The sequence below is a fragment of the Pontibacter silvestris genome (assembly GCF_020907275.1).
Lineage (GTDB): Bacteria > Bacteroidota > Bacteroidia > Cytophagales > Hymenobacteraceae > Pontibacter > Pontibacter silvestris.
This window is the reverse complement of the sequence record NZ_JAJJWI010000009.1, coordinates 1-57,671: the sequence shown is the minus strand read 5'-3', so window position 1 is coordinate 57,671 and position 57,671 is coordinate 1. Positions and strand designations below refer to the sequence as shown.

At 42.3% G+C, this 57,671-nt stretch carries 52 protein-coding genes and 3 pseudogenes; 34 read left to right on the top strand and 21 right to left on the bottom strand.

Annotation, left to right across the window (positions count from 1 at the left end; translation table 11 throughout):
- The first annotated feature begins 95 nt into the window (after nucleotides 1–95).
- Nucleotides 96–398, top strand: coding sequence for a hypothetical protein (locus LN995_RS09955; protein WP_229960846.1), 303 nt, complete (start codon nucleotides 96–98; stop codon nucleotides 396–398).
- 44 nt (nucleotides 399–442) lie between these two features.
- A complete protein-coding gene (locus LN995_RS09950; protein WP_229960845.1) occupies nucleotides 443–934 on the top strand; it encodes a DUF4112 domain-containing protein in 492 nt (163 codons plus the stop codon).
- A 20-nt stretch (nucleotides 935–954) separates the two neighbouring features.
- On the opposite strand, the gene uvsE is transcribed toward LN995_RS09950, so the two are convergent.
- From uvsE to LN995_RS09930, 4 genes are all read right to left on the bottom strand, one after another.
- A complete protein-coding gene (uvsE, locus tag LN995_RS09945; protein WP_229960844.1) occupies nucleotides 955–1,848 on the bottom strand; it encodes a UV DNA damage repair endonuclease UvsE in 894 nt (297 codons plus the stop codon).
- A gap of 69 nt (nucleotides 1,849–1,917) precedes the next feature.
- Nucleotides 1,918–2,508, bottom strand: a complete 591-nt coding sequence (locus LN995_RS09940) for a carboxypeptidase-like regulatory domain-containing protein (RefSeq protein ID WP_229960843.1) — start codon at nucleotides 2,506–2,508, stop codon at nucleotides 1,918–1,920.
- Nucleotides 2,509–2,759: 251 nt separating this feature from the next.
- Entirely contained in the window at nucleotides 2,760–3,212 is a 453-nt protein-coding gene (locus LN995_RS09935; RefSeq protein ID WP_229960842.1) for a hypothetical protein, read from the bottom strand.
- 263 nt (nucleotides 3,213–3,475) lie between these two features.
- Nucleotides 3,476–4,708 (bottom strand): metallophosphoesterase, encoded by a 1,233-nt coding sequence (locus tag LN995_RS09930; protein ID WP_229960841.1) that lies wholly within the window; start codon nucleotides 4,706–4,708, stop codon nucleotides 3,476–3,478.
- 154 nt (nucleotides 4,709–4,862) lie between these two features.
- On the opposite strand from LN995_RS09930, the gene radC reads away from it, so the two are divergent.
- A complete protein-coding gene (gene radC / locus LN995_RS09925) occupies nucleotides 4,863–5,585 on the top strand; it encodes a RadC family protein (RefSeq protein ID WP_229960839.1) in 723 nt (240 codons plus the stop codon).
- Nucleotides 5,586–5,707: 122 nt separating this feature from the next.
- Here the strand turns inward: radC and LN995_RS09920 are convergent, their stop codons facing one another.
- The 5 genes from LN995_RS09920 to LN995_RS09900 form a co-directional block, all read right to left on the bottom strand.
- Nucleotides 5,708–5,908 carry a YwbE family protein gene (locus tag LN995_RS09920; protein ID WP_229960837.1) on the bottom strand — a complete coding sequence of 67 codons (201 nt, stop codon included), beginning with the start codon at nucleotides 5,906–5,908 and terminating at the stop codon, nucleotides 5,708–5,710.
- 38 nt (nucleotides 5,909–5,946) lie between these two features.
- Complete coding sequence (locus tag LN995_RS09915) at nucleotides 5,947–6,663, bottom strand: hypothetical protein (protein ID WP_229960835.1); 717 nt, start codon at nucleotides 6,661–6,663, stop codon at nucleotides 5,947–5,949.
- A gap of 951 nt (nucleotides 6,664–7,614) precedes the next feature.
- On the bottom strand, nucleotides 7,615–8,229 hold the full coding sequence (locus tag LN995_RS09910) for a DJ-1/PfpI family protein (RefSeq protein ID WP_229960833.1): 615 nt from the start codon (nucleotides 8,227–8,229) through the stop codon (nucleotides 7,615–7,617).
- A gap of 231 nt (nucleotides 8,230–8,460) precedes the next feature.
- A complete protein-coding gene (locus LN995_RS09905; RefSeq protein ID WP_229960831.1) occupies nucleotides 8,461–9,240 on the bottom strand; it encodes a GNAT family N-acetyltransferase in 780 nt (259 codons plus the stop codon).
- A gap of 94 nt (nucleotides 9,241–9,334) precedes the next feature.
- Entirely contained in the window at nucleotides 9,335–10,435 is a 1,101-nt protein-coding gene (locus LN995_RS09900; RefSeq protein WP_229960829.1) for a glycosyltransferase, read from the bottom strand.
- Nucleotides 10,436–10,622: 187 nt separating this feature from the next.
- On the opposite strand from LN995_RS09900, the gene LN995_RS09895 reads away from it, so the two are divergent.
- The 6 genes from LN995_RS09895 to proB all read left to right on the top strand — a co-directional run bounded on the left by LN995_RS09895 (nucleotide 10,623) and on the right by proB (nucleotide 17,520).
- Nucleotides 10,623–11,243, top strand: a complete 621-nt coding sequence (locus tag LN995_RS09895) for a DUF1684 domain-containing protein (protein ID WP_229960827.1) — start codon at nucleotides 10,623–10,625, stop codon at nucleotides 11,241–11,243.
- 226 nt (nucleotides 11,244–11,469) lie between these two features.
- Nucleotides 11,470–13,884: a phenylalanine--tRNA ligase subunit beta gene (pheT, locus tag LN995_RS09890; RefSeq protein ID WP_229960825.1), complete on the top strand. Its 2,415-nt coding sequence runs from the start codon at nucleotides 11,470–11,472 to the stop codon at nucleotides 13,882–13,884.
- A gap of 4 nt (nucleotides 13,885–13,888) precedes the next feature.
- Nucleotides 13,889–14,185, top strand: a complete 297-nt coding sequence (locus LN995_RS09885) for a hypothetical protein (RefSeq protein ID WP_229960823.1) — start codon at nucleotides 13,889–13,891, stop codon at nucleotides 14,183–14,185.
- 99 nt (nucleotides 14,186–14,284) lie between these two features.
- Nucleotides 14,285–14,569 carry a cell division protein ZapA gene (locus LN995_RS09880; protein WP_229960821.1) on the top strand — a complete coding sequence of 95 codons (285 nt, stop codon included), beginning with the start codon at nucleotides 14,285–14,287 and terminating at the stop codon, nucleotides 14,567–14,569.
- 120 nt (nucleotides 14,570–14,689) lie between these two features.
- Nucleotides 14,690–16,288, top strand: a complete 1,599-nt coding sequence (gene rny / locus LN995_RS09875; RefSeq protein WP_229960819.1) for a ribonuclease Y — start codon at nucleotides 14,690–14,692, stop codon at nucleotides 16,286–16,288.
- Nucleotides 16,289–16,431: 143 nt separating this feature from the next.
- Nucleotides 16,432–17,520: a glutamate 5-kinase gene (gene proB, locus LN995_RS09870; protein ID WP_229960816.1), complete on the top strand. Its 1,089-nt coding sequence runs from the start codon at nucleotides 16,432–16,434 to the stop codon at nucleotides 17,518–17,520.
- A gap of 268 nt (nucleotides 17,521–17,788) precedes the next feature.
- Here proB and LN995_RS09865 read toward each other — a convergent pair whose 3' ends face one another.
- Complete coding sequence (locus tag LN995_RS09865) at nucleotides 17,789–18,289, bottom strand: Dps family protein (protein WP_229960814.1); 501 nt, start codon at nucleotides 18,287–18,289, stop codon at nucleotides 17,789–17,791.
- Between the two features lie 169 nt (nucleotides 18,290–18,458).
- Between LN995_RS09865 and LN995_RS09860 the strand changes: the two genes are divergently transcribed.
- The gene (locus tag LN995_RS09860) at nucleotides 18,459–19,406 is read left to right on the top strand and encodes a hydrogen peroxide-inducible genes activator (RefSeq protein WP_229960812.1); all 948 of its coding nucleotides are present in this window, start codon (nucleotides 18,459–18,461) and stop codon (nucleotides 19,404–19,406) included.
- 93 nt (nucleotides 19,407–19,499) lie between these two features.
- On the top strand, nucleotides 19,500–20,492 hold the full coding sequence (locus LN995_RS09855; protein ID WP_229960810.1) for a Gfo/Idh/MocA family protein: 993 nt from the start codon (nucleotides 19,500–19,502) through the stop codon (nucleotides 20,490–20,492).
- 81 nt (nucleotides 20,493–20,573) lie between these two features.
- Here the strand turns inward: LN995_RS09855 and sucD are convergent, their stop codons facing one another.
- A complete protein-coding gene (gene sucD, locus LN995_RS09850; RefSeq protein ID WP_229960808.1) occupies nucleotides 20,574–21,464 on the bottom strand; it encodes a succinate--CoA ligase subunit alpha in 891 nt (296 codons plus the stop codon).
- Between the two features lie 247 nt (nucleotides 21,465–21,711).
- Here sucD and LN995_RS09845 point away from each other — a divergent pair.
- Both LN995_RS09845 and LN995_RS09840 read left to right on the top strand, forming a co-directional pair.
- A pseudogene (locus tag LN995_RS09845) lies at nucleotides 21,712–22,692 on the top strand (PLP-dependent cysteine synthase family protein); the annotation flags it as partial.
- A gap of 479 nt (nucleotides 22,693–23,171) precedes the next feature.
- Complete coding sequence (locus LN995_RS09840; protein WP_229960806.1) at nucleotides 23,172–23,612, top strand: response regulator; 441 nt, start codon at nucleotides 23,172–23,174, stop codon at nucleotides 23,610–23,612.
- An 85-nt stretch (nucleotides 23,613–23,697) separates the two neighbouring features.
- Here LN995_RS09840 and ade read toward each other — a convergent pair whose 3' ends face one another.
- A complete protein-coding gene (gene ade, locus LN995_RS09835) occupies nucleotides 23,698–25,338 on the bottom strand; it encodes an adenine deaminase (RefSeq protein WP_229960804.1) in 1,641 nt (546 codons plus the stop codon).
- A 260-nt stretch (nucleotides 25,339–25,598) separates the two neighbouring features.
- Here ade and cmk point away from each other — a divergent pair, with 260 nt between their 5' ends.
- From cmk to LN995_RS09795, 8 genes are all read left to right on the top strand, one after another.
- Nucleotides 25,599–26,300: a (d)CMP kinase gene (cmk, locus tag LN995_RS09830; protein WP_229960802.1), complete on the top strand. Its 702-nt coding sequence runs from the start codon at nucleotides 25,599–25,601 to the stop codon at nucleotides 26,298–26,300.
- The gene (locus LN995_RS09825; protein WP_229960800.1) at nucleotides 26,300–27,190 is read left to right on the top strand and encodes a 4-hydroxy-3-methylbut-2-enyl diphosphate reductase; all 891 of its coding nucleotides are present in this window, start codon (nucleotides 26,300–26,302) and stop codon (nucleotides 27,188–27,190) included. The genes cmk and LN995_RS09825 overlap by 1 nt, the downstream gene beginning before the upstream one ends.
- Nucleotides 27,191–27,274: 84 nt before the next feature.
- Complete coding sequence (locus LN995_RS09820; RefSeq protein ID WP_229960798.1) at nucleotides 27,275–27,817, top strand: DUF502 domain-containing protein; 543 nt, start codon at nucleotides 27,275–27,277, stop codon at nucleotides 27,815–27,817.
- Nucleotides 27,818–27,836: 19 nt separating this feature from the next.
- Nucleotides 27,837–28,646 carry an alpha/beta fold hydrolase gene (locus LN995_RS09815; protein WP_229960796.1) on the top strand — a complete coding sequence of 270 codons (810 nt, stop codon included), beginning with the start codon at nucleotides 27,837–27,839 and terminating at the stop codon, nucleotides 28,644–28,646.
- A gap of 158 nt (nucleotides 28,647–28,804) precedes the next feature.
- Nucleotides 28,805–30,013, top strand: coding sequence for a PQQ-dependent sugar dehydrogenase (locus LN995_RS09810; protein WP_229960794.1), 1,209 nt, complete (start codon nucleotides 28,805–28,807; stop codon nucleotides 30,011–30,013).
- 99 nt (nucleotides 30,014–30,112) lie between these two features.
- Nucleotides 30,113–30,595 (top strand): ATP-dependent zinc protease family protein, encoded by a 483-nt coding sequence (locus tag LN995_RS09805; protein WP_229960792.1) that lies wholly within the window; start codon nucleotides 30,113–30,115, stop codon nucleotides 30,593–30,595.
- A 7-nt stretch (nucleotides 30,596–30,602) separates the two neighbouring features.
- Nucleotides 30,603–31,505 (top strand): 30S ribosomal protein S6--L-glutamate ligase, encoded by a 903-nt coding sequence (rimK, locus tag LN995_RS09800; protein WP_229960790.1) that lies wholly within the window; start codon nucleotides 30,603–30,605, stop codon nucleotides 31,503–31,505.
- A gap of 7 nt (nucleotides 31,506–31,512) precedes the next feature.
- The gene (locus LN995_RS09795) at nucleotides 31,513–32,454 is read left to right on the top strand and encodes a succinylglutamate desuccinylase/aspartoacylase family protein (protein ID WP_229960788.1); all 942 of its coding nucleotides are present in this window, start codon (nucleotides 31,513–31,515) and stop codon (nucleotides 32,452–32,454) included.
- 616 nt (nucleotides 32,455–33,070) lie between these two features.
- Here the strand turns inward: LN995_RS09795 and LN995_RS09790 are convergent.
- The 5 genes from LN995_RS09790 to LN995_RS09770 form a co-directional block, all read right to left on the bottom strand.
- Complete coding sequence (locus LN995_RS09790) at nucleotides 33,071–33,577, bottom strand: hypothetical protein (RefSeq protein ID WP_229960786.1); 507 nt, start codon at nucleotides 33,575–33,577, stop codon at nucleotides 33,071–33,073.
- A gap of 115 nt (nucleotides 33,578–33,692) precedes the next feature.
- Nucleotides 33,693–34,478: an SAM-dependent methyltransferase gene (locus tag LN995_RS09785; protein WP_229960784.1), complete on the bottom strand. Its 786-nt coding sequence runs from the start codon at nucleotides 34,476–34,478 to the stop codon at nucleotides 33,693–33,695.
- A gap of 43 nt (nucleotides 34,479–34,521) precedes the next feature.
- Nucleotides 34,522–35,193 (bottom strand): oxidoreductase, encoded by a 672-nt coding sequence (locus LN995_RS09780; protein ID WP_229960782.1) that lies wholly within the window; start codon nucleotides 35,191–35,193, stop codon nucleotides 34,522–34,524.
- 118 nt (nucleotides 35,194–35,311) lie between these two features.
- Nucleotides 35,312–36,190, bottom strand: a complete 879-nt coding sequence (locus tag LN995_RS09775; protein ID WP_317206942.1) for a CvfB family protein — start codon at nucleotides 36,188–36,190, stop codon at nucleotides 35,312–35,314.
- A gap of 130 nt (nucleotides 36,191–36,320) precedes the next feature.
- Complete coding sequence (locus LN995_RS09770; RefSeq protein WP_229960780.1) at nucleotides 36,321–38,210, bottom strand: BamA/TamA family outer membrane protein; 1,890 nt, start codon at nucleotides 38,208–38,210, stop codon at nucleotides 36,321–36,323.
- A gap of 259 nt (nucleotides 38,211–38,469) precedes the next feature.
- Between LN995_RS09770 and LN995_RS09765 the strand changes: the two genes are divergently transcribed.
- The 10 genes from LN995_RS09765 (at nucleotide 38,470) to sigZ (ending at nucleotide 50,432) form a co-directional block, all read left to right on the top strand.
- Entirely contained in the window at nucleotides 38,470–39,735 is a 1,266-nt protein-coding gene (locus LN995_RS09765) for a putative DNA modification/repair radical SAM protein (protein ID WP_229960778.1), read from the top strand.
- A gap of 93 nt (nucleotides 39,736–39,828) precedes the next feature.
- Nucleotides 39,829–39,966 carry a hypothetical protein gene (locus LN995_RS09760; RefSeq protein ID WP_229960776.1) on the top strand — a complete coding sequence of 46 codons (138 nt, stop codon included), beginning with the start codon at nucleotides 39,829–39,831 and terminating at the stop codon, nucleotides 39,964–39,966.
- Nucleotides 39,967–39,986: 20 nt separating this feature from the next.
- The gene (locus LN995_RS09755; protein ID WP_229960774.1) at nucleotides 39,987–40,784 is read left to right on the top strand and encodes a TIGR03915 family putative DNA repair protein; all 798 of its coding nucleotides are present in this window, start codon (nucleotides 39,987–39,989) and stop codon (nucleotides 40,782–40,784) included.
- Between the two features lie 174 nt (nucleotides 40,785–40,958).
- Entirely contained in the window at nucleotides 40,959–41,327 is a 369-nt protein-coding gene (locus LN995_RS09750) for a hypothetical protein (RefSeq protein ID WP_229960773.1), read from the top strand.
- 652 nt (nucleotides 41,328–41,979) lie between these two features.
- On the top strand, nucleotides 41,980–43,968 hold the full coding sequence (locus tag LN995_RS09745; RefSeq protein ID WP_229960771.1) for a DUF3857 domain-containing protein: 1,989 nt from the start codon (nucleotides 41,980–41,982) through the stop codon (nucleotides 43,966–43,968).
- Nucleotides 43,969–44,442: 474 nt separating this feature from the next.
- Nucleotides 44,443–46,539, top strand: coding sequence for a T9SS type A sorting domain-containing protein (locus tag LN995_RS09740; protein WP_229960769.1), 2,097 nt, complete (start codon nucleotides 44,443–44,445; stop codon nucleotides 46,537–46,539).
- A 97-nt stretch (nucleotides 46,540–46,636) separates the two neighbouring features.
- Nucleotides 46,637–48,502 carry a DUF3857 domain-containing protein gene (locus tag LN995_RS09735; protein ID WP_229960768.1) on the top strand — a complete coding sequence of 622 codons (1,866 nt, stop codon included), beginning with the start codon at nucleotides 46,637–46,639 and terminating at the stop codon, nucleotides 48,500–48,502.
- A 254-nt stretch (nucleotides 48,503–48,756) separates the two neighbouring features.
- On the top strand, nucleotides 48,757–49,215 hold the full coding sequence (locus LN995_RS09730; protein ID WP_229960766.1) for an ArsI/CadI family heavy metal resistance metalloenzyme: 459 nt from the start codon (nucleotides 48,757–48,759) through the stop codon (nucleotides 49,213–49,215).
- Nucleotides 49,216–49,295: 80 nt separating this feature from the next.
- A complete protein-coding gene (locus tag LN995_RS09725) occupies nucleotides 49,296–49,805 on the top strand; it encodes a GNAT family N-acetyltransferase (RefSeq protein WP_229960764.1) in 510 nt (169 codons plus the stop codon).
- Entirely contained in the window at nucleotides 49,806–50,432 is a 627-nt protein-coding gene (gene sigZ, locus LN995_RS09720) for an RNA polymerase sigma factor SigZ (protein ID WP_229960762.1), read from the top strand. It abuts the gene before it with no gap.
- Between the two features lie 15 nt (nucleotides 50,433–50,447).
- Here the strand turns inward: sigZ and LN995_RS09715 are convergent, their stop codons facing one another.
- Nucleotides 50,448–52,538 carry a ComEA family DNA-binding protein gene (locus tag LN995_RS09715; RefSeq protein ID WP_229960760.1) on the bottom strand — a complete coding sequence of 697 codons (2,091 nt, stop codon included), beginning with the start codon at nucleotides 52,536–52,538 and terminating at the stop codon, nucleotides 50,448–50,450.
- A gap of 73 nt (nucleotides 52,539–52,611) precedes the next feature.
- Here LN995_RS09715 and LN995_RS09710 point away from each other — a divergent pair, with 73 nt between their 5' ends.
- Nucleotides 52,612–53,859, top strand: a complete 1,248-nt coding sequence (locus LN995_RS09710; RefSeq protein WP_229960758.1) for a cation:proton antiporter — start codon at nucleotides 52,612–52,614, stop codon at nucleotides 53,857–53,859.
- Nucleotides 53,860–54,045: 186 nt separating this feature from the next.
- Here LN995_RS09710 and LN995_RS09705 read toward each other — a convergent pair whose 3' ends face one another.
- The gene (locus LN995_RS09705) at nucleotides 54,046–54,846 is read right to left on the bottom strand and encodes a PorV/PorQ family protein (protein WP_229960756.1); all 801 of its coding nucleotides are present in this window, start codon (nucleotides 54,844–54,846) and stop codon (nucleotides 54,046–54,048) included.
- Between the two features lie 207 nt (nucleotides 54,847–55,053).
- Here LN995_RS09705 and LN995_RS09700 point away from each other — a divergent pair.
- A pseudogene (locus tag LN995_RS09700) lies at nucleotides 55,054–55,855 on the top strand (SDR family NAD(P)-dependent oxidoreductase).
- A gap of 191 nt (nucleotides 55,856–56,046) precedes the next feature.
- Complete coding sequence (yidD, locus tag LN995_RS09695; RefSeq protein ID WP_377469788.1) at nucleotides 56,047–56,244, top strand: membrane protein insertion efficiency factor YidD; 198 nt, start codon at nucleotides 56,047–56,049, stop codon at nucleotides 56,242–56,244.
- A gap of 162 nt (nucleotides 56,245–56,406) precedes the next feature.
- Here yidD and LN995_RS09690 read toward each other — a convergent pair whose 3' ends face one another.
- Together LN995_RS09690 and LN995_RS09685 are read right to left on the bottom strand one after the other, a co-directional pair.
- Complete coding sequence (locus tag LN995_RS09690) at nucleotides 56,407–57,432, bottom strand: alpha/beta hydrolase family protein (protein ID WP_229960752.1); 1,026 nt, start codon at nucleotides 57,430–57,432, stop codon at nucleotides 56,407–56,409.
- Nucleotides 57,401–57,671 (bottom strand): annotated as a pseudogene (locus tag LN995_RS09685) (hypothetical protein); the annotation flags it as partial. The pseudogene LN995_RS09685 and the gene LN995_RS09690, both read right to left, overlap by 32 nt.

The window sequence follows — 57,671 nt, the reverse complement described above, 5'->3', positions numbered from 1 at the left end:
AATCATATCAGATTCCTTAGGTGATAAATTTTAATAAAAGCTTTTAAATCACAATTTAAACTGTTATAATTATATATTGTTAAGCTATCATTTCTATGTTAGAATTGATAAGCTATGGCTCTCTGTTATTTTATTTTTTTGTGATGATTAATTCTAAGAGAAAGCTTCTGGTTCTGACTTTGGTGACAATAATGCTGATACCATACTCTTATGAAAGCAGTGCTAAAGGCTTGTTAGTTAGCGCCCAAACCAAGAGCTCTAATGGCTTCCTGAGTGGCATCTTTAGGAATAAGAACAAAATAGCCAAAAAGAAAAAGAAGAAGAAACCTTATTATAAAACCGCTGCTATGAAGCGTAGAAAGAGCCAATGGAAAAAATATTCTATGGTTCCACGGTAGGGAAACTTTAGCACTTTTGGTTACTGATGTGCGTATAAGCGCATATGACACAGCAAAACACACGCTATACGCGGACTCCTCGCTCAGAAAAGCTTAAATGGGTAGATTATGTGGTGAACCTCATGGATAATCAGTTTAGCTTTCCGGGTACAAAATGGCGTTTTGGTTTAGACCCTATATTGGGGTTATTCCCTGTAGTGGGAGATTTGGCTTCGTTTTCTGTGTCAGCTATGCTTGTTCTGACTATGGCACGACATGGAGCCAGTGGTAAGCTGGTGGCGCTCATGCTGCTCAATATTGCCTTGGACTTTACTATTGGCAGCATTCCTGTTCTTGGGAATATTTTCGACTTTGCCTTCAAAGCAAATGAGCGAAATGTACGTATGCTGCGCCGGCACTACGAGGAAGGTAAATACCAAGGCAGTGGTAAAGGTATTATATTAGGGGCATTAATAGGTATTGCAGTCTTGCTCGTGCTTGTTGTCTGGGCCCTATGGGAGTTGGCAGAATGGGTCTACTATCTCATTGTTAGCTAATAACCTTCCAGCTTGATTTCTTAAAGCCGGCCTAACGAGCTGGCTATCTCCACAGCTTTCAAAGCACTTTCTTCTTTGTCTTTAATCTCAAGCATCATATCCATGTCCAGTCCTTCGGTTTCCGCCAGGAAGTAATGGAACAGATGTTCCTGTATACTCTGCACATGTTTGCCTTTGCGTTCTCCGGGAGCCTGTGAGCTATAGTCCATCATCAGGATTCCATCACGTTCGGCCTTCCAGGTAGAGGCTGCCATTTCTACTGCTTCACGCATCGGCTCTCCGTTGTTAACACACTCATGGTGGAAGTTGTCGAAGATAACAGGCATACCAGTAAGTTCGTTTAAGCGCAGGCAGTCTGACAAAGTATAAGTACGATCGTCATTCTCCACACAGAGGCGGGCCTTTACAGCATCAGGAAGCATGGTGTGATACACTTCGGCAAAGCGATCTATGGCCGAAGCCTTGTCTCCGTATGCGCCTCCCCCGTGTATCTGGAGTTTAGCTGAAGTGTCCAGCCCCATTAAGTCCATCACACTTCCCTGATAGACTAACTCAGCAATGCTGTTTTTTACTGTTTGTTCATTAGGTGAGTTAAGTACCACAAACTGGTCGGGGTGCATGGATATGCGCATGTTATTGCTTTTAATATAATCTCCCAACCGCCTGAAGGTCATCTTAAAATGTTCCTGCCAATTATAAGTATTAACAGGGTGAGAGGCAAAAGGTACCAGATCAGATGTTATCCGAAAAAAGAACATGCCGTTTTTAACATTGTACTCCAGAATACGGCGCAGGCAGGCCAGGTTTTGTTCTACAGTCTGAATCAGGCGCTCCTCATTATAAGAAGCCAGGCGAAAAGTGCGTGATGAACTACAGTCTAAAGCTACATTTATACAGGGGTATCCTATTTTCATGTAAGGTTATGGTTTTGATATATGTCATAACCTACGTAAAAGCAAAATGTTTAGCCGTTGAATGATTCTTTATTGATAGCCCGTGTTATCCTTAAAGAACCGGTTATAATCTTTTTTCTCTTGCTGCTTACGCTTAAGCTCTTCCTCAGCCTTCAGTTCCTGCAGTTTCTTTAGTTCTTTCCCCTCTCTGGAAAGCATATTATAAAGCAAACCGACAGGGCTTGCAATGGTTGGAGCAGGTTCCTCAGGAGGGGGAGGAGGCTCTAAACCCGGAATATAGCCTGGTCTTTTTACCTGGCTTACTTGTTCCCGTTTCATGTTACGGAGGGCACGGTCAATCATTTCCTTAGATGGCCGGCTGGTAACTTCTACTTCACCCAGCATCACGCTATCTTCCTGTAACACAATATTTACACGCACTTCAGATACAGGTAACTGCTTTGGTAGGTACATCAGGGGCTTAAACCCTACGGCACGTACCATTAATGTATCTTGCTGGGAAACATCGATCAGAAATGCCCCATTTTCATCTGTTAAAACTCCAAGGTGGCTGTTAACCCTGGTAATGGTAGCCCCAGGTATAGGTGTTTTTTTATCAGACTGAAACACGGTGCCGCTTATCCTGATATTTTGTTGGGCAAGCACAGGTAGGCCACTCAAAAGCAGCAAAAGTAATGTAAAGTATAAGAGAGGGTGTTTCAGCATGTAAAAATTCAGATGCCGTTATAAAAACAGCGTTTTCCTGGTCCTAATACGCTACCAATAGCCAAAAAGTATGCCAGTGTCAAAATTAATAGTGCTGCTAAAGTACTAAAGTTCTATCAATTATAATACAGAAAAGGCAAAAGCCTACAGATAAGGACTATAGGCTTTTGCTTAACTACTGTTTTTGATAAGAATGGTTGCTGCTTTTACTCAACTGGGGAAACTTCTGAAACATTACTATTCCTTTCTTCAGTATTGGTGGAGTCAGTGTTACTGATACCGCTGCCCATATCATTCTGTGTTGGCTCAGCTGATTGTGCAGATGAAGCAGAATGGTAGGTTTTTAAAAGATCAGCCATCTCTCTGCTAGGGTCATAGTACACATACACCATTCTTGTTGCTACTGCTGCATCAGAACCAAGATTGTCTCTCATGTTGTTGATAACAGTAGGCGTAAAACCGTACATAGTACCTGCATTGGTTTTAAAACCTTTTATTTCTCCTGGTCTGATATCGGCATAAGTCCTGATATGGTTGGGGTTTACATTCTCATCATCGTTAGAGTGTTCTGTTTCATAGCTGTAGCCTTTTGTATCAGTTGAACAAGAGGCAAAAGTAAAAGCGCTTGTAAAGCACAACAAATAAAGTATCTTTTTCATGATCTGGTATATCTAATTACATTATAGTCTGCACATGGTTCAGAGTGTATTACCCCTTACAGTACTGTTGTTTTTACGCGCAGCTATTGCATTAAGTTCGTATAAGCCTTTACAGCTTTGTGCCAGCTAGTGGTATGGCTGGCACAAAGCTGTAAGTTGCCTGCCCTAAGGGAATGTGACAAAAAGAAGCAGTTGCCCTTAGCACATATCCTAAACAACAAGAGCCGGATTTTAAACCGGCTCTTGTTGTTTAGGATGAACTGTTATGCTCTTTTAAGCTCGAAAACAGTAATTTCGGGTAAGAAACCGACCCGGCCCGGATAGCCCAGGAAACCAAGGCCAGTATTAACATACAAGTACTGTTTACCTTTCTGATACAAGCCCGCCCACTGTTTGTACACATACTGCACAGGGCTCCACTTCCAACCAGGAATGTTTACGCCAAATTGCATCCCATGCGTGTGGCCGGAAAGTGTCAGGTCTATGTCCTGAAAGCTTTTGTTTATCTCACCATCCCAATGCGATGGGTCGTGAGACAGTAACGCCTTGAACGGGCTGTTTTCTGTTCCGGCGTAAGCTCTGTTTAAATTGCCATACTTCGGAAAGCCTGCCCGGTTGCCCCAGTTCTCCACTCCCAGTACGGCAATATGCTCTCCGTCTTTTTCTATTAGCCGGTTCTCGTTCATTAATATTTGCCAGCCCATTCTGCTATGCGACTCAATCAGCGTTTTAAGGTTCTGGCGCTTCACCTCAGGGCTTTCCCAACTTACATAATCGCCATAGTCGTGGTTGCCGAGTACAGAAAACACCGCCGTTTTAGCTTTTATTTCCTTTAGTGTATCAATATGCTCTTGCACTTCCACAGCCATGTTATTCACCAGGTCTCCGGTAAAAAACACAAGGTCAGCTTCCTGCTTGTTTATCAGGCTTACTGCCTCTTTTAAGGGGCTGGTAGAGTTAAAGCTACCTGTGTGCAGGTCAGATATCTGCAGCATCTTATAGCCGTCAAAAGCTTTAGGCAGGTTCGGGAAGCGCAATGTAACGCGTTTTACCTGATAGTTATAAGCTCCTCTCACCATACCGTAGATAAAAGCTGAGAAAGGCACTGCGGCCACAAGCAGGCCAAGTTGGCTCAGAAATTTGTTTCTGGATGGATCAAAGGAAGGCTCTTTGCTGGTATTGTTCAGCACTATTTTACCTAACCGGATCGCATCATCTAAAAGTAAGAAAACTGTTACCACTAACTTACAGGCAAAGATGATGAATAAAATACTTGCCAGATAGTTTTTAAGGTTATTAGGTGGCGTGCCGCGCGTTAAAGTAAAAAGTACAATAGTGGCAGCCGTAATAGCAAAAATGGCCCAATACACAATGTATATGCTTCTTTGGGCAGTAGTAGATAAGCTCTGAGTAACGGCCTTCACTGCCTGAAAAACATACATGTCGATCAGGAACAGAAGCAGGATAATTACTCCGTTTGAAATAAATCGTCCCATAATATTATAAGCCTTGCCTCTTGTGTGGCTTTGGCCAGATTAGTTCTAAAAGTTAAAGTAAAACAAAGTAGGATATAAATTATGCTGGTGCTGAACTAATTCAAGGGAAAAAGAATTGCACTAGCATCTATTACTTATCAAATTCTATACCGTTGTGAAAGAGTCTGCCATAGAAGAAGCTATACTGTACCAACCGTCGCTGAACATTAAAACCTGGGCTGAGGAAGATCGCCCTAGGGAGAAGCTTTTATTAAAAGGAAAGGCAGCCCTGAGCGATGCAGAACTAATTGCCATCCTTATTGGGTCTGGCACACCAAAACTGACAGCGGTAGATGTAGCTAAATTAATTTTATCGGCTATTGGCAATGATTTGAATGAACTTGCCAAACTGACAGTAAATGACCTGAAGAGGCACAAGGGTATAGGTGAGGCTAAAGCCATTGCCATAGTAAGTGCCTTGGAATTGGGCCGGCGACGTAAAGAAACAGCTGCCGTAGCCAAAACCCGTATTACATGCTCCACAGATATTTACAATTATATAAAACCTCAATTGCTGGATCTGCCACATGAGGAGTTCTGGATTATATTGTTGAACCGGGCCAATGTGGTAATGAAGAAAGAAAGCATTAGCACAGGTGGTGTGGCAGGCACGGTGGCAGATCCTAAAATCATATTTAAAAAGGCGCTGGAGCAGTTAGCAAGTTCTATTATATTAGTGCACAACCACCCAAGCGGTAACATTAAACCTAGCTCTGCAGACATTGCGCTGACAAAGAAGATGAAAGAGGCTGGTCAGTTTCTGGACCTGCCAGTGCTCGACCATATCATTTTTACCGACAATGATTATTATAGCTTCGCTGATGAGGGCATTCTGTAACCGAAACTACTAACATCAGAAGTTAAAGAATAAGTGCACGTGCCTGTAGGGTAACAGGCACGTGCACCAAAGTAGAAATTTATTCGTTAGAATATACTTAAAGCTTTCGAACTAATTCTCTTTTAGTCTTCTTCCAGTATCTCCTTTACCCGACCTACTTCGCCTGTTTCTAAGCGTACCTTTATGCCATGCGGATGCGTGGAAGAGTTGGTAAGAATATCCTGCACATAGCCTTCTGTCAGGTCGCCTGTGCGTTGGTCTTCTTTCATGACGATATTTACATGCAGGCCTGGTTTTATGTTTGATCGTTTTTTTCCGTCCATTTCTTGTTCTGGTTTTACCTTAGAATTGCTTTATTGATTTAACGTATGAGCAAAGCTGTAAAGGTAAAATTAAAATAAAAGTTGTCTGGCTTTATGGCTGGCATATCATTTATAGCATATTTACTGCGTATTTCGTGCCAGGCAACGCTGCCAAAGCCATAGTTGTAGCCTATGTCAATACCCAGGCTGTATTCCCTTGGCTTAAGATTTTCTTTCTTCCCTAACCGGTACTGAAACCTCGCTCCTAAAGTTACTGCATCAGTAGATGTGCTTTCTAAAATTACTGTATTACTATTTGCAGCAGGATTAGTTAAAAGGTTATTTAGGTCAGGAATTGCATTGGCGTTAGCGTTATACTCAAATTTCATGTCGTAGGTGCGTAATTCGCCTAAGACCGATAAACGGATACGGTTAGTCTTGACGAAGGGATAATATAGTGTGGGGCCAAAGGAAAGTGCTTTGAGTGTAATCCAGGTATCTGGGTTATATAGCTCGCTCTCAAGAGATATGCCTCCGCTTATATCCATCGATATACCAAAACCACTGTTAAATTCTATGTATATACTAAAGTTGTACCAGTTTTGGTCTTCTTCTAAGCTGCCAATTCCCAATTCCTGCAGGCGGTTGTTCATCTCGTTCAGGTTCATAGTGGCAACTCCAAGACCTAACGTAGCACCTAGCTTATTTAAGCGCATCTTATCAGGCTTCTCAATGGAATATTCCTTTGTCTGTGCTTGTAAGGGTATGTAACTCAAACAAAGCAGAGAGCATAGAACCCCAATCGTACATGTCTTCTTCAAAAGGTTATATATTAGTTTAAAATGTAGCTGATGCTTTAACAGACAAGCCTTATATGTCTCTTCTAGCAGGAATGATTGTGTAGTAGAGGTGGTAGGTAACTTGTCTATGTTTTTAAAAGAATTACTTTTTAGTGATAATGTTCAGGTACTTTTCGTTTTCGTTCCAGCTATATCGAGTAAGGGGAGGTTACTTCTACTTTTCTATGTTGCTGATATCAGCTAAAACAAGCTCATGGCTAACCAGTCTGCCGTTAATAAGAACTTTTTTGTCGTGCTGAAAAGAAGGCACCTGAAAATGATTGAAAATCTGATCAATCCTGACTAGCTTAACATTATCTTTTGTTTTGGCCAGTACAGCTCCGCCTCTGGCACTGCCGCCGTACTTGTTAATGGCTGTAATACTCTCCAGAATAGCGTCAACTTCTAACTTTGCAGTATCCAGAATTAATGCACCGTAGCTTGTTTGCTGTTCGTTTACTAATAGCAGTGGCTACACTTGCCTTAAGAACGACCGTAGCTGGAAAGAAGCCTGAAGAAGGAGTTACCTGCTGGGCATAAGATGAAAAGCAGGCAATGCAGTTAAGGAAGAATACAGATAAAGCGACAGTTGTTTTCTAGCAGTAGGTTTATCATACCGATTAAATATTAATCAATTCAAGTCGCGATTTATTTGTGGTGCTGAAACTGAACCTTTACTCACTCCTAGCCTCTCAGAGGAGGGGCATATTCTAATCGTTTGCAAAATTCCTTTATTGGGAGGGGTTAGGAGTGGGTAAACGACATGGAGCACTTATACCTGCTTTTGTAAATGGCAATTTAAGTTATTGATTAAGTATTGTATGCTATATTAAGCTGTACTAACAACACTAAAGGATACTAAGCTTTAGAAGTAAAAAGGTGCAGTGGTTATACCGTAGCCTCTGCCGAAACAAGTTCTCCTAAATCAATCTTAACACCCATCACATCTAGAAATGCTCTGATAAATTTAGGATGAGCAGGCCAGGCCGGAGAAGTTACTAAGTTTCTGTCTACTACAACATCATCCACAGGTACATTTACATAAGTGCCTCCAGCCAATTCTACTTCAGGGCCAACGGCAGGATAAGCAGTCAGTTTTCTTCCGTTAACTACTCTGGCTGCTGTCAGTATCTGGATGCCGTGGCAAATGGCGGCAAGGGGCTTGTTGTTTTCTGCAAAATATTTCGTGATATCCAGCACGCCCTGGTTTAGTCGGAGATATTCTGGCGCTCTGCCCCCTGCAATTACCAATCCCTCGTAATCGCCTGGGTTAACCTCTGAGAAGGTATAGTTCAGCACAAAGTTATGTCCTGGTTTTTCGGAGTAAGTCTGATCTCCCTCAAAGTCATGAATCGCTGTTTTAACCGTGTCACCTTTCTTTTTATCCGGGCATACAGCGTGTACCTCATAACCCACCATCTGCAACATCTGGAAAGGTACCATTGTTTCATAATCTTCTGTGAAGTCTCCTGTCAGGAAAAGGATTTTTTTTGATTTTTCCATAGTGGTAAGTGTATAGGTATTAACAGAACTTAATAAAGCCATTAAGCAGCTGCGGGTGCTTTAACAGGCAAGTTAACAGGGTATTAAACTTGTTGGGTCATTAGCCAATGTCATGTGATGTCGTAAAATGGAATAGTGATAAGGTATGAAAATCAATAGTAAAAAGCAACGCTGTATACCTTATCTTTCTGTTAGTCTTCTGGAGGAGTGATTGTGTAAAGGCAGCATAGCTTATTTAAATCCAAAGAAAGAAGTGGTTTCTCGGAAACCAAATCTTTTGTAAATGTTAATACCGTCTTTTGAAGCTAGGAGTACTGCTGTTTCATAGCCTTTGTCTTTGGCCATGTTCAAGGCGAAAGACATTAATGCGGTGCCTATACCTTTGCCTCGATGATCTTCGCGTGTTGATAAGTTATAGATCCCTATTGTTTTGTTATCTGTGGGAAATAACTCTATGGTGGCAACAGGCTCTTCATCCAAAAAATAGCAAGCGAATAAGATGCCTCTATCTTGTTGGAGTATAGCCTGAGAAGCTTTGCCGTAGTAGGATACTAAGTTCTGGTCCGGTGGGCTCCAGTTTAAAGATAACACAAACGCAAAAGTATTTATTTGTTCTTTGCTTGTTATTACTCTGATGCTGCCCAGCCCATTGGTGGGTGTGGCTTTGTATTGTGGCAGGTCAAGTTCCATGCCTGCCTCGCTGGCAACCTGTTTTAGCTTTAAGCTCCTTAAAAAAGCTCTGAGTTTTTCTGTTAAATTCTTTTTGCAAACCCAAAGGCAGAAGGCAAAGTCTTGTTTCAGGTAATGCTCAAGGGCGGTTTCAAGTTCACTTATGGTAACATGCTGCCCATCGGTTATATGGATAATGTTAAATGTATCGCAGGAGATGCCGCAATCTGTGTAAGTAAGATTCTTGGTTCTTTCTACACTCATGCCTGCTGTTTTTGCTGGAAGCAGGCATGAGTGCAGGTTGAAGTTTTTGTCTACGACATTCAAGTGCTTTGCTTTCATGGAGTGCATTCAGTAAGAAGGCAGAATGAGTTACTTCTAAAGAAAACTGATAAAGACCAGGATAGTGTGCTGCAGATTAATCTCAACCAGTACTTTAGCTTACTATAAAATGACTGTTCTCTATAGCAGCCTTATCTGGTTTAAAATGCTCGCTCTTTATGGTGTTCAGAATGTTGGTGAAAACAATGTTGGCTTCCAGGTTGTTGAAAACAAAATCTCTGCCTTGAATGCCCTCCTGTATTAAACGAGATTTTGGCTGGCTTAACAGGAACTGAGCAGTCTCTACTGCTTCGTCTACTGTTTTAACAGCATAAAGTCCTTTGCAGCTATCAAACATATGTTCATATCCAGCGTGATAGGAGGTTATATGAGGTACGCCCGCTGCCAGCGAAATAGGAAGCCTATTAGAAAAGTAATAAGGAACTTTGTCAAAGTGGTCCCAGTTTATAGTTAGCCAGGCAGATTGTATTGTTTCTTCCTGTTTATCAAAAGGAAGTAGTCCTCTGGATGATTCCAGCTTGTCCCAGCCTTTGCCATAAAGGGCGAAGCGCCTGCCAAACCGTTGGGTTAGTTTTTTAGCAAGCTTCATACGGTTTCTCCCCCCCGGAAAGTATCGCCCGGGAATACGCGTTTTACCCGCATTGGCAATCATCACAATGTCATGTTCTCTTTCAGTGGTCGGAGTCCAGGGCTTTCCGGAGCGCACCGAGTCAAACATATGAGGAGCATAAAATACTTTTTTTGCTCCGGCCTCTCTGGCTAATTCTGCAAAAGTTCCAAGACCTATCATAAACACGATGTCAGCTTCTCTTAGGATAACTTTAAGCTGAGGTGACATGCGCTTAAAGTAACGGCCATAAGGGTCGCCTTCATGGTAGGCCAGAACGGGCTTGGATTCTATATTTTTTAACTCACGCAGAAATTCAGCAGGGGCATCAAAACTGGTTATATGCTGCCATAAAATAACGTTAGGCTTAAACTTCTTAGCCTCTTGCAGCAGTTTGTTCCGGACTGTCTCGTAGCTGCCGGTTGTATTGTATTCGTGTAGGAAAGAAAAAGCGCTGTATGCTTCTATCTGATTAGTCTCAAGTAAATGCTCAAAAGCTTTTCTTGGTCCAATCTGCATACACCTGTTGTCCAGCATTGCTTCGTTTGGGAGGTACAGTAAGCGTACTTTAGAATCACCTGTATTCATGATTGTTGTATAGTTTTCCAGTCCCCGTTACTCTGAAGACATACAATTACATGGGCTTAAAATAAGAATGTAGCCAGCCGGGGAGTAGTTATACAATAAAGATATCTACGTTAACTACTAGTATTAAGCTGAACTTAGCTCCTATGTCTCCAAAATTTTCGAACTTTGGAAAAACTAAGTTGCAGTCATGCAAAGACCATTAAAATATATCATTATAGCGGGCATTGCACTAGTGCTTTTTTATGTTGTGTCCGAATCATTTTTCAACGACGACAACTACACAAAGCCACTGTTGCAGGAGCGGAAAGATAAAGACTTGTCTTTCAGGAGCCGTGCCAGCACACCCTTTACGGATGAGAATCGCAGAAGTTTTACGAACCTGGTGTACTACGAGCCTGATGTGAATTACCGTGTAAAAGCAGAAGTAAAAGAGGTGCCTGAGCAGGATACATTGTATATGCCTATGACCAATGGCACGACAGAACCCTACCTGCAATATGCTGTCGCTAATTTCGAGCTGGAAGGGCAGCCCCAGCGCCTTACATTGTACAAAAGAATAAATGAGGAGAAGGCAGAACTTTTTGTGCCTTTTACCGATAAGACCAACGGTTTTGAAACGTATGGTGGTGGCCGGTACATAGATGTACCGTTTGAAGAGGGTGCTGAAACAGTAGTGCTGGACTTTAACCGCGCTTACAGCCCTTACTGTGCCTATAACTCAGAGTACGTCTGCCCTGTGCCGCCAAAAGAGAATCGCCTTAGTGTAGCTATATCAGCCGGGGAAAAGACGTACAATGGCGCGCATTAGGTACAGGTGCAAGACCTTAGATACAAGAAGCATGGTAAAAGTAAACCAACGTCTGGGCCTTTGCCCAACGGAGGTTATCTTGTTTACCCGTAATGTAAAGTTCGTAATTTGTAATTAAACAAAGCCTTGCGCCTTATACTTGTGTCTGCTATAAATTTAATTCTTAATTTTGGAGAATAATGGTGCCTGAAATAGGTGCTGTACTTTAAAATCAACAAAAATAAACATGCTGATTTCATTCGACTGGCTGAAACAACTGATAGATATAAACAAACCGACTGAGGAAGTAGGAGCTTTGCTGACAGGCGCAGGCCTGGAGGTAGAGGGCATTCATACTTTTGATGTAGTTCAAGGTGGCTTAGAAGGCATTGTGATAGGGGAAGTACTTACGTGTGAGCGCCACCCGGATGCTGACCGCCTGAACATTACAACTGTGGACATCGGTAACGGTACACCAAGCCAGATTGTGTGTGGTGCGCCAAACGTAGCTGCCGGGCAAAAAGTAGTGGTAGCTACGGTAAACAGTACATTATATCCAACAGGTGGAGAGGCTTTTAAAATCAAAAAGTCGAAAATAAGAGGAGCCGTATCGGAAGGTATGATCTGTGCCGAAGATGAAATTGGTATCGGTATCTCTCATGCAGGTATTATGGTGCTGGATACAGATCTAGCAAACGGTACACCCGCTGCTGAATTCTTTGGCATGAGCTCAGATAAAGTATTTGAAATAGGCCTGACCCCAAACCGTGCCGATGCTGCCTCACATTATGGTGTAGCCCGCGACCTGCAGGCATTGCTGAATGCTAAAGTTGTGCTGCCATCGGTAGAGACTTTCAAAATTGAGAATACATCAAAGCCTGTTTCAGTAGAAGTAGAGAACACAGAAGCTTGCCCACGTTATGCCGGTATAACTGTTTCAGGTGTTAAAGTGGGGCCATCGCCGGAGTGGATGCAGAAGCGTTTACGTGCTATTGGCCTTTCGCCTATCAATAACATTGTGGACGTTACCAACTTTGTACTGCACGAGTTAGGGCAGCCATTACATGCTTTTGATGCAGATAAAATAACAGGTGGAAAGATTGTAGTTAAAACTGCTGCCGAGGGTACTACTTTTGTTACTTTAGATGGCGTGGAGCGTAAGCTGAAAGCCACAGACCTGGTTATTTGTAATGCAGAAGAGCCAATGGCGCTGGCGGGTGTGTTTGGTGGAAAAACATCTGGTGTAACAGACGAAACAACTACTGTTTTTATTGAAAGTGCTTACTTCTCGCCAGACTATGTACGCCGAACCGGCATGGTGCATGGCCTTAAAACAGATGCATCTTTCCGTTTTGAGCGTGGCACAGATCCTAACATTGTGATCTATGCATTGAAGCGTGCGGCACTTCTGATGCAGGAAGTAGCCGGAGGAGAAATAGCATCCGAAATAGTAGATGCATACCCTGAGCCAATTCAGAACTTTGAGTTAGAGCTAAGCATAGACCGTGCACAACGCCTGATAGGGAAAGAAATTGGTGCTGAGCGTATAAAAAACATTCTTACAGATCTAGGCATTGAGATTACAGCAGTAACAGATATAAGTTTGTCGCTGTCGGTGCCGCCGTTCAAAGTAGATGTAAAGCGTGAAGCCGATGTGGTGGAAGAGATTCTCCGTATTTATGGTTTCAATAACATTGAAATGAATGAGAATTTGGCTACTACTTACCTGGCCAAATTTCCGAAACCAGATCCGGAGCACATCACACAAACATTACTGGATTACGTTTCAGCCAATGGTTTCCATGAGATTATCACTAACTCTATAACCAACTCAAAATATTATGAGCAGGCAGGTGAGGCTGAAACAGCTGGGTTAGTGCATATCGTAAACTATAACTCCGAAGACCTTAATGTGCTGCGTAAGTCTATGGTATTTTCTGGGCTGGAAGTATTACGCCGCAACATTAACCGCCGTCAGAAAGACCTGAAGCTATTTGAATTGGGCAAAGTATATGAGCTGGTAGAGGATAAGTATAAGGAAAGTACGAAGCTGTCGTTGTTTATGGTAGGAAATGTAACAGCCGAAAGCTGGAAGCAGCCAAGCAACAAAGTAGCTTTCCATGATCTCGCTGGTACAGTGCAGAACGTGCTGCGTAAGTTAGGCGCAGACTTTGAGGTGCAGGCACTGGAGCAGAACAACTTTATGGGCCAGGGGGTCGCCTACATAAAAAATGGTACTGTTATAGCACAGGTAGGTGTCTTAAATACAGCTGTTACCCGTTTCATGGAAATCAAAGAGCAGGTATGGTATGCTGAGCTGAACTGGGACTATCTGCTGAAGAAGTATAAAATCAATTTAGTAGCTGAAGAGTTACCTAAGTTCCCGGAAGTGCGCCGTGACCTGTCACTGGTACTGGACAAAAATGTTACATTTGACCAGGTAAGGCAAGTTGCTCTCCGTACAGAGCGTAAACTGCTGCAAGACGTAAATGTGTTTGACGTGTACGAAGGGGACAAGATAGAAGCAGGCAAAAAAGCCTATGCTCTAAGCTTTACGTTGCTGGATAAGCAGCAAACCCTGACTGATAAGGTGATAGACAATACCATGAATCGCCTGATGCAACAATTCGAGAAACAATTGGGAGCTTTTATCCGCAAATAGTGTTATGCCAAAAGACAAGCAATTAAAACAACTCCAGCAAATTGAAGACAAGCTGAGAAAGCTCGTAAGCCGCTATGCTGATGTGCAGCAGCAGCTATCGCAGGCGCAGGAAGAGGTGAAATTTCTGGAATCCCTGGTAGAAGAGAAAGATCAGCAAATAAAAAATTTTCAAAATCAGGAGAATATTGTTAAAATTGTAGACACGATAGCAGGAAACACTGCAAATTCGACAGAGTTAAAGCTTAAGTTAAACGAATATATCCGAGAAATCGAAAAGTGTATTGCTTACTTACAGGATTAAGCTAAAGTTTATGAAAACAAACTTGTAGTTACCCGCAAGGTAGCTAAAGCATGACCTGAACCAGGAAACAGACACTAGAACCTATAAACTACGCAACGGATGGGTGAATTATCTATAAAAATTCGCATCGCGGAACGCGAGTATCCGATGCGGGTAAAGGAAGAGGAGGAAGAAAGACTTAGAGCTGTTGGCAAGATACTGAACGAGCGCTTGCGCTTTTATAAAGATCAGTTTGGCTTACAAGACAAGCAAGATTTACTAGCCCTGGTTGCTTTTGAAACCATGGTTGAGAAACTTAAGCTGGAGGAGGAGAAATCATCTCATCTTTCTGATGTAGGCGAACAGCTTAATGTACTAGATGAACTCTTATCGTCGGTTAAGTAGAAATCTGGCACAGCGACAGCGTTGTAAACCTTTCTATACTTTCGTTGGGCTATAAGCAAGATTCCTGTCTGATGCAGGTGCTGCTATACGTTTTATAAACCATATAAAAGCTGTATAGTTATGCCCGATATTCTTTACATTTTATTAACGGCCATTGTGGCGCTCGGAGTGGGCGTATACATAGGGCGTGTCCTGCTGCAGAAAGTGTATAAGCAGCAGGAAGAGGCCGCCCAGCAGAAGGCGCAGGCCATTATACGGGAAGCCGAGCTTAATGCCGAGAGCATTAAGAAAGACCGTATCCTGGAAGCAAAGGAGAAATACCTGAGGCTGAAGTCGGAGTTTGAAGAAGATGTGAATAAGAAAAAGAACATCATTATTCAGAACGAGAACAAGGTAAAGCAGCGTGAGCAGAATGTCGCCAAGCAAATGGAGCAGACAAAGCGACGCGAAGCTGAACTGGACAAAGAGAAGGAGCAACTGACAGCACAACTGGATAAGGAAAAGGAGCACCTGAATATCCAGCTGGAGCATTTAAAGAAGCGCAAAGAAGAAGTAGAGCAACAGCATAAAGAAGTAGTAACCCAGCTAGAAAAAATTGCTGGTTTAACTGCCGCAGAGGCCCGCGAACAAATGGTAGAAGCCCTTAAAAATGAGGCCCAAACCAGAGCATCTTCTCACATTAAAGACATTGTAGCACAAGCTAAACTTACGGCTACAAAAGAAGCGAAGAAAATTGTTATTGAGACCATACAGCGTACGGCTGCGGAACATGCTATTGAAAACTGCGTGTCTGTCTTTAACATTGAAAGTGACGACATTAAAGGTAAAATTATTGGGCGTGAAGGCCGTAATATTCGTGCTTTAGAAGCTGCTACTGGTGTAGAAATTATTGTGGATGATACGCCTGAGGCTATTATTATCTCTGGTTTTGACCCTGTACGCCGTGAAATTGCCCGTCTGTCGCTGCACCGCCTGGTTGCTGACGGTCGTATTCACCCTGCCCGTATTGAGGAGGTGGTAACCAAAACCCGCAAGAACATTGAAGAAGAGATTATTGAAATTGGAGAGCGTACTGCGATAGACCTTGGTGTGCATGGTCTGCACCCGGAACTCATTAAAATGGTGGGGCGTATGCGTTTCCGTTCTTCTTATGGACAGAATCTTTTGCAGCACTCCCGTGAGGTAGCTAACCTTTGTGCGACTATGGCTGCCGAACTAGGCCTGAACGTAAAACACGCTAAACGTGCTGGTCTGCTACACGATATTGGTAAAGTAACGCCGGATGAGCCGGAGCTGCCACACGCCATTATTGGTATGGAGCTGGCCAAGAAGTATAAAGAGCATCCGGATGTGTGCAATGCCATAGGTGCCCACCACGATGAAGTTGAAATGACTGCCATGGTGTCTCCTCTGGTACAGGCCTGTGACGCTATTTCCGGTTCCCGACCAGGTGCCCGTCGTGAGATAATGGAATCGTACATTAAGCGTTTGAAAGAACTGGAAGAGGCAGCTGTTTCTTTTGATGGTGTGAACCACTGCTATGCCATACAGGCCGGACGTGAACTGCGTGTAATGGTTGATGCTGACAATGTAACTGATGAGAAAGCCGCACAGCTTTCATTTGATATCTCTCAGAAAATAGAGAAAGAGATGCAGTACCCTGGACAGATTAAGATTACGGTTATCCGGGAGATGCGCGCTATTAGCTACGCTAAGTAAGTACTGATAATTAATTAAGGTTAAGTCGTCTGCTGCATTTTGTGGCAGGCGACTTTGTTTTTATAGCCTTGCATAATTAGCATATCCAACATTATCTTTTTAAAACTTTTACGCTAAATTGGGCTTGTACTATATAAACAGTAATGGCGCTATCCTATCAAAGAATTGTAATCAAAATTGGTTCTAACGTTTTGACGCAAGATAATGGCATGCCTGATAAGGCCAGAATGCAGCACCTGGTTGAGCAGATTGCTGAAATAAAAAAGCAAGGGAAAGAAGTTATTCTGGTGTCTTCAGGTGCTGTAGCCTCTGGAAGAAGTTTAATTACGGTCTCTGACAAGTTTGATGCGGTGGCTACCAGACAACTATTGGCTTCTGTAGGGCAGGTAAAGCTGATTAATACTTATGCAGAGCTTTTTAATGAGCATGAGCTAACATGTGCACAGGTACTGGTCACAAAAGAAGACTTCCGTGACAGGCTGCATTACCTGAACATGAAAAACTGCTTCCAGATTCTGCTACAGAACAATGTAGTACCTGTTGTAAATGAAAACGATGTTATTTCGGTCACTGAGCTTATGTTCACCGATAACGATGAATTGGCAGGTTTGGTCGCGTCTATGCTTAATGCCGATGCTTTGATTATTCTCTCTAATGTGGATGGTATTTATGATGGTAACCCTAAAGACGAGGCCTCAAAAGTTATAGAGGAGATTGACTATGTGGTAACAGGTTTGTCGGCTTTTATAAGTACGCAGCGCTCGCAGTTTGGCCGGGGCGGTATGCTTACCAAAAGCCATATGGCCCGGAAAGTTGCACAATTGGGGATAGCCGTTCATATTGCGAATGGCAAGACAGAAAATGTTCTTACCAGATTGTTAAGTGAAGAAGTTATTAATACAAAGTTTATTCCTCATAAAGCAGTATCCGGTAAAATAAAATGGATTGCCCACTCCGGGAATTATGCAAAAGGAAAGGTACAGATTAATGAAGGTGCACAAGCCGCGCTTTGTTCAACAAAAGCTACAAGCCTGCTTCCTATTGGGGTTGTAAGGGTATTAGGGCAATTTCAGAAGGGTGATATTATTAAACTGTTGGATCAAAATGAGAAGCTGGTAGGCTTAGGCATAGCGGAATACAGTTCAGAAAAAGCACAGGAGCGTATCGGGCAGAAGAACCAGAAGCCCTTAGTACATTACGATTACTTGTTTCTAAGCCCGGAGATTTCCTGAGTTTATCGTCTCTCGGGTTAATAGAGTTTGCAAAGAGTGCACCTATAAATTAAAAAAGCGCCTGCAACAACTGCAGACGCTTTAGTTATATATAATTAAGCTGTATTATTTTAAAATATGATGCTATCACCATATTCAATAGCATTTCAGGGGAAAGTTGTAACAATTTAGGTAAGGTAAAAGCGGCGGAGCATTATGCTTAAACTTCCGCCGCTATGCCTTTTTCACTCACAACTAAACCACAATAATCTTATCTATATTTCAGGAATTAGCTCAGGAAAGCTTTTAGCATCCAGAGTGTCTTCTCGTTTTCGTTAATGTCATCGCTGATAAGTGTTACAGTACCTTCGTCGCCTGTTTCAGCAGCTAACGAAAGTATATCGCGTTCAAAGTTCAGCAGTACGGTCAGGCTATCGTAAGTAGCTTTAACCATTTCCAGGCCATCATTCAACTTACCTGCTTCTTTAATGGTAGAATTCACAATGTAGTCAGAGAAAGTGTGTAATGGTTGCTGGCCAATAGTTAGAATTCGCTCTGCAATTGCGTCAATTTTACTTAAAGCATTATTGTAAAGCTCTTCGAACTTGTCGTGTAGCTGGAAGAAGTAAACACCTTTAACATTCCAGTGGAAGCCTCTCAGGTTCTGATAGTATAAATGGTAGTTAGCCAATAGTTCATTAAGCTGCTCTGCAATTTGCTGGCTGTCTTGTTTCTGCAGTCCTATATTATTTAGTTTGTTCATTTCGCGTTTTATTTTGTTTTTGTTCATAAGCTTCGTTACAAAGGTCGTTGTATAAGTTGTATATATCAAATTGATTATGTTTATGAATATATAGATTAAAACTATAACTTGCAGTGTTGAAATAGAGGTTGTTTATTCTATTAGGGAGATAAGATACGTCTGCTTAAGTTTTGTTAAAGTATAATTTATTTAGCTTATGACACTTGTACAACTGGAGTATTTAGTTGCAGTAGACACTCACAGGCATTTTGCCACAGCTGCAGAACATTGCTTTGTAACACAGCCTACCCTCAGCATGCAGTTACAGAAGCTGGAGGAGGAGTTAGGAGTGCAACTGTTCGACAGAAGCCGTGTGCCTGTGCGACCAACAGAAATAGGGAAAGAGATTATCACGCAGGCACGCATTGTGCTGGCAGAATCAAAAAAGTTACAGGAGATTGTGCACAACCAGAAGCAGGAGCTTTCGGGTGAGCTTCGCATTGGAGTTATTCCTACGCTTGCCCCTTACCTGATTCCGCTTTTTATCACAGGGTTTATGCAGAAGTATCCGTTGGTGCGGGTGGTGGTGCAGGAGTTGCTTACAGAGCAGATTGTAGAGAAGCTAAACCACGAACTGATTGATGTAGGCTTACTGGTAACACCATTAGAAGATAAAAGCATAAGAGAACTGCCTTTGTTTTATGAGTCTTTTGTTGCTTATATCAACCCTAATCACCCATTAGCGAAAAATGAAACCATCAGTGCAAGCGAGCTGGATGTAGAAGATATGTGGGTGCTAAATGAAGGGCATTGCTTCCGGAGCCAAGTGCTGAATATATGTAACAGGGGAGGTGTAGCCCGGAGTGAAGAAGGTGGCTACTTCGACTACAAGAGCGGTTCTTTGGAAACACTAAAGCGTATTGTGGAAACACAACACGGCCTGACGCTTTTACCAGAGTTGTCTGTAATGGAGATAGCTGACGAAAAGCTGAAACTGGTGCACCCGTTTCAGCATCCACAGCCACAACGCGAAGTTAGTTTAGCAGTACACCGCAGCTTTCTAAAGAAAAAGCTGGTAGAGGCATTAAAAGAAGAAATTATCGCTTCTGTGCCGGCCGCTATTCGTGAAAGAAAGAAAGAACAGGTGATTACCATTAAGAGCTAAAGCGATTTTTGCAGCTATAGGAATTTTTAGCTATATATTGTTGATTTTGATGTTATTCCTGCTAACTTCATACCTGTGCTTTAACAGGAGAATATGCAAACAGTACGTTGGGGAATAATCGGCTGCGGCGATGTAACGGAAGTTAAAAGTGGCCCGGCTTTTCAGAAAGTTGCAAACTCACAACTGGTAGCGGTTATGCGTCGTGATGCTGAAAAGGCTAGGGACTACGCTCAGCGGCACCGGGTATCCAAGTGGTACAATAACGCACAAGAACTGATTCAGGACCCTAATGTAGATGCTGTGTATGTTGCGACTCCTCCCAACTCACACGCAGACTATGTGCTACAAGTAGCAGCGGCAGGTAAGCCAGTGTATGTTGAAAAACCTATGGCACTAACGCATGCCCAGTGCCAGAAAATGATAGCAGCCTGCCAGCAGGCACAGGTACCTCTTTTTGTAGCCTATTACCGCAGATGCCTCCCCGCGTTTCTGAAAGTAAAGGAGCTAATAGCTAGCGGAACTGTTGGTGAAGTCCGCTTTGTGAATATCCGGTTGTACCAGCCTTCTAAACAAGGTCTGGACAAGGAAAATCTACCCTGGCGTGTAAGACCAGAGGTTTCAGGAGGAGGCTTATTTTTTGACTTAGCATCGCACCAGCTAGATTTTCTGGATTATATTTTATGCCCAATTGTCTCTGCGTCTGGCCAGGTAGCAAACCAAATGGGCTTATATACTGCCGAAGACATTGTGACAGGGCAGTTTAGATTCCAGACCGGGGCCTTGGGCAGTGGTGTTTGGTGCTTTAATGTTGCCAAGGCACAACAAACTGATTGCATTGAAATAGTTGGTAGCTTAGGTAAGATAACTTTTCCTTCCTTCTCTAATGCCCCCGTGGTGCTGGAGACAGCGAAGGGCCTAAAGAAATTCACACTGCCACCTCCTGCCCATGTGCAACAGCCGCTCATACAAACTATAGTAAATGAACTGACTGGCCAAGGTAAAAGCCCTAGTACAGGCATATCAGCGGCACGTACAGCTTGGGTGATGGACCAGATAGCAGGGCGTAAGCAGAAGAGTGAGGAATAGATAGGTTCAACTGTGCTGTAGTATAAAACAAGAAAGGCAGCCTTAAAGGCTGCCTTTCTTGTTTTATAGCTTTTATTAAGCTTAAGCGTTGATGCCAGCTTCTTGCAGTGCTTTTACCATAGCCTCACCTATTGTTGCCGGAGACTCTACTACATGAATACCAGACTCACGCATAATTTTCATTTTAGCAGCAGCAGTATCGTCAGCACCGCCAATAATAGCACCAGCGTGACCCATACGGCGTCCTGGAGGTGCTGTCTGGCCTGCGATAAAGCCTACAACAGGTTTCTTGTTACCAGTTGATTTGATATATTCAGAAGCAACAGCCTCATAGTTACCACCAATCTCACCTATCATTACAATAGCATCAGTCTCAGGGTCGTGCATCAGTAACTCAACCGCATCTTTAGTTGGCGTGCCAATAATAGGGTCACCACCGATACCAATAGCTGTAGAGATACCTAAGCCAGCTTTCACAATCTGGTCGGCTGCCTCATAAGTAAGCGTTCCAGACTTAGAAACGATACCGATTCTGCCTGATTTGAACACGAAACCCGGCATAATACCTACTTTCGCCTCACCTGGCGTAATTACACCTGGGCAGTTCGGTCCGATGAGTGTAACATCTTTATCTTTCAGGAAGTTTTTCGCTGTAATCATGTCTTTTACAGGAATACCCTCTGTAATAGCAATAATTACTTTAATACCTGATCCGGCAGCTTCCATAATAGAATCGGCAGCGAAGGCAGGTGGCACAAAAATGATGGATACATCGGCACCAGTTTCTTTTACAGCATCTGCTACAGTATTAAATACCGGGCGGTCGAGGTGAGTTTGTCCACCTTTGCCTGGAGTTACGCCACCAACAACGTTTGTGCCGTACTCAATCATCTGCTGTGCGTGGAAAGTACCTTCCGAGCCGGTAAAGCCCTGCACGATCACTTTCGAATCTTTATTTACTAAAACACTCATGTGTATGTTATTTAGTTGATGTATAGACACTCTAACTTAAGGTTAGTGCAAAAATAGGCTTTTTTGTGGGCCATGCAAAAAATAGTTATCCCTAATATAGTTACCTTACAAATGCAGGCAGAATCTTGTTGTGTCTATTTTTACTGTTGATTAAGGATTACAATTGCCTTAGGAACGTTATTGTACGTAAGCTTAAGAGAGTGATTTAATATATGTACCTTTACATTAAAACCTTTAGATAATAAAAATGAAGTACCTGAACCATATTACCGAGGCTATCGGAAACACTCCTTTGGTGAAACTGAACAGTGTAACGAAAGGCTTAGAAGCTACCGTGCTTGCCAAAGTGGAATATATGAATCCTGGTAATTCAGTAAAAGACCGGATGGCTCTCAGAATGATTGAAGATGCTGAAAAAGCAGGTATTCTGAAGCCCGGCGGAACAATTATAGAAGGAACATCCGGCAACACGGGCATGGGCTTAGCGCTGGCAGCCATTGCTAAAGGGTACAGGTGTATTTTTACCCTAACAGATAAGCAAGGGCAGGAGAAAATAAATATTCTAAAAGCGGTAGGGGCTGAAGTTATTGTTTGTCCTACGGATGTGGAGTCTGACGACCCTGAGTCTTATTATTCTGTCGCCAGGAAACTGAACCAGGAAATTCCGAACTCGTTCTACCCTAATCAGTACGATAATATGTCTAATACGGCAGCGCACTACGAATCTACAGGGCCGGAAATATGGGACCAGACCAATGGCGAGATAACTTATTTTGCAACAGGTGTGGGTACTGGCGGTACTGTGTCCGGTATCTCAGGCTTTCTGAAAGAGCAAAACCCCAATATCAAAACAGTTGGAATCGATACCTATGGCTCTGTGTTTAAAAAGTACAAGGAGACAGGTGTTTTTGATAAGAATGAGATTTACCCTTATGCCACAGAAGGTATAGGGGAAGATATTTTACCGAAGAACGTAAACTTCGACCTCATTGATACTTTTATCAAAGTCTCTGATAAAGATGGCGCTCTTATGACCCGAAGGCTAGCCCGGGAAGAAGGCCTCTTTGTTGGCTGGTCGAGCGGCTCTGCTGTGCATGGAGCTTTAGAATACGCCAAAGAGCACCTGACAAAAGATGATATGATGGTGGTGCTGTTGGCTGACCACGGTACCCGTTATCTTAATAAGATATACAATGATGACTGGATGCGATCTAAAGGATACATTGATTAATTAAGGATGGTAGCAAACTTTTTCAAAGAAAGCTGTTTCAGAAAATGAGGCAGCTTTCTTTGGTTTATGAATTTTATGATGTTAAGGCTGAGCATCATCTGCAAGGCTAAACAAGAAAGAGAAGATCTTATAGTTTTAGAATTTAATTATTATGTAGTGTCTTTTGTGTGATTTTTGTTGTAACACGCTGATTAATAATGGTGTTGAGGTTGCATAATATATTAGATTTTCCTATATAATAAATAAAAATTATATATAGCTTTGTGTGCAAATTTATACAGTTAAATAGAGGTGCTGCTTCCTTTAATGTAGCTTGTAAAGGGTTACTAAATAAGTAATTATATTAAGAGAATGCTTATAGGGTAAAATCCGTAGAGGAAATATTTATAAATTTTATGCAAAGTTGTGTTCTTTGCAATATAACTTATGAGGCTGCTTCCTCCGTATATGTTTAGAGTTTGAGATAGGAGTACAGAATGAGAAAATTAAAAGGTGTCTTGCTTATAGATGACGATGACACTACAAACTTTTTAAACCAGAGACTGCTTGACAGGATGGACGTGACTGAAAACATCCGCACGTTTGTGAATGGCAAGCAGGCGTTTGATTATTTGTATAACGTAAGTAACGATAATTATGAAGAATCAAACAAAAACTACTTTCACCCGGAGTTAATCTTTTTAGATATTAACATGCCAGTGATGGACGGTTTCGAGATGCTTGATTTATATGAACGTCTTAATAATGATTTCAGGAAGGGAATCGTGATGGCTGTGTTGACTACCTCTACACACCCTCAGGATACAGCCAATTCCAAAAAATATGCTGCTGAGTATTTAACAAAACCTCTTACATCAGAGAAAGTAAGTGCCTTGCTGGAAAAATATTTTCCTGAAGGCAAAGCTGATCAGGAATAGAGTACACAACTATAAACACAAAAGCGGATGCCAAATAACAGCATCCGCTTTTGTGTTTATAGTTGTAAGGCAAAAGGCTTATGTCTTATCTAGCCTCTGCTACAGATACAAATTGAAAAACATCTCCGTTAAACAATCCTTTATCACTTAACTTAAGTGACGGAATTACCAGCAAAGCCATAAAAGAAAGCGTCATGAACGGGGATGCCAAGGTGCTGCCCATATCTTTGCTCATTTTGTCAATTGCTGAATAGGCGTTGGCCACTTTATAACCGTCCTCAGCCGACATAATGCCTGCTACTGGTAAAGGCAACAGCTGCTCAACGGTTCCATCAACGGCTGCTACGCCTCCTTTAGCACCAATAATCAGGTTAACAGCTTTGGCAATGCTTTCATCATCTGCTCCTACGGCAATAATATTATGCGAATCATGCCCTACTGAAGAAGCAATGGCACCACGTTTTAAGCCGACATTCTTGATAAAAGCTACGGCAGGTTCTGCATTTTCATACCGGTTCACCACAGTTAGCTTCAGCACGTCTTGTGCTGTGTCAGAAACTATAAACCCATTCTCAATTTTAGGTGTGGCCCATTGTTCTTTGGTGATCAGTTGCCCGTCGAAGGTTTCTATGACTCTTATCTGAGTTGCCTTGTCTGCTGCAATGGCAAATTGTTCAGGAGCTTTAGGTGCTGTGTTAAAGTTGTTTATTTTTTCGCTTGGCGTAAAAGGAATGTTAGTTCTGCCTTGCGCTGCTACTAGTTCTCCGTTAATGTAAGTCTTCAGTATGTTAAAGTCATCAAGATTGTCCACTACTATAAAGTCGGCAGGATCATTTTGCTGCAACAGGCCTACATCCAGTTTAAAATGATCTATCGGGTTTTTACAGGCTGCTTTCAACACATGAAACAGGCCGTGTCCTTTGGCTAAGGCTCGTTTTACCAGCAGGTTTATGTGCCCTTCTACCAAGTTGTCAGGGTGTTTGTCATCAGAGCAGAACATAATATCGTCCGGGTAATCAGCTAGCAGAGGAATTAGCGCCTCAAAGTTTTTAGCTGCACTGCCTTCACGTATCAATATTTTCATTCCTGCAGCCAATTTATCCAGGGCCTCTTCAGCAGTAAAACATTCGTGGTCTGTGGAAATGCCCGCAGAGGCATATAACAGCGCTTGCTCTCCTCTTAAACCAGGTGCATGCCCATCTACTGTCTTGCCGTATTTTTTCGCCAGTTCAATTTTCTCCATTACACTAGCATCACGGTTTAGTACGCCTGGCCAGTTCATCATTTCAGCGAGGTACTTTATTTCTTTCCGCTGGAAAAGCTTTTCAATATCGGCAGCTGTTATTTCGGCTCCGGCAGTTTCAAAAGGAGTGGCAGGTACACAAGAGGGGGCACCAAAGTAAAACTTAAATGGTACTTTATTTCCGTTCTCTATCATGTACTCTACACCTTTTATGCCTAACACATTTCCTATTTCGTGTGGGTCCGAAACAGTGGTTACAGTACCATGCACAACAGCCAGCCGGGCAAACTCACAAGGCACAAGCATAGAGCTCTCTACATGCACATGAGCATCTATAAAACCCGGTAGAATATACTTTTGGCTTTCAGTTACCTCACGAACTATTTTAGAAATCTGTCCGTTGGTGACATGAACAGTACCTTCATAAATTTCTTGCTGGTGTAGGTCTATAATACGGCCGCTAACGGTAAAGTCTGTGTGCATGTTCGTATGTTTTGTTCAGATAAATTGTATTGGTTTGGGCTTGAACCCGTAAATTACTTTATATTTGCATTAAATACAGTCATTTTGAGAAAGATAGTTTCATACCTTGTTTTAGCGTGCTTTTTGGTTACAGGTTCTGCCCTGGAGGGGTGTACTGCTAAAACACCACAGCAAAAAAAGACTGCTTCACTTAAGAGAAAGGCTAAGCGCGGTAAACTGCCTTGCCCTTGCGATTCAAATTAATTCCTATTCTGCTTGTTATGAAGAAAATCGTGATTGCTATCGACGGCTACTCCTCGTGCGGTAAAAGTACGACTGCAAAACTGGTGGCTGCTGAACTTGGGTACGCCTACATTGATACTGGTGCCATGTATAGAGCGGTTACGTTGTATTTTCTTCAGAACCATATTTCGCTAACCAACCCAAAAGAGATTCAAAAAGCACTCGATAATATCGAGATATCTTTCCACTATAATCCTAAGGCTAAGAGAAACGAAGTTTTTCTAAATGGTCTTAATGTGGAAGATGAGATCAGGAAGATGTATATCTCTAATAATGTGAGCGAGGTAAGTGTAATACCAGAGGTGCGAAAAGCAATGGTGGCACAACAACAGAACATGGGCAAGAAGCGCGGCGTAGTAATGGATGGCCGTGACATAGGCACAGCTGTATTCCCGGATGCGGAGGTGAAAATTTTTATGACAGCCGATGTAAACACCCGTGCCAAAAGGCGGCAGCAGGAGCTACTCGAAAAGAAGCAATTAGTAAACCTGGACGAGATTAGAGAAAACCTGGAAAAGCGGGATAAAATAGATTCAACCAGAACAGAAAGCCCGCTGCGACAGGCAGAGGATGCTCATTTACTGGATACCTCACACATGGTAATAGAAGAACAGGTAGAGTTTGTATTAAATAAAACTGCCTCAGCTATGTTTGAGAAAGAAAATATTGAAGCAAAGTGATGAACGTAACCATAGATAAAAACTCTGGCTATTGTTTTGGCGTGGAATTCGCCATACAAATGGCTGAGGATGAAATGGAGAATTGCAAGGAACTCTACTGCCTTGGCGATATTGTGCATAATGGTATGGAAGTGAAGCGCCTTTATGAAAAAGGGCTTCGAATTATAGACCGCGATCAGCTGCAGGAACTGCGCGACTGTAAAGTCCTGATCAGAGCACACGGTGAGCCCCCAGAAACGTATAAGCTTGCTTTGGAAAATAACATTGAACTGATAGATGCTTCCTGTCCGGTTGTGCTGAAGCTGCAAAACCGGGTGAAACATGCTTTTGATTCTACCAAGAATGAAGACGGCCAGATTGTTATTTACGGGCAGCAGGGGCATGCGGAAGTAATTGGTTTGGCTGGGCAGACGCGTGGCGAAGCAATTATTGTAACTACGGAAGAAGATCTGGCAAAGATAGACTTCAGGAAACCCGTCACACTTTTCAGCCAGACAACTAAGAGCACCAAAGGCTTCTATCATATTAAAGCATTGATAGAAGAGCGTATGCAGCAGGCAAACCAGGATAGCACGCTTCCGGCTTTTGATGCAAACGACAGCATTTGCCGGCAGGTGTCGAATCGGGAGCCGCAGCTAACAAAGTTTTCAGCAGAGCACGATGTAATTGTGTTTGTAAGCGGGAAAAAAAGCTCGAACGGAAAAGCTTTGTACAGCGTATGCAAGCAGCACAATCCGAACAGCTACTTTATAGAAAGCGAAGAGGAGCTGGAGAAAGCATGGTTTACCAATGCTACCAGTGTAGGTATTTGCGGTGCTACTTCTACGCCTATGTGGCTGATGCAGCAGGTTGCTGACAGTATAAAAAAGTTGAATACAGAGGTTGCCTAGCGTAAATAGCTTATGGTTAAATATAAAGCATAATTACTATATTTAGGCTTTGCTTAGGCAAAGCCTTTTTTGTGAACATACCATATGAACCGATTTATCCGCTATTTCCTTAACGGGCTTTTGATTATAGCCCCCTTTACTCTTACCGTCTGGATTGTGGTAGCTGTGATTGATTGGCTAGATAGCCTGTTCGATCTGGGTATCCCGGGGTTGGGTATCCTGCTGATGGTGCTTTTACTGACGGTGGTAGGCTGGATCGGTTCCTCTTTCTTTGTGCGTCCGTTTATTACTATCGCAGAACGTGTTTTGCATAAAGTACCACTTGTCAGTATTATCTATTCCAGTATTAAAGATCTGTTTGATGCCTTTATGGGAGATAATCAGAAGTTTAATAAGCCTGTGATGGTAAAAATGGGAGAAGATTCTGAAAACCATAAGCTGGGCTTTGTAACGCAGGATGTACTGCTAAGCATAAATCTGGAAGATAAAGTAGCCGTTTATTTTCCGCACTCTTATAACTTTTCCGGTGAGCTTTTCCTGGTGCCTAAGAAAAACGTAACTTACCTGGACCTTCCAAGCAGTGAAGTAATGAAGTTTATTGTTTCAGGAGGCGTGTCTCGATTGTAGGTATCACTAATTAACATACTTGCCACAAATTACGCACCATAAATCTCGTTTGCACTACCGAGTAATCGGGAATGGGAGCCGTGTGATGTTGGCTTTTCATGGCTATGGGCAAAGCAGCGCCTATTACCAGTCTATGGTAAAGGCACTTGGCAGCGACTACACCATGTATGCCTTCGACTTGTTCTTTCATGGGGGCAGCCAATTGCATAAGAACCAATCGCCACTTTCTAAAAAGCATCTTGCCGAAATTGTTGCTCACTTTCTGGAAGAACATAAGGTAAAGCGCTTTTCACTGATGGGCTTTAGCATGGGTGGCAAGTTTGCGCTAACCTTAGTAGAGAAGGTGCCGGATCGGATAGAGGAGCTCTTTTTAATTGCCCCGGATGGTATCAGCACAAGCTTCTGGTATAATATTGCCACTTACCCAGGTTGGTTGCAGCAGCTATTTAAGCGAACAGTACTAAAGCCCGCACCGCTTTTTAAACTGCTTAATACATTGAATAAGTACAAGATGGTACATAAAAGCCTGTTCCGTTTTGTTCACAATCAAATGGACAGCACTTCCAAACGGCTGCGGGTATACCGAAGTTGGATAGGCTTTCGGGAGTTAAGCTTTGATATCAGGTATATAGTACAGTTGCTCAACAAGCACCAGGTGCCAGTTACTATGTTTCTTGGTGAGTTTGATAGGGTTATCTCTCCAAAGCAGGTAAGCGCTTTTGTAAAGTCACTGGACAAGGGGGAACTGATTATGTTAAAAACGGGCCATACTCATTTGCTGCAGCGCGTGGCAGACCTGTTACAACAGAAGAAAAGGCTTAGTAACTGAAAAATACTTTACAAGCTAGTCCTGGTCAAAACTGAAAACATTGTGCTTCAGTAACAGTATATCTACTCTTAAATTTAATGTTAATACAGCAGTACCTGTTGTTACTTACCATAAGTATGCGCAACTTCGAACCCCGTAATCTTATAAAGCCTTTAAATATGAAAAAGCCATTAAACGTTGTTCTTTCGTTCTTTACTTTAGTTGCCGTTAGCGTTGGCTGCTCTTCAGAAAGCAGCAATAACAATAATGAAGATGTTACCAAAACAGGGCCAACTGAAACAGAACAAGCTACTGATGATACGGCCATAAGCCTGCCTACCGGCCCAATAGATAAGGACTTGGAAAGAATTAAAATGCCCGAAGGGTTCCGGATAGACTATTATGCCAAAGATGTGGAGAATGCCCGTTCTATGGCTCTTAGTCCTTCAGGAATACTTTTTGTAGGCACCCGCAGCAACGATAAGGTGTTTGCCGTTGTAGATAAGAACAGAGATGGCAAAGCAGATGAAGTAGTAGAGGTAGCTTCTGGTCTTACTTCACCAAATGGTGTCGCTATAAAAGACGGAGACTTGTATGTAGCTGAAATCAGCCGTGTTATTAAATTTGCTAACATAGAGCAGACCTTCCGGAATAAGCCACAGCCTGAAGTGGTAAACGATAAGTTTCCAACTGATGCTCACCATGGCTGGAAATATATTGCCTTTGGCCCGGATGGTAAACTTTATGTACCAGTAGGAGCTCCTTGTAATATCTGTAAGCCTGAGAAGCCAATCTATGCCGCTATCACGCGTATGAACGCCGATGGTTCTGGTTTGGAGGTATATGCAGAGGGTGTACGTAACTCTGTAGGGTTAACCTGGCATCCCGAAACTAAAGAACTTTACTTTACCGATAATGGCCGCGATATGCTGGGCGACAACCAGCCGGCAGATGAGCTTAACCGTGCAACACAGAAAGGCCAGCATTTTGGTTATCCTTACTGCCATGCAGGTACAATCTCAGACCCGGAGTTTGGTAATGAGCGTAACTGCAACGAATTTGTAAAGCCAGTTACGACACTAAGCCCGCATGGTGCATCGTTAGGCCTTAAGTTCTACACAGGCAATATGTTTCCGCAAGAGTACAAAAACAAAATATTTATTGCGGAACATGGCTCCTGGAACCGTTCTGAAAAGATTGGCTACCGGATAGCTTTGGTTACGCTTGATGGTAATGGTGGTGCTACTTATGAAGGTTTTGCCGAAGGATGGCTACAAGGGCAGGAGGATTGGGGTCGCCCGGCAGATGTACTTGTTATGCCTGATGGCTCTATGTTGGTGTCGGATGACAAAAACAACGCTATCTACCGTATTACTTATAGTAAATAACTAATGAGTTAGAAACTATAGGTACTGGTCTAATGCGCTTAAGGGGTTTTAAAGTTCAGTAGCTGTAGTTTCTGGTTTCTTCACTAGCCTTAACTGCTGATGAGAGAGGAAAATCAAAATAAAGTAAAGTCAGAAAAAATGCTTATCGGGAGGCGTGAACTTGTCTCTTTTCCAGAACTCGATATAGAGGAGATTGAAGCCAAAATAGATACTGGTGCCTATACCTCTGCTATTCATTGTTCCGATATACATGAGGAAACTATGCCTGATGGAACGGTGGTAATTCAACTGGATTTGCTGGATCCCTCTCACCCACAGTACAACCACAAGAAGCTTCAGTTTTCGGAGTACGACCTGCGGGAAATTAAGAATTCCTTCGGCGATGTGCAGGAACGCTACGTAATTAAAACCAGGATCAAACTCTTTGAAGAGGAGATAGAGACAGAGTTCTCTTTATCTGACCGTAGCGATATGAAGTACCCGGTACTGATCGGGCGCAAGCTTCTAAAGGGTAGGTTTATAGTCGATGTTTGCCGTAAAAACATCGCACAGAAATCAAAATCAAAACAAAAGAAGAAATAGGATTTTTATGAAAATAGCCATTCTCTCGCGCAATCCAAAGTTATACTCTACCCGCCGGCTGGTGGAGGCAGCTGAGCAGCGGGGGCACGAGGCCGTAGTGCTGGACCATTTAAGTTGCGACCTGGTGATGGAGCAGGGCGACCCACATATTCTTTACAAAGGGAAGCGCTTAAGTGATATTGATGTGGTAATTCCGCGCATAGGTGCTTCTGTTACTTTTTACGGTGCTGCTGTCGTGCGTCAGTTTCAGATGGCTAAATCAAAAAGTGCTGTCAGTTCACAAGCTATATTACGCTCCCGCGATAAGCTGCGCAGCCTTCAGATTCTTTCCCGAGCCGGATTGGGTATGCCTAAAACAGCCTTTACGAACTATTCTAAAAACACATCACAGCTGGTAAACGAAGTTGGAGGTGCTCCATTGGTAATAAAGTTACTGGAAGGAACACAAGGCTTAGGTGTGGTATTGGCAGAAACAAAAAAAGCTGCTGAGTCGGTAATTGAGGCTTTTCATAATTTAAAAGCGCGGATTATAGTGCAGGAGTTTATTTCGGAGGCTGGAGGCGCCGACATACGTGCCTTTGTTGTAAACGGCGAGGTAGTAGGAGCCATGAAGCGTCAGGGAAAAGAGGGGGAGTTCCGTTCTAACCTGCACCGAGGAGGTAATGCATCGCTTATTAAACTTACACGAAAAGAAAAAGCCGCGGCTTTGTTAGCTGCCAAATCATTAGGGTTGGGAATAGCAGGTGTTGATATGTTGCAGTCTAAGCGCGGCCCTTTGATTCTGGAGGTGAACTCTTCACCAGGTTTGGAGGGTATTGAACGTGCTACACAAAAAGACATTGCTTCTAAAATCATAGAATATACAGAGCAGTTGGCACAGAAAAGGCCTAAAAAAGGAGTAGAGGAGTAATAATAGCATGCCCGAAACAATAGTTATCAACGGTAAAAGTATAGACCGGGGAGAGAAAGTATTAACTAAGCTAGTAATTAGTAAGCTGCCGAGCGGTACTGTAATCGAAATTCCGGTTTATGTTTTTCGCTCGGTACATGATGGGCCAGTGGTGCTGCTGATGGCAGGCATGCATGGCGATGAGGTGAACGGAACTGAGATTATCCGCCGTATGCTGAGCAAAAAAATGCTCTATCCGCTAAAAGGCACTATCATTGCTGTACCCGTGCTCAATATTTACGGCTTCCTTAACTTTTCCAGGGAAATGCCGGATGGTAAGGACGTAAATCGCAGTTTTCCGGGTAATCGAGAAGGTTCCCTCGCCAGCCGTATGGCATATCGTTTCATGAAAGAGGTAGTGCCATATGTAGATTTTGGCATTGATTTTCATACAGGCGGAGCCAGCCGTGCTAACTATCCACAGATACGCTGTTTAACAGACAGCATGCGTAACGAAGAGCTGGCAAGGGCTTTTGCGGCACCTTTTATCATGAACTCACCGTACAGGCAAGGCTCTCTCCGGAAAGAAGCTTCTAAGCTAGGCAAAGCTATATTGGTTTATGAAACAGGAGAAAGCCTGCGTTTTGATGAGAAGGGCATAAATATTGGTATTGAAGGAACCTGTCGTTTATTGCACCACCTGGGCATGATGGCTAATTATACCCCTGCTGCCGAAGAAACGGTACTATGTCTGAAAGATGTTTGGGTACGTGCTAAAAATGCAGGCTTATGGCGTACGTTTGTTAAGATAGGAGAGCTTGTGAAGAAGAACCAGCATATTGGCAGCATTACAGACCCTTATGGAGAAATGGAAGTACGTCTGACTGCTCCTGCCACTGGTTATGTAGTTGGGATTAATAACATGCCTGTAGTAAACCAAGGCGATGCCTTGCTGCATATTGCTTATTGAAGTTGGAGGTTATATTCTTTAAGTTAAGTATAGAAATAAACTAGCCACTGCAGTTACCAACAGTGGTTAGTTTGGTTTTGATCAGAAAAGCTACCTGAGAAACAAAAACTGACAATATGTAATCATTGAAGTTAGAATACACAAACGCTTAGGAATTTCCAGTAGTGATTTAAAAGAAACTGAAGCTGCCCTTCAGACAGGCTAATAGTTGCTGTAGAGATAGGAGGAGCAATAGTAGGACGTTGTTATTTGGCTGGTAGAGCAGTTGGGGAATTTATTTATAATGTTACTCATCAAATATGAAATTTATCGAGTATGGATTGTAAGGAAAAAGAGATACGATAACACATTACTCTGTTGTAGTTTCTATTGCATTATATTTATGTATTATGCTAGTAAAGCAGTTGCTATGCAATTTAATCCGTTAGATGCTTCATGTCCAAAAAGTAAGTGCTTGCTTTAGCTACACAGTTGTTCCTTCCTGAAAGAAAGCTTAATAAATCATGAAAAATATGCTACCACTGTATTAAGCAACTTCTTAGGAGAACTTAAAACAGTAAGCGCCTGCTAAAGTACAGCAGGCGCTTACTGTTTTAAAAGCTTTATATCGTAACAATTAAAACACATATCTTACGTGCAGGGCTGAATTCCAGAAACCGCCGCCTGCGGGCAGGTTTAGTTGTGGTTTAATGTCTGCGCCAATAGTAAAAGGGATCTCGCGAATGTAGTATTCCAAACCAACTATACCGTCTATACCAAGACCAAAAATATTATCGTCTCTGTGCTCATAGCGCTTGTTGCCACGGTTACGGTAATAGTAATAGCCATCATAAAAGCCAATGTGCCCGCCCAGGCCGTAGTACCATTGCAGTCCTTCAACATTAAAAGCAGGAGCATGTAGTTCGTACAAGGCAGTCAGAACAGTACCTCTGTAGCGGAAACTAGAGCTGATGATGCCTTCAATGGCAGCTTCGTTATCAATAAAATGTTTGATGGTAAGGCCAGATGCATCGCCACCTCTAAGGCCGATTCCGGTTGTATAGCCGCTGCTCTGGGCCTGGGCGGTAGGGTTTAATAGTAGCACAAGTGCCATGAAGGCGGAAATCCGTAGAATAGTTTTCATTAGTGTTTTAACATTGTTAGGTAATTTGATGCAGCTGAGAAAAATTTCCCCGCCCTTCGCGGCTGCAAAAGTAAAACTTCTAACGTAGTAAAACCCTAATTCTGTATAAGAAATACTATTTTCCCTGATTAGATTTATAAGTCTGGAGGTAAGCTGTTTTTTTAGTGCGGCGACCAATAAGTTTGAAGAAAGAGATAAAATGCTCTTGGTCAAGCTGTATGGCTTTGGCAAAAGGATCTTGTTTGTCCTCGTTTTCAAAGTAGCGGATGTACTCCTGGCGAACTAAAGCTGCTTCTGCTATTTCCTCAGCCGCTTCTATATGTACCAGGCCTGTTTTCTCCCAGAGTTTACGCCACCAGTCTATGCTGTGTATAAAGTACCAGTAATTTTGATAGTCCTTCTTAAGAAACTCAGGGACTTGTTTCAGTGTTTTAATCTCCTGGGTAAAGCATACATCTATAATGGCTATGTATCCTTCAGGCTTGATAAAGCGGCATATATAAGGGAGATACTTTTCGTCGGTGCCAAAGTAGGTGTAGGAGTCTATGACAATGACTGCATCGAAATACTCTTCGGCAAAAGGTAAGGCGCGGGCATCGGCCTGTACAGGTATTACCTTATGAGCGCAATCTTCTTTCATAATGCGTTCATAGTTGGCGCTGGCTGAAATGGCATCATCCACAGCAAAAACAGTTACCCCGAATTCTTTGGCCAGAAATATAGAGCTAATGCCTTTGCCGCAGCCAAGGTCGAGCACGCGCATGCCCGGCTTCAGGTTTAAGGACTTGGTAAGGCTCTCGAGATTAAAGAGTACGTTTTCTCCCATGGAATGCCTGCGCACCCACTCCGGGTCGTAGTGAGATGCTTTTGGGAAAACATGTTGTATGTGGTGTGGCTGCATATTGTAAACTAAATCTTGCGTAGCCTGTACGGTAGCGCATGAGCTATAGTTTTACACCCATGGCGGCTATTTCGTCTGATGGGTGAACGTGCACACCTGAAAGATTTTGGGAAGCTGCGTATAACATGGCTTTGGCAACAGCTTCGGCCTCTATAGGCTTGTACTTCTGTAAAGGGCCAACCATAAATTTACTTAATGGTTGCATCACCTTGGATGCGAAGTCTTCCCCAGTGCGTTGCTCGTCCCGCTCGCCCAGCAGTAGTGATGGGCGAAAAATGTGTATGGTATTAAATTCCATCTGCTGTAAGTCGTCTTCCATTTCGCCTTTTACTCGGTTATAGAAAATAAGGGAGCTTTTGTCAGCACCCATAGCCGACACAACCAGAAACTGTGAGGTGATTCTGCTTCTGCTCACTTCAGCTAATTGCGTTACATAGGTGTGATCAACTTTATAAAAGGCTTCTTTTGAACCTGCTTTCTTTATAGTTGTGCCGAGGCAGCAGAATACATCGTCAGCAGCCAGGTCGTGCGCATAGCTTTTCAGGTCGTCAAAGTCAATTACTTTCTGGTCCAGTTTAGGGTGAATTATGGGCAAGTCTCGTCTGCCTATAGAAATAACCTCGCTGTACCTGTTGCTTTTTAACAGCAGGTTCAGACAATGGCTACCTACCAAGCCACTGGCTCCGGCTATCAGGGCGGTTCTTACTTTTTCCATAACTAGCATTAAGCTTACGCAGACAGTACGTTTCTTCAGAAATAATGTCTATTAAATATAATAAATAAGCTTAGGAATATATTATTCCATTATACTTAAATGGAAGAATTCAGCATCTTTAACGTGACGCGAGGCGAATATGGTCCTCAGCCAACTGTATCTGACCATTTTTGTAAAGAGTGCCTATCGCTTTCTTAAATGTTTTCTTACTCATGCCAAACGCCAGATAAATTTCTTCGGGGCTGCTGTTGTCCGAGAGAGGCAGGCGCCCACTTGGTTGATTCTGAAGTTTGTCCAGAATCTTCTGAGACGCATCAGTTACTTCAGTTTTAGCAGTTGTGTCTGGTTTACGCAGGCTTACGTCTACTTTATTATCTTCCCTGATGTTTTTGATGTACCCGGTTAGTCTATCACCTAAGCGCACATCCTGAAACACCTCATTTTTAAACAACATACCCATGTATTTGCCATCTATGATGACTTTGATACCAATGTCTGTAAAGCCGGCTACCATTAAAGCTGCTTCCTGCCCCACTGTAAGCTGAATATTCTCATTCTGAAGATACTTACCCAGTTTTGAGGTAGCTACTACACGGTCAGAAGTTTCATCCAGGTACAGGTACACACAGTACTTGCGCCCGACATTCATTTTGTCTTTTTGGTTATGGAGTGGCACCAGCAAGTCTTTCTCCAGTCCCCATTCCAAAAAGGCTCCAAACGGAGTAACGTCTTTGCAGGTAAGGCAGGCAAACTCACCAACGGTGGCATAAGGTTCCAGGGTAGTGGCAATCATACGGTCTTCGGAGTCACGGTAGATAAACACGCGTAGTTTGTCTCCAATTTTGGCATCTTCAGGTATGTATTTGTTAGGCAGCAGAATGTCGCCATCCTCTGATGCTAAATACACGCCGAAATCTACCTCACGGGCTATCTCCAGTTCGTTATAATTACCAAGTTCTACCATCGTATTGTTCCTTTGATTAAGTATGTTCTGCAAAGCTAAGAAAAACGGCATCCGTGGGAAAGAAGATACGCCATTGCTCCTAATTAAATTAAAAGTAGCTGGCTGTGATGGGTTATTTCCTATATAGAATGTAATTTAATATAAGTTGATAGTTGTTAATAGACTAACGGAATTCAACCACACCAGGGGTGGTAAAGCGGAAGTCAGTAAAGTCATAATAAGGACGGCTGGAGCCAAAGATTCTAAAACTATCCATGTTGCCGTTTTGAGGTAGCTTGGGATAATAGCCAATCAGGATCTGAATGGTACTAAAGGAAAGGTACTCATTTCGGAAACGCAAACCAACCCCAAAACCTCGGTAAGGAGATTCATTGAAAGGAGAGCTTTTATTGCCTGTTGAAAGCCAGGCAACATCGGCGAACGCAAGAGCAGCTAACCTAAAGCCGAACAATGTGAAAGGAGTGTAAAGGTTTGCTTCATAATTCAGCACGGCACGCCTGCTCCCACGCACAAACTCAGAGCGGAAGCCCCGCAAGCCAAGCTCTTTGTCAATAGAAAGTAACTCCTCCGGGTTCCGGTTAATGCCAATGGTGGCGCGGCCAATTACATAGTGGCGCAGCTTCCAGTTGCCCCATTCCAACAATCTTGTAAAGTACATCGACTGAACATCCAGCATACCCTGCTCCCATTTATTGTCCCGGATATAAGAGCCGTAGGTAGCACTGCCATATAAGTAGCCGAAATTAGCGCTGTACTTAGCGAGCGAAGTGGTAGCTCCAAAGTAGCGCCTGTCTTTTATAGCTCCTTTCTCATAACCATAAGTAAGAGAGGCAAACGTACCTGCCGGAATGTCTTCTGTACGGCCAAATCCGAATAAAAAGCGATCTTTATAGTACTTCCGAACGCTGTAACCAATACTGCCAAGCATTAGTGTATTGTCCTGAAAGTTTTCGGTAGGAGTAGTTTTATAATCTGTATTGATAACTCTTAAGCCAACTATTAGCCGACCTTTTGCTTCATACCCGAGGTTGTAGTTTTTAAGCTTTATTGCGCGCCCCAGCCAGGCCTCCTGCCTGTTGTAGGTAAGTTTGCCAAAGACAACAGCTGTGTCTGTAGGTGAAGAAGGCATTTGTAGGCGCTCCTCCACTAAACTTAGGCCAACGGCACCGGCATATTTAGTATTTGTAGAGAAGAAGTCTCTGCTTAAATAGGCGCTCTTCTCTTTATAGTAGTTTTGATTTGAATATATAACATCAGCAGAGATATATGACCTGCCAATGTTTTCTACGCTATAGGAAGCGTCAAACTCCCAGGGGCGGGGGCGGTTCATTCCGAAGCGGTAGGAGGTGCGTAGCTGATGCCCTTGGCCAAGGAAGTTAAGTTCGCGCGGAGCTATACGCCCGGATCCGGAAGAAGGAGAGTACGAGCCTGAGCCCCCAAGGCTAAAAATATCCTTTGCTAAAACATATACATCAACGCTGTCATCTGTTGTAGTCTGCTCATTTACAATAATGCGGGCATCAAGTAAATATTCCGTCTGGCGAAGTAAACGTTCTGATTCTACCAGAGCTAATGGCTCCAGGGGCTCATTCTTCCGGAAAAGCAGTTTATTGCGGATAAGGCTGCGCCCGGTTTTTACATGAAGTGAATTGCCTGCTTTTTCCAGAAAGTTTCGAGGCACACGTGCCGTGTCGTTAATAGAGTAGCCCAGCGGGTCTAGGGTTCTGATCTCAATATGGCGTACAATCTTGTAATTATGCTTTTCATATTCCCGCTTTATCAGTTCTGCGTCTAGCCCTGCTACTTCTTCGTTGTGCCGGTCAAAATCCAGAACGGCCTTTAGGAACTTACCCATTATTGTTTTCCGCTCCGATATCTGACGAAGGTTCTCCATTACACGCTCATCAAACTTCATTCTGGTCGAATCTGCTTGCGTACTGTCGTTATTTATCTGAGACGCCTCCTGGGCACAACATACATGCGCAGACAGAAGCAATATGCCTAACAGGCACACCAGTTGTGAGCGAATAAATGTAAGGTGCAGAAGAAACATGTATAAATAAATAGCCGCTATATGCGGCCAAAGCCTACTAATATAACGCTTTAATTTAGGTATTGCTGATAATATTCTGCCACAAAAATTGTACAACTTTTGCTAAGCTATTATTTGTCGGTAAAAATAATACAATATGCTAATATTATTAGTCATTAACGTTTGTTGATAAACATGTTAATAACTTTTGCTAATAATATTGGTTTTTAAAAGAAGCGTCTCTTATCTTTATCTCGTTGAAATTAGATATAAGTATAATATGGACAGCAGGATAAGTGATAAGCTAAAGATATTAGCAGATGCTGCTAAATATGATGTTTCCTGCTCATCCAGTGGCGGAAAGCGTAAGAATGACAATAAAGGCCTGGGGAACTCTGAGGGTATGGGTATTTGCCATAGCTATACCGAAGATGGCCGTTGTGTTTCGCTGCTCAAAATTCTGCTTACTAATTACTGCATTTATGATTGTGCTTACTGTGTTACCCGCAAAAGTAACGATGTGCAAAGAGCGGCTTTTACTGTACAGGAGGTAGTAGACCTGACAATAAATTTCTATCGTCGCAATTATATAGAAGGACTGTTTCTTAGCTCAGGTATATTTAAAAATGCTGATTATACAATGGAGCGCCTAGTGCGGATAGCCAAAAAGCTACGGCAGGAACAGAAGTTTAATGGCTATATCCATTTAAAAACCATACCAGGTGCAAGCGAAGAACTGATAAAAGAGGCAGGGCTGTATGCTGACAGGTTAAGTGTGAATATTGAACTGCCATCGGAGCAAAGTCTAAAGCAACTGGCACCGGAGAAGAACTATACAGAAATTCTGCTGCCGATGGATAATATAAAACAGCAACTGGTACAGGCAAAAGAAGAAAGCAAGTTGTTTAAATCTGCGCCTGTGTTTGCTCCGGCAGGCCAAAGTACGCAGCTTATTGTAGGAGCCTCTGCAGAAAACGACCACCAAATACTTCAACTCTCCAGTGGCTTGTACAAAGACTACAATCTTAAGCGGGTTTATTACTCTGGTTATGTGCCGATAAGCAGCGATAGCCGGTTGCCTATTATAACAGGGCCTCCCATTATTAGGGAAAACCGCATTTACCAGGCAGACTGGCTCATGCGATTCTATGGATTTTCGGCAAGTGAAATAGTAGATGAAAAGCAACCGAACCTGGATCTGGAAATAGACCCGAAATTGGCGTGGGCACTCCGTAACCGCTATATGTTCCCGGTAGAGATAAACACTGCTGATTATGAGCTGATATTGCGTGTGCCTGGCATCGGTGTAAAATCAGCAAAAAAAATAGTGTCAGCACGTCGGTTTGCGCAGTTAAGCTTTGAGCATTTGCGCCAGATGGGAGTGGTATTAAAACGAGCCAAGTATTTTATTACCTGCCAGGCAAAAAGCTTACACCGGCACGATTTTGATTCGCAGGTAATCCGCAGAAAAATATTATTCGGTGATGGGGCAGTACGCAGTTCTCTGCTAACACAGCAGTTAGACCTGTTTCGGCAGGTAGGTTAATTTTTAGAATAATGAAGAATGGCCGCAAGTAAAAAGAAAACAGTCACATCAATCCATACTCCTACATCAATCCAACCTAAAAAAATAATTGTCATGAGAAATAATCAGAAAGTTGCCCGTGTGTCGCTTTACTGTAAATTAAACATGCTGGTGCCACAGCTACAAAGCCTTGCCAGCAGAGCTCAGGCTCATAACAATGATAAAACACGTAGTAATACCTCTAAGCAATAGCGCTATAACAATAGCTAAACATGTACTTGTACACGTACGATGGCACTTTTGAAGGGCTGCTGACAGTAGTGTTTGAAGCTTATGAGCGTAAAGCCTGGCCAGTAAGTATAGCGCGCGCTTACTTGGTGCAGCCTGATATGTTTGGTGAGAGCATAACTGTCGTAACCGATGATCAGAAAGCCAGTCGGGTATGGTCGGGGTTGCAAAAAAAGCTATCAGTGGAGGCGCAGCAGGCTTTATATTATGCTTTTCTGTGGGAGCAAAAAGGCTATGAAATGCTTGTCTTTGATTATATTAAGTTAGTGTTTGATAGTCCTGTAAGTATAGAGGGAAATTATGCTGCTCCCTGTGTACTGCAGTTGCAGCAGGTACATAAGCAGGTGCATCGTGAGAAGCACAGGATGGAGGCTTTTGTTCGTTTTCAGAAAACAAGTGATGGCTTATATTTTGCTACTATTGCTCCGGATTTTAATGTTTTACCAATTGTTATAAACCATTTTGAAAAACGGTATGCAGATCAGCGCTGGGTAATCTACGACCTCCACCGTAAATACGGAGCATATTATGATCTGGCTTCTACTTTATTGATCGATTTGGAGGAAACAGGCAGTAAAGCTTTGCAAGCTGTTTTGCTAGGTAATGTACTTGATGAGGAAGAGGATAAATATAAACAACTCTGGCAGGTATATTTTGATCACGTGAATATTCCTGAGCGGAAGAACCCAAAGCTACACCAGCGCCACATGCCAAAACGCTACTGGAAATACCTTAGCGAAAAACAACCTAAAATCGATTTAAAATCTGAGCGGCTAATGTAACGGACATAGGTTTAGTTTGTTGCAAAAAAAAGCGCTTAATCTGCAACAAAAGCTAATATATATACGTAAAATGGAATATATATTGTTTTAATGATAAAAAGTGTAGTAAGCTTTTTAAGGTAATCTGAATAGATATAAAGCTACTGTTGCTGCACATAAAAAACACTTTGCTCCATGAACACACGCGTAAGAAAGAAACTCATTCAAGTGGCTCGTGGTAGAGCACATCTGATGTCTTTTCAGAACCTGATTCTTGAAGCTGAGCTTGGGCTCAACTTAGAAAATTCTCATGAGCGCTACCTGTTAAACGATGTAATTGACGAAATATCTGAACTGGAACACTCAGCAGGTCGACCTCTTCTTAGTAGTCTTGTCCGTGTTAAAGGCCAGAAGAATCAAGGAGATAGTTTTTTCCGGCTGTGCGAACGCCTTGGTTATGGTAATTGGAAAGACTTAAAGAAAGATAAGGACTTTATTGAATCACAACGCGAAGCCTGTCGCGAGTTTTGGCAAGATGGGAAAAACTTCTCTACATATCTATAACATAAGGTAAAGGCAATGAATAGCTCTTGCCTCTCTTGTCATTAGCTTGTTTTAAAAGCTGTCAGATTCTTTTATGAGCTTAAAGTTAAAAAGCGCATTCACTTTTCGATTGAGAAAGGTAAATGCGCTTTTTAGCTATAAGCTTAGTTTAAGTCGTAAAGCTTGATAATAAAGCTAAAAATAATTAGTGGATTAGGTTACTACTCTCTTTTGAGAGAATTTTAAATAGATTGTTCTAAAGCAAGTATTCTTTTATAGAAGGTTTTCCCTAGGCTTTATAAGCAAGCTATCTGCTGTCGGTAAAGTTATTGCTGTCTTGTTTGCTAATGCCATCAATAATAAACCAATATTATTATATCCCCAAAGAACAATTCTAAAATCTTCTGCTAGATTGATGGTTTAAGTAAAGTGCCAGTTAGTAACATCTTAGTTGCTTTTGCCTGTCTTATTTTAATTCTGAAAAAGCTAAGTCAACACTATATTTAGTATTCTGCTGTTAAAATTTAATAAATAATTTATTTTGTTTTGGGATAATATATTAAAATATATGTATTTTTATACGTAATAAATATAAGCCCTGCAGGATGCTTTTGTTTTATACTCAGACGAAGAATTGTGTACTAAAAAAACTTTATACAAATAAACATTGCTTATGAAAACAATAACCTCTACGCTTTTTACTTTAGCACTTCTTTTTGGCTTTCTGGAGGTAACACATGTCAGGGCGCAGTCGGCTAAGTTTGGTAAAGTAAGCGAAGCCGAGCTAACTATGAAGTCTTATGAAAAAGACACAAGTGCTACGGCTGTTATATTATCAGACTATGGAAGTTCTTATTTTACCTATTCCAGTGGATTTCAAATAGTGTTTGAACGGCATACGCGCATCAAAATCCTGAAAAAGTCAGGGTACGATTGGGCAAACGTATCAATCCCATACTTTCAGAGGGGGACTGATAGAGAGAAGGTTAACTCTATAAAAGGCTTTACCTATAATATTGAAGACGGGAAAATAATAAAAGACAAACTGGAATCTAAGGTGACTTTTGATGAGCAGATGAACGAGAACTGGTCTGCTAAAAAGTTTACGATGCCTAACGTGAAAGAAGGTTCTGTTATTGAGTTCTCTTATACAATATTGTCTGATTTCGTTTATAACCTGCGGGATTGGGAGTTTCAGCATACAATACCTGTTGCCTGGAGTGAGTACCGTGTAAAAATTCCTGAATATTTTGACTATAAGTTCTTGCAAAAAGGTTATGTGCCTTTTTACGACTCAAAGCAGGAAAAGACAGTTGGTGCGCCAGGGAGTAGTACAGGAGCCAAGTTAGACAATAATGCCTATGTATGGATGATGAAAGATGTGCCGGCACTGCGGGAGGAAAAGTATATCACAACTCTAAGTGATTATCAGGCTAAGATTGAGTTTGAACTACAATCCGTAAAGTTTCCGGGTGAGTTGCAGAAGACCATGACAGGTAACTGGGAGGACGTTACAAATGATTTGCTTAAAAGTGACCGGTTTGGAACACAACTGAACCGTAACGGATTTTTTAAAGATGAAATTGCAGCTGTTGTGGCCAAGCATACAGGTGCAGAAGAGCAAATGCAGGCCATTTATGACCTGGTGAAAAGTAACATGAAATGGAACGGTAAGAATAGGGTATATACAGAAGCCCCAATCCGCAAAGCCTACGACAACCGTACGGGCAGTTCTGCCGAAATAAACCTGTTGCTGACAGCTATGTTACTGGAGGCTGGCTTAGATGCTGCTCCTGTTTTAGTTAGTACACGAGACCATGGGCGTGTTTTTGAAGGATACTCGCCTATGCTAAACAAGTTTAACTATGTGGTTTCGCAGGTAAAGGTAGCAGATAAGGAATACCTGTTAGATGCTACTGAGCCACTTCTTCCTGCTGGTATGCTGCCAGTGCGCTGTCTTAATGGAGTAGGACGTTTGATCAAAAAAGAGGACCAGCGATGGGTTGAACTGAAGCCTGTGTTACCTTATGTAAAACTTTTTAGTGCAGAACTTTCTATTGACGGCAACGGGGAAATCAAAGGGAAAGCTACGGAATCTATAGGAGGTTATGAAGCTCTTTACATGCGAAAGAACATATTGGAAGAAGGCGAAAATAAATATGCGGAACGTATTGCAAAAGATTTTGGAGATTATAAAATAAGCAAACCTGAAATCAAGAACCTCGACATGATTACCCAGGCGCTTGCCATTAATTATGATATAACAGCAAACGAAAACGGTAAGGCAAACAGCGTTATCTACCTGAACCCGATGGTAGGCCACGGTGAAAAAGAAAACCCTTTTAAGCTTAATGAACGCACGTACCCTGTTGACTTTGCTGCTCCAATAGATGAAACATTCATCTGTAAGTTTGTTATACCTGAGGGATATGAGCTAGATGAAGTGCCGAAAGGTCTTTCAGTGGCGTTGCCGGAGAGTGGCGGCAAATTTATCTACATTGTTCAACAGAAAGGGAACATCTTAGAGGTAATGAGTAAAATAAGTATTAGCAAACCTATGTTTTATGCACAGGAATACCCGTATCTAAAAGAATTTTATAATCAGATAATAGCAAAACATGCAGAGAATATAGTATTGAAGAAGAGTTTGGCTGTTGAATAACGAGTTTCCCTGTTTTCTCGCCCGTCACTCTATTGCAGAACTTGAGTGGCGGGCATATTACAAGAGGGTATGTATGGCGGCAGTATGTTACTTCTATGAGATAAACAGTAGAAAATATTGATCTTTTTTGATACATTTATGCCCTCATTAGCAGCAGAATTTCCACAAAAGAGTATGAAAATAGTTTTTTATAATGCTTGTTTAGTAAATCGCTTTACCATATTAATCAAACAAGTTGAATTGTGCAGGAGGAGTACACCAGATATAAGTATGGGGCTAAATTTAAATGCTACTACTTTGGTCTCTTCTGTAGTAAATTGTCTTCCCTCAAAAGTATCAGATTACCTATAATATTTGATAGTTTCAAACTAGACTACTAATCGGTGTTCCTGTGCCTAACTGGAAAGCTTGTTCCTGTTCCGTGACACTCTATCTTAACTAAGCCAAAATATCTATTTTAAAACAAACAGAATAATGATTAAATCATACCTTATTAAAAGGCTTCTTTTTATAATTCCTTTAATAGCTTTTACTATAGAAGGTTTTGCTCAGGATACTTATACTATAAACGTAGATGCAAATAAACTAACAAAGGTATTATCAGACAATCCAATAGGTATCAATATGGATTATTTGGTGGACGATGATAGCTATGATCCTGAAGGGCGTACTATCTCTACTAAAGATGCTTTAAAGAATTTGAATGTTAGCATGTTAAGGTTTCCGGGAGGTGAAAAAGCTGATAATTATTTATGGTCACAATCTCCTTTTACATCCATAAATCCTTCTTTGTCTTCAAAGGGAAAATGTTATTTCCCTAACTCAGAGTTTCAGTTTACCAAAGATGATACTGCAACACTAGAGGAAACTACCCTTGATTTTGAAGAATTCATGAAATTAGTAGACTACACAGGCGCTGAACCATTTATTGTAGTTAATGGAGACGGGCAGTACGAAGCCAGGGATAGTAATTGTAAAGGGGACTCTCTAGCTTCAAGAAGCTACTTAATTAAAGTAGCAAAGGCGTGGGTAAAATATGCGAAAGATCACAAGTATAATATTAAATACTGGATGATTGGGAATGAATCGTGGAATAAAACTATTACGGCTGCTCAGTACAGAGATGATGTAATCGATTTTGCCACTGCCATGAAAGAAGCAGATCCTGATATTAAAATAGTTGTAAATGGTAAGGATTTGAACAGGGACAACATGAACTGGTGGGCAACTTTGCTTAATAACGAAAAAGCTGCTTCTTTGATTGATTACTTAGGTATAAGTGCTTTTCCTGTATATGTGTGGGACGGTTACAACGATTATAAAGATGGTGTCCCTGATTTAACCAAAGAAATAAGAAAGGCTAAGGAAGCTATCAATAATAGTGCATATGCACGAGATAGAGTCAGGTTATTAATTTCAGAGACTAACTCAATGGACTGGGGGCCTTTTTTTGAGAAAGGGCAAGGCTGGACTAGTTGGGCCAACGATGTGGGTCATGCCTTAATTGCTTTTGATATTATTGGGAAACAAATAGTTGATGATAAAGTTGACTTTACATTGTTCTGGACTACAAGGTATTTTAATTATAACTATGAGTTTAACTTACCTATTTATAACGCCCTTAGCAGCGATGGCAGTTTACAGGCCAATGGAAAAGCGATATCACTATGGGGTAAGTACTTATTAGATAAAGTTGGATCTATTACAAATGCTACTGATGGTTCTTATATTGTTTCTTATGCCACTAAAGACGAGAATTACTTAAATGTGTTCTTAATTAATAAGGACGATCAGAATTCTAAGAAAGTAGCCCTTAACCTGAATAATTTTAGTAATAGTGGTTCAGCAAGTGTGTCTGTCTTTAAAGGAAGCTCTATTGTAGATATTGAACCTGACATTATTGAGTCAATTGGATCAATAAAGGCAGATGAAGGTAGTAATAAGACAGGTTTCTCTATTACAGTTGATCCTGCGTCTATTACGGTACTGCAATTTTCAAGCGATTCACTCCCGGTAGAGCTCGTTTACTTCAAAGCACAGCGAAAAAACAATGACGTTGAGCTAACCTGGCAAACTGCTTCGGAAAGAGACAATGCTGGTTTTGAAGTGCAGGTGTCAGATAATGAGGCAAAATCTTTTAGGACTTTAGCTTTCATCAAGTCTTCTTCCGGAGGGAATTCAATGGTGCCTATTTCATATTCTTTCCTGGACCAGGAAGCAGGAAAAAGTGGCTCACGTTATTACCGCCTAAAGCAAACAGACTTTGATGGAAAAGTAACCTATTCCGCAATAAAATCAGTTGAGTTTGAGGTTCAGGATCAAAAGGCACTTGTTTATCCAAACCCGTTCGGGAGTTCCTTCAATTTCAGCATCACATCTAAGTCTGAAGAAGAAGTAAACATAAGTGTTGTGAACACTCTTGGAAAGGTTGTTTTAGAAGATAAGGTTAAAGCGCATGCAGGTGAGAATAAGATTCCGGTAGAACTTGGGAATAGGTATGCAGCAGGAGTATATTTTTTGAGGGTGTCATCAGAAAGCTGCAAACAAACTTTTAAAATCCTGAAAAGGTAGTTCTAAACTTAAATAACAATAGCCATATATCGTATAAACAAACATAATGAAGCTCCTTTACTCTTTTATATGGCTTTTGCTAGGGCTGTCAAGCATAATGCAGCAAGCATTGGCCAGCATTCCCGCAAAAGCAGTTACCCTTGTTGACCTTACTAAAGATGCCAACGCTATTATACGCTCAGAGGAAACAGTATTTACTGTAAACTCCATTGGCAGTGGTGTTACTAAGTACAAAGCTACCATTACCATACTTAACGAAAACGGAAAGCATCATGCAAAGCTCTATGTGCCTTACGATAAATTAAGTAAGGTTGATAATATTACAGGCACCTCTTATGACAAGTCAGGTAAGAAAATAAAAACACTGAAGAATAAAGATATTATAGATATCAGCTCAGTGTCCGACTTTTCGCTGTTTGAAGATAATCGTGTAAAGATTGCTAACCTGACTTATACGATCTACCCTTATACAGTAGAGTTCGAATACCAGGTAACAACTAAGAATATGCTGTTTTATCCGCTGTGGCGCCCGCAAAGTGAGGAAGACCTATCAGTAGAGAAGGCATTGCTACGGGTAGAGGTGCCAAAAGGAATGAAACTGCGCTATCGCGAGAATAATCTGCAGGAAAAAGTAACGCAGGAAAGCACCCCTACATATGATGTGTACCTGTGGCAGGTAAAGGATCTGGCGCCGGTGGTGGAAGAACCTTATGGCCCGTCTCTGGCGGAACTGGTACCCGAAGTACGCACAGCACCCACATATTTTGAGGTGGAGGGCTATCAGGGGAATATGGAAACCTGGCAAAGTTACGGGCAGTGGGTAAATAAGCTTAACACAGGGCGTGATGTACTGCCGGAAGCTACTAGGCAAAAGTTGCAGGAAATGGTAGTCGGGGCAACATCACCGGAAGAAAAGGCTAAGAAACTATATGATTACCTGCAGGGTAAAACCCGATATGTTTCTATACAACTAGGTATTGGAGGATGGCAGCCTTTTGAGGCTTCTTTTGTAGATAGCAAAGGCTACGGCGACTGCAAAGCCCTTACTAATTATACGCAATCTATGCTGAAAGCTGTTGGTGTGGACTCTTACCAGGCATTGATTCGAGCCGGAGATGGTGCTACGGACGTTATTACAGATTTCCCGAGTAGCCAGTTTAACCATGTTATATTGTGTGTGCCTTTGCCGAAAGATACGCTGTGGCTGGAGTGTACGAGCCAGACAACTGCTGCTGGTTATTCCGGTAGCTTTACAGGTGGCCGCCACGCGCTTCTAATTACGCCTGATGGCGGAAAGCTTGTAAAAACGCAGTTCTACAAGGCTGAAGACAATGCGCAGAAGAGAAATATTAAGGTGCAGTTGGATGAGGCAGGTAATGGTACGGCAACAGTAACTACAGTTTATACAGGGGAGCAGCAGGAGTCTCGTAGCCAGGCAATTCATAGCTTAAAGCCCGATGACCAGAAGAAATGGCTGTATCAGCAGATAAAAGTTCCTTCCTATGAAATTCTGAGTTATGGGTTTGAAGAACAGAAAATGCGCCTGCCAGTTGTAACAGAAAAGCTGGAGTTGAGTTTGCGCCAATGTGCTACCATAAGTGGTAAGCGTATGTTTCTGAGTCCAAACCTAATGAGTAAATGGACTTACATTCCTCCGCAACCTGAGAAGAGAAAAACCGATGTAGTACGCAATATGGCCTTCTTCGATTCAGACTCTGTTGTTTTCGAATTACCTGTAGGCTATACATTAGAGTATCAGCCGCAGGATGTCGTGCATAAGTCAGAGTTCGGAGAGTATAAGGCTACTATAAAAGTTAACGGCCCGGAGGTAACCTACATCCGCACTATGCAGATGTACGACGGACGTTTTAGCTCCGAGTCTTATGCAAGGCTGGTAGAGTTTCTGAACAATGTTGTAAAAGCTGATGGGGATAAGGTAGTTTTTGTGAAGAATATAAATTAAAGTTATTGAGTACAAAATATTAGAGCCAATAAGTCTGAGCACTTATTGGCTCTAATATTTTATAAAGTAGCTGTTATAGTTACCTGGGCAATGTCCGCTGGTGCCATTGAAGTGATTCAGGAAAATAGTGGCACATATGAATGCAAGTAAGAAAATATTTAAATATTTCTTCTGAAAGCTGCGTCTTTTCGGGAATGGCTCCGTCATCAGGGTGTAAAATAAATTATAACACCTTCAAGACGAACAAAACAGCCATGAAAAGATTTCACGTAAATGTTCGGGTAAATAACCTGCAGGAGTCAGTTGATTTTTATTCGGCTTTATTTGCAGTTGAGCCAACTGTACAAAAAAATGACTATGCAAAGTGGATGCTGGAAGACCCCAGGATTAATTTTGCTATATCACTTCATCCTGAACATGCTGGCATTGAGCATTTAGGTATACAGGTAGAGAATGAGCATGAACTGGCCCAAGTATATATCAACATGAAGAAGGCAAAAGGAGTAATTCGGGAAGAGGGAAAATGCACCTGCTGCTATGCCAAATCAGAGAAGTCGTGGATAACAGACCCACAGGGAGTAGACTGGGAAACATTTTATACTTTTGGAGAAGTGACAGTGTATGGCGAGGGAAGAAATGCTCATCCAGGAAAGGAAACTTTGGAGCCTGGTAAATATTCAATAAATTCATTTGGGCATGTGTTAGTAAAATAACAAAGTAGTAGAGCGGGCAGATCAGTAATAGTAATAAAGCATTACTTTTACTGATCTTGCGTCCTTAACGTCTTTCAATTATGGAATCTACAGCAGTAAGTGCAGCAATTGTGGCAATGTTACCTGAGCATTATAAAGAGGTAGCGGAAATATACAGGTCAGGTATAGCTATGGGTAATGCCACGCTTGACACAAGAGTTCCGGATTGGGAAGAGTGGGATAAAGAGCATCTGAAACATAGCCGCTTAATAGCCATGGTAGGCAGAAAGATAGCCGGGTGGGCTGCTCTTACACCTGTTTCAGGCAGATGTATCTTTAGTGGAGTGGCCGAAGTAAGTGTTTATATTCATCCGGCCTATCAGGGAAAAGGTTTAGGGAAACAACTATTGTATAAACTGATTGATGTATCCGAAGCAGAAGGCATCTGGACGCTTCAGGCTGGAATTCTAAAAGAAAATGTAGCCAGCTTAAAATTGCATGAAAGTTGTGGCTTTAAGCTACTGGGAGTACGGGAGCGTTTGGGTAAACTTAATGGTCATTGGCGCGATATATGTTTGTTAGAGAAGCGAAGCAATAAAGTAGGTTTATAAATGGAAAACTGCTGTAATACTCCCAGGCGAACCCGCTGTGAGCCACAGAACTTATGCACTATAGTAGCTCCTGTTTTTATGGAGTATGAGGCCCAACTGAAAGCATTTGTACTGAAACGGGTACAAGACAAAGACGAGGCAAATGAAGTACTGCAGCAGCTTTACCTGAAGCTTTACAAAAATTGTGAGCAATTGCAGGAAGTGCATCACATAAAAGCTTGGCTCTATCAGATTACGCGAAATGCCGTATATGATTTCTTTCGGGAGCACAGCCGTTATGAAAGTATAGATGAAAACTATCTGGAGAAAGCGGACTTGCCGGAGCAGCCCAGGCGGGATCTGGAAGAACTGGTACTACCGTTGATAAACCTGTTACCTGCTGAATATGCTGAGCCGCTCCGGTTAAGTGACTTGGAGGGAGTTAGCCAGAAAGAGATTGCTGAACGGTTAGGCATGTCTTATTCTGGTGCTAAGTCAAGGGTGCAACGAGGCCGTGAAAAGTTAAAGCAATTATTTATGGAATGCTGTCACTTGGAGTTCAGCCACAACGGCCAGATAGTAGGCGCACAGGTCAAAGCTGGCTGTAAACCATTAGGGGAATTGAGGGAAAGCTCTTTCAACTTCTGACTTAACAGTCCTATATCAGAACTTGTATCTCACCTGCACTTTTACATCTGATCTTCTTGCTCCTTCTATCGTTTCCAGACCAGAACCTATGCTACTTTGATTACGGTAATGTGTAAGGCCATATTTAATCCAGATATCCAAATCAGGGAGTGGGCGGAACTGAAGCAGCGTGTATAACCTGGTGCCTCTTCCACTGAAGGCTGGAATAGAGAAAGCATAAAGTACATCACGCTCATACACATATTGGCGGGTGTCATAGCTGTCTGTATCGAAAATAGCATAACGGGTGCTAAGGCGTATCTTGCTGAAGTTAAGGTTAATGTCCTGCGCAATCAGGTAGCCAGTAGATTTGGGCGATTCCTGCTCAAAGCTGCTGAACTGTACCCGCGATTTCAGGTTTATAACCCTTGTAGGTGAAAATTCATAGTAAAGAAGGTAGTTCACTTTTACTGCCTGTGCTACATAGTCAATGTTAGTAGTGTTATTAGCAAAATTTCGGCCTTTACTTTCGGTGCGGAATTGTGCGTAGAGCGATGTTAGCTTAGATGGACGAAAATAAAGCCGAATTAAATACTCGATTCCATAAGAGGGAGCATCCACCAGGTAGCGCAACCACGGAAAACGGAAGCGGTCATAGTAAGCAGTTAACTCCCACTTAGAAAAAGGTTTTAGTTTGATGCCTGTATAAAAGCCTGTTTCGTTGATATTGCGGGTGCCTTCCCCAAAAGCATTACCGTAAGACGAATGAAAGTTGCGGGCGTAATGGCGGTAGAGCAGAGCGAGTTCAGCTTTATTGGAAAGATTTGCTACTAAGCCATTAACTGTTCCGAGGCCACCGCTTTTACTTATGGCTGTCTCTCCAAATAAGTATATATTTTGCCAGGTATAGCTGTAATTGGTGCCAATATTATAATTGTCTGTACCATTAAACTCAAAGCGCTGGTAAGGGGCTCCTGCTTTTTGTATGGGCGAACTATAATGAGTACCCATAGCAGTTAGCCCAATGTTCAATGTTCTGTCGCGGGACTGATAACTGGCATTAGCGCCATAAGTCTGCTCCCGTACACTTCTTTTGTTAGCCAGTTCCGTTGGTGTGCGATGAAAGCCTGTAGTCTGTATACCTGTAAAGAAGTCACCAACACTTTCCAGCGTATCCAATTGAGCCTGCAAATTGGCATCTACACGCTTAATAGAGTAAAAGCTGGTAACATTTATTGCTCCTAAATTATAGGTAGCGGCTGCGCCACGGAAATAGGCGTACTCCAGCACCGAACTGTAGGGCCTGATACCAAGGTTAGCTCTGCTAACAGTGTTGATGGTTTCGCTGCCCTTGCCCACGCTATACCCCGATGATAGTAACAGCCCCTGCCCGATTTGTAGCTGATAGTCTCCAAGGGCTATGGCTTTAAACTTGCCCTTATTGTAAAGCTGCAAATGAGCTGAGTAAAAGTCGAATCCATAGCGTCGGGTTTCAGGGCTCCAGGTAAATTGTTCGCCAGCGTCCTTCTCGGCTGTAATGCCAAAGCTGTAGTCGCGGGCATGGCTAACGCGGTAGCGAAGGTACAGTTTTTCAGGAGAGCCTAAATAACGACTCCTGGACCGGCCGCCTGAGTCAACAGGCATATAGCCGCGGCGCTGTTGTAGTGTGCGCTCATACCGCATTATCAAGGCATTGTTGTCTTCACCTATTACACGCTGCCACAGTGGCCGTTGGTCGGCCTGAAGCCCTGCATCCTGTACCCTTACAAATGGCACCAGTTGATAAATAGTAACCAAATCAAAGTCTGGTACAGCTTGTAATTCATAAATACTTAGGAGCCTGCCGTTTTCCTCTATATACTTGAAAAGCGAGGCAATTTGCGGGCGTGACAAAATGAACAGGGAAGCCAGTTCTTCAGGCGTAGCATTGTTCAGGTTTAATGGGCGCTGGTAGTAGAGAAACAGTGTTTCGTAAAAGTCTTCGTAGGGGATGTCCTCATCTTCCTGTTGTGCAAAAAGCTCCTGTACGAGCAAATCAAAATCAACACTCTGGCGCGGGTAATCCTGTGCTTGTAACGGGCATATCAAATAAAAAGTAAACCAGCAGAGTGGTAAATATCGTACCATAGGCAACAGCACCTAGTTTCTTAAGTCTTATCAGGCATTAATGATTATAATGCACATCAACTAAAATAGTTACATGGAACTTTATCATATCTTTTCTGCTATACTTGTTGTTTCAGCTTTCTTTGCCTATATCAATCAAAAGTACATAAAGCTTCCTGGTGCGATTGGTTTACTGTTGGCGGGCCTCTTTGTGTCATTGGTTGTGCAGGGTATAGGAGCTCTGTCGCCAAACTTTATAGAGGTAGTGCGAGACAGGCTGAACGACATTGACTTTTCCGAAATTCTGATGGATTTTATGTTGAGCTTCCTTTTATTTGCCGGAGCGCTGCATACCGATATGAAAAAACTGGCGGCGTCTAAGTGGCCGATTCTGGCTTTTGCCACAATTGGTGTGCTGATATCTACTTTTGTGACAGGCTCTCTGTTCTACTACCTGCTGCAGTTTATGAACATGCCAATAGATTATATCTATTGCCTGCTTTTTGGGGCACTTATCTCGCCTACAGACCCTATTGCTGTACTTGGTATTCTTAAGAAAGCTGACATTCCAGAGTCTTTAGAAACAAGTATAACAGGAGAGTCTCTTTTTAACGACGGTGTGGGCGTAGTGGTGTTTACTTCTCTTTTTCAGATAGCGCAACAAGGTGCCGGAGATGTAGAGTTAAGCTTTATAGGGAAGCTTTTTCTGGAAGAGGTAGGAGGTGGTATCGCATTAGGTTTAGCAGTAGGGTACATGGCCTACCATCTTATGCGACGAATTGACCACTACCAGACTGAAGTGCTTATTTCACTGGCTGTGGTAACAGGTGGATACAGTATTGCGCAGTATCTGCATTTTTCCGGACCATTGGCAATGGTAGTGGCAGGTCTTTTTATTGGTAACCAAGGCACACAGCATGCCATGAGCGAGATAACTGCCGATTATTTGGGTAAGTTTTGGGAGATGGTAGACGAAATTTTCAATGCTGTGCTTTTTGTATTAATAGGTCTTGAATTGTTGTTAATTGAGTTCCACACTAATTATGTGGTAGTCGGGCTTATTTCAACTGCTATTGTAATGTTGGTGCGTTACATAGCCTTGGCTATTCCATCGTTTGCTTTAAGGTTAAATAAAACTTTTGCCCCAAACACTTTATCTATCATGACCTGGGGTGGCTTACGGGGTGGTATTTCTATAGCCCTGGCACTTTCGCTGACACAGGGGATGCAGCGGGAAATAATAACAGCAGTTACTTATACTGTAGTGCTCCTGTCGCTGACCTTACAAGGGCTGACTATAGACCCATTTATAAGAAGAGTATCCGGGAAAATAAAGGCGTAAAATATTCTTGTGCCGTTGCTTCTTTTAAGTAATTGTAAGCCACCTGAAAGGTTATAAGATTTATTTAACCGGGTCGGTTTTAAAAAAACATAATGATCTTAAATCTGGTTGTATTGTAGAACAACAAACTTAAAGCAAAGAACTTGTAGCGTATATAGCTCCTGCGAATGTTTGTACCCCAAGGTATTACTTTACAAAGCTATAAATGACAGAGAGATGATGGCTGGCTCCAAGTAAGGTAGTAGAGCCGAAGGCATAAGCTACCTGTAGTTGCCTGGCAAGAAAACCAATACCAAAAGTTGCTCTTTGTGTTTGGGTAGTGAAGCCAGTACGGAGACAGAACTTGTCCTGTAATAACTGGTACTCAATTCCTGTTTTAAAATCTGCAGGATAATCAATATGCTTTTCTGTTTCTACAGCTAATAATAGTTTTGCGTATGGTCGGTAAGAGAGACCTGCTTTCATGATGGTCGGTAAGCGTTCATCTTCAAAAGATGCTAGTTTCGCCTGGTTTATGTTCTGAGCATAAGCTCCAAAATACAGCCCGGGCACCACTTCTGCCTGTCCGCCTATCGACAGCGTAAATGCTTTTCTGCTGCCATAGTTTTCTATAGATACCTGCCATACATCTGCTTTTACGCCTAAGCTAAACTGCCCCAGCTTATGCCCAAAGCCTAAGCCAATGTGCTGCTGACTATAAAGGTGGTCTCCGAACCTACTTAAGCTTACACCATAGTTACCGTATTTAGCAGTAGGAAGAACTACCTGTAGTGCTGTAGTGGTAAATGCCTGTATACCAAAACGATTTTCTACAGAGACTCCGGCTTGCAACTGCTCCAGGCTGGCTATGCCTGCTACATTATTGTTCAATGCCCATAGGTCTGGCAGTGTTACTGATGCGTTGCCTAACGCTGCTGCCCGGGCACCAAAGGGTACATCAGCCTGAGCCTGTGCTAAACAGGGAAGCAAGATGAGCGAGAAGTACACATTAACTTGTAAAAGTTTATTTATCCCATGTGGTTGGCTTTTAACTTTGTCTTGTTGTATAGGTGTACGGGCTGAGTAACATTTCTTTACATCTTGTTAAGGATTTAATAATAAACAGATTGTCGGAGCTTACATATTCCCAAAACCTTTTGCCTTTATTCTCTTTTAAGAAGAGAAAGATGTTTTATCCTACTTAAGTTTCTCGTTATGAAAATTGATTTGAAGAATAAAGTTGCCTTGGTAACAGGAGGTAGTAAAGGAATTGGTAGAGGTGCTGCATTGGCACTTTCTGGGGCCGGAGCAACAGTCGTAATATGTGCCCGAAACCAAGAAGAACTGGAAGCGGCCGCTCAGCAAATTTCAGAAAGAACCGGAAATAAGGTGTTACCTGTTCCTGCCAACGTAATGGATGAAGGATGTGGATCATTTGATAAGGAAAATTAAAGACGAGGTAGGAGATGTAGATATACTGGTAAATAATGTAGGGGGAATAGGAGAAACAGGTGACTTTGAGGATATTTCAGAAGACATTTATTTGAAACTGTACGACTTGAACGTGGTGTCGATGGTGCGGGTAACAAAAGCTGTTTTACCCGGCATGAAAGCCAAAGGCTGGGGGCGCATCATTAATATGTCATCTGAAAATGGGCTGCAGCCATACCCTGATATGGTTCCTTACAACCTGACTAAAGCTGCCGTCATCAACCTTAGTAAAGCTTTATCAAAATCGCTAGGTAAGTGCAATATTTTAGTAAACACTGTTTCACCTGCTTTTATTTACACGCCGCTGGTGGATAGCATGATGCAGAAACAGGCGGAAAGCAAAGGTATCTCTAAAGAAGATGCAGAACAGAAGTTCCTTGAAAAGAACCGCCCTGATATTGTACTTGGCCGGTCAGGAAAAACAGATGAAGTGGGGGCAGCTGTTGTCTTTTTAGCATCAGAGCAAGCGTCTTTTATTACTGGTACTAATCTACGTGTAGATGGTGGTTCTGTGGCTTCTGTTTAGATGGCTTTGGTGAAAATCCAGCATTTGGGATTGTAATAAATATGTCAGTCAAAGATGTTAAGCTATAGTAAAGGATTCTTTTACCTCTGTAAAATTGTTAACTTATTCTAACAGAAATAATGTTATAGTTAAACTGTTGAAATAGAGTTTAATTGCAGAACAAAATCATGAACTGGATTCTTAAGAAAATAATGCTGGGGTTAATCTGGGTGTACCGCAATATGATATCGCCGCTGACGCCAGCCAGCTGCCGCTACACGCCTACTTGTTCCCAATATGCTGTAGATGCTGTAAATAAATATGGCCCTTTTAAGGGAGGATGGATGGCGCTAAAACGCATTGGCAGGTGTAACCCCTGGGGTGGAAATGGTTATGATCCGGTGCCTTAGCTAAAAATTGAAGGTTACATTACTTAGCCTTCACTACCTCTTTCATCCATTCCCTGATTGTCTCTAATGCTACCGGAGCAATTGTCTCCTCTATTTGAGCATATTCTGTATGAAGTCCTGTGTTGGCTGTTTGGAGCAGGTGGTTAAGGTTAGGTAGTTCTTTTATGGCTTACTTCTTATTTCCCCCGTTTGTAAGGCCTTTTCTATGGCTGGTAAGTTCTGCTGAGCAGGTACCTGCAGATCTTTAGAACCTGCGATGGCAAGCACAGGCATTTTAAGTTTTCGGATATCCGCAACAGGATTATAGTTTAGGAAGTAGCGCATCCAAGGGGTGGTAAGTTGTGCTGCAATAGCAGTTGTGTTCTCATCGGAGAGGCCAAGACCTTTCTGTTCTGCTGGCGTAAAATTAGAGAGTAACTTTTCTTCTAGGTTCTTTATTGTTTCTGCTGCAACGGCATTTTCTGAAGTAGATGCAGCCGCTTCAAATTGTGCTCTCCGTACATGGAGCAGTTTCTGCAACGTTTCCTGAGGCACTCCAGCGGCTTTATATAATACTTCGTTTTGAGCAACCAGTAACTCTGTGCCAGGTACGCCGCTGCCGCCCATAAATACTACAAAGGCAATATCTTTATTTAAGGCGGCAATTTTAGTGGCTATCAAAGCCCCTTCGCTGTGGCCCAGCAGGCCAACTTTGTTTCTGTTTACGTTACTATGGTTTTTCAGGTAATTAAAGGCTGCCTGTGCATCTGAAGCAAAGTCTTCTGTGGTTGCTGTAGCATAATTGTCTCCTGATTTACCTATGCCACGGTCATCGAGACGAAGCACAGCAAAGCCCTGTTTTGTTAGGTAGTCAGTCAGCACGAGGAATGGCTTATGCCCCAGTGTGGTCTCGTCGCGGTCTTGTGGTCCGGAGCCAGTAAGCAATAGTACTGCAGGATACAGACTTTTATCTTGTGGTAAAGTTAGTGTGCCAACTAGTCTTATGCCAGCTCCTTTATTATCTACAGTAACTTCTGTTTCCTGATATGAATATGGCTTTCCCGGCTCCTGCAGACGTTTTAGAGGCGTAGTAGCTCCCTTTCTCAGTTGTAGTGGGAAGGTTTGGCCGCCTTGTTTCCAAAGGCCATTAATGGTTTCTGCTCCTGTAAGTTTGCCTTCATAAGCACCGCTTATGGCTTTTATGTCCAAATAAAGACTGCTTTACAGATTGTACAGGAATAATGCCCTTAGCTCCTTGTATGGGGCTATCTATTGTTGCTGTAAGCGTGCCACCGAGAGCAGCACTGATGTGGAAAACCAGTGGTGTTTGCGTTCCGGCTACACTTAGTGAACCGTTCCAGTCACCAACTACACGCTCTGATCTGGTTGTGGTGCCTGTTGTGCAAATGCTGTTATGACAGAAACTGTCAGCTCCCCTGTAAATAGAA

Coding starts and splice junctions, on each gene's coding strand:
- LN995_RS09825 (WP_229960800.1), top strand. CDS start 26,300: ATGAACGTAACCATAGATAAAAACTCTGGCTATTGTTTTGGCGTGGAA.
- LN995_RS09755 (WP_229960774.1), top strand. CDS start 39,987: ATGTACTTGTACACGTACGATGGCACTTTTGAAGGGCTGCTGACAGTA.
- LN995_RS09715 (WP_229960760.1), bottom strand. CDS start 52,538: ATGGTACGATATTTACCACTCTGCTGGTTTACTTTTTATTTGATATGC.
- rny (WP_229960819.1), top strand. CDS start 14,690: ATGCCCGATATTCTTTACATTTTATTAACGGCCATTGTGGCGCTCGGA.
- LN995_RS09930 (WP_229960841.1), bottom strand. CDS start 4,708: ATGGGACGATTTATTTCAAACGGAGTAATTATCCTGCTTCTGTTCCTG.
- LN995_RS09865 (WP_229960814.1), bottom strand. CDS start 18,289: ATGAACAAAAACAAAATAAAACGCGAAATGAACAAACTAAATAATATA.
- LN995_RS09765 (WP_229960778.1), top strand. CDS start 38,470: ATGGACAGCAGGATAAGTGATAAGCTAAAGATATTAGCAGATGCTGCT.
- LN995_RS09790 (WP_229960786.1), bottom strand. CDS start 33,577: ATGAAAACTATTCTACGGATTTCCGCCTTCATGGCACTTGTGCTACTA.
- LN995_RS09920 (WP_229960837.1), bottom strand. CDS start 5,908: ATGGACGGAAAAAAACGATCAAACATAAAACCAGGCCTGCATGTAAAT.
- LN995_RS09820 (WP_229960798.1), top strand. CDS start 27,275: ATGAACCGATTTATCCGCTATTTCCTTAACGGGCTTTTGATTATAGCC.
- ade (WP_229960804.1), bottom strand. CDS start 25,338: ATGCACACAGACTTTACCGTTAGCGGCCGTATTATAGACCTACACCAG.
- LN995_RS09750 (WP_229960773.1), top strand. CDS start 40,959: ATGAACACACGCGTAAGAAAGAAACTCATTCAAGTGGCTCGTGGTAGA.
- LN995_RS09910 (WP_229960833.1), bottom strand. CDS start 8,229: ATGGAAAAATCAAAAAAAATCCTTTTCCTGACAGGAGACTTCACAGAA.
- LN995_RS09955 (WP_229960846.1), top strand. CDS start 96: ATGTTAGAATTGATAAGCTATGGCTCTCTGTTATTTTATTTTTTTGTG.
- LN995_RS09725 (WP_229960764.1), top strand. CDS start 49,296: ATGGAATCTACAGCAGTAAGTGCAGCAATTGTGGCAATGTTACCTGAG.
- LN995_RS09760 (WP_229960776.1), top strand. CDS start 39,829: ATGAGAAATAATCAGAAAGTTGCCCGTGTGTCGCTTTACTGTAAATTA.
- LN995_RS09880 (WP_229960821.1), top strand. CDS start 14,285: ATGGGTGAATTATCTATAAAAATTCGCATCGCGGAACGCGAGTATCCG.
- LN995_RS09740 (WP_229960769.1), top strand. CDS start 44,443: ATGATTAAATCATACCTTATTAAAAGGCTTCTTTTTATAATTCCTTTA.
- rimK (WP_229960790.1), top strand. CDS start 30,603: ATGAAAATAGCCATTCTCTCGCGCAATCCAAAGTTATACTCTACCCGC.
- uvsE (WP_229960844.1), bottom strand. CDS start 1,848: ATGAAAATAGGATACCCCTGTATAAATGTAGCTTTAGACTGTAGTTCA.
- yidD (WP_377469788.1), top strand. CDS start 56,047: ATGCTGGGGTTAATCTGGGTGTACCGCAATATGATATCGCCGCTGACG.
- LN995_RS09810 (WP_229960794.1), top strand. CDS start 28,805: ATGAAAAAGCCATTAAACGTTGTTCTTTCGTTCTTTACTTTAGTTGCC.
- LN995_RS09905 (WP_229960831.1), bottom strand. CDS start 9,240: ATGAAAGCAAAGCACTTGAATGTCGTAGACAAAAACTTCAACCTGCAC.
- LN995_RS09900 (WP_229960829.1), bottom strand. CDS start 10,435: ATGAATACAGGTGATTCTAAAGTACGCTTACTGTACCTCCCAAACGAA.
- LN995_RS09795 (WP_229960788.1), top strand. CDS start 31,513: ATGCCCGAAACAATAGTTATCAACGGTAAAAGTATAGACCGGGGAGAG.
- proB (WP_229960816.1), top strand. CDS start 16,432: ATGGCGCTATCCTATCAAAGAATTGTAATCAAAATTGGTTCTAACGTT.
- LN995_RS09855 (WP_229960810.1), top strand. CDS start 19,500: ATGCAAACAGTACGTTGGGGAATAATCGGCTGCGGCGATGTAACGGAA.
- sigZ (WP_229960762.1), top strand. CDS start 49,806: ATGGAAAACTGCTGTAATACTCCCAGGCGAACCCGCTGTGAGCCACAG.
- LN995_RS09885 (WP_229960823.1), top strand. CDS start 13,889: ATGCCAAAAGACAAGCAATTAAAACAACTCCAGCAAATTGAAGACAAG.
- LN995_RS09935 (WP_229960842.1), bottom strand. CDS start 3,212: ATGAAAAAGATACTTTATTTGTTGTGCTTTACAAGCGCTTTTACTTTT.
- LN995_RS09735 (WP_229960768.1), top strand. CDS start 46,637: ATGCAGCAAGCATTGGCCAGCATTCCCGCAAAAGCAGTTACCCTTGTT.
- LN995_RS09770 (WP_229960780.1), bottom strand. CDS start 38,210: ATGTTTCTTCTGCACCTTACATTTATTCGCTCACAACTGGTGTGCCTG.
- LN995_RS09785 (WP_229960784.1), bottom strand. CDS start 34,478: ATGCAGCCACACCACATACAACATGTTTTCCCAAAAGCATCTCACTAC.
- LN995_RS09950 (WP_229960845.1), top strand. CDS start 443: ATGACACAGCAAAACACACGCTATACGCGGACTCCTCGCTCAGAAAAG.
- LN995_RS09895 (WP_229960827.1), top strand. CDS start 10,623: ATGCAAAGACCATTAAAATATATCATTATAGCGGGCATTGCACTAGTG.
- LN995_RS09860 (WP_229960812.1), top strand. CDS start 18,459: ATGACACTTGTACAACTGGAGTATTTAGTTGCAGTAGACACTCACAGG.
- LN995_RS09745 (WP_229960771.1), top strand. CDS start 41,980: ATGAAAACAATAACCTCTACGCTTTTTACTTTAGCACTTCTTTTTGGC.
- LN995_RS09840 (WP_229960806.1), top strand. CDS start 23,172: ATGAGAAAATTAAAAGGTGTCTTGCTTATAGATGACGATGACACTACA.
- cmk (WP_229960802.1), top strand. CDS start 25,599: ATGAAGAAAATCGTGATTGCTATCGACGGCTACTCCTCGTGCGGTAAA.
- LN995_RS09805 (WP_229960792.1), top strand. CDS start 30,113: ATGAGAGAGGAAAATCAAAATAAAGTAAAGTCAGAAAAAATGCTTATC.
- sucD (WP_229960808.1), bottom strand. CDS start 21,464: ATGAGTGTTTTAGTAAATAAAGATTCGAAAGTGATCGTGCAGGGCTTT.
- LN995_RS09730 (WP_229960766.1), top strand. CDS start 48,757: ATGAAAAGATTTCACGTAAATGTTCGGGTAAATAACCTGCAGGAGTCA.
- LN995_RS09780 (WP_229960782.1), bottom strand. CDS start 35,193: ATGGAAAAAGTAAGAACCGCCCTGATAGCCGGAGCCAGTGGCTTGGTA.
- pheT (WP_229960825.1), top strand. CDS start 11,470: ATGCTGATTTCATTCGACTGGCTGAAACAACTGATAGATATAAACAAA.
- LN995_RS09710 (WP_229960758.1), top strand. CDS start 52,612: ATGGAACTTTATCATATCTTTTCTGCTATACTTGTTGTTTCAGCTTTC.